Raw genomic sequence first — 41,480 nt, forward strand, 5'->3', positions numbered from 1 at the left:
TCGGGCACCTCGCCGCGGGCCTCGTCGAGGCGCAGCGCACCGGCGACGACACCTCCGGCCTGGTCTGGGAGCGCACCCGGCGCGTGGGCGTCAACACACTCGCGTTCCGGCTCGCCCAGCACGGCCGGTTCTTCGCCGTCGACGCCGACTGCGTGCCCAGCACGCCGGCCACCGACTGGGGCAAGAACCGGCAGTACCTCGACCTGATCGCCCGATCCGGGACGGTGCTGTTCGTGTCAGTCGACCCCGCGACTCGCACCGACCGGGTCGACGCCGACCTCGCCGCCGCGCTGAGACTGGCCCTCGACGGCGGCGCCCCCGGGGGCGTGCGGCCGGTGGACTGGCTGCACACGGCCACCCCGTCCCGCTGGGAGGCCGGCGACCGGAGCATCCACTACGACTGGTTCGCGCACGAGGGCGCCGACCCGTTCGACGCGACCGAGCCCGCGACCCCGTCCGAGTGAGGGGGACCTGCACTTTTCTCGCTGTGGGGCTTCCTAGGTGCATATGCACAGGAGAGGCTCCACAGTGAGAAAACTGCAGACCACTAACCGAGACGCAGCGCGTCTGACAACGGATTCTGTCCGAAGGTTACGTTGACGCACCCCCCTGTCAGACGGCAAAGTGCCACCGATTGGCGATCGTGGGGCGCCGAGGACCCTCCAACGGGAAGGTGGTGCGTCTGGTGCACGTGAAGCCCTGCCCGGTGGCGGATGCGGTTGCTCGGCGCGTCGTGTCCGCGCTGCGCACCGATCAGCTGATCCTCGTCTGCGCTCCGCCGCCTTACCACCCGCGGCGGATCGTCGACCGCGCCGTCGCGCTCCTCGACGTCGGACGGGTCACGCGGCTGCGCCTCACCGGCGACGAGCCTCAGCCGTCGGTCAGCGACGCCGACCTCGTCGTCCTCCATGTCGACGACGCCGATGACCGGGCCGCGCAGCGCGTCCGGAGGCTGTTGGCGGACCCGGCGCTGGTCGGTACGAGGGTGGTCGTCGCCGCCGAGCTCGACGGATGCGACTGGGCAGAGCTGCTGACGGTCGACCGGGTCCTGCGGCACCAGGACCTCGTACTCACCGAGGACGAGATCCTCGCCGTCCACCCCGAAGCCGCGGACCCCGTCGTCCTCCACCAGATCCTCCACCAGACCGGAGGGGTGCCGGCCCTCTCGCACGTGCCGTACAGCGACCCGCGCCGCTATGCGCTCGAGGTAGAGGAGGCGGCCCGCCCGTGGGCCGCCGTCGTGCTGCCACAGGTCCATCGCGACCCCCTGCTGCGGCTCCAGGCAACCCTGGGCCGTGCCGGCGACGACACCGTGACCGCCATCGCCACAGCACTCCTGGAGCGGACGGTCACGCCGCAGGAACTGCGCGAGCTGCGGGAGTCGTCCACGGCGGTGACGGTCGCGGGCCCGCACCGATCCAGCCTGCCGGACGGGCTGACCAGCGCCGTCTTCCGCGCCTGGGGGAACGCCGACCCCGCGGCGGTCGATGCGTGGCACGCCGACGTTCTCAAGGCGGCCGATGCCGTCGCCCCGGACCTCACCGGGTTGGAGCGCATCCGCGTCTACTCGACGCTCGGAGAGTGGGAGCGGGTCGACGAGGTCCTCGCGACCACCATGCACCCGCTCGTCCACCTCACCGCCGCCCATGTCACGTGCGTCCGCAGCGCCTGGCCGAAGCACTTCCCGCCCGCCCTGCGCCACCTCACCAGGGCCCGGCGCTACCTCGACGGACTGGAGCGGCCGGCCCGCATCAGCTCCTCGACCCCCGAGGCCTGGCAGGACCTGGGATACCTCCTGTCCGCCCAGCGGGCCCCCGAGCCCGGGTCGACCCTGGCGAGACTGCGTGAGTGGTTCGATCCGCTCGCCGCGGGCGGGCGGCCGGCGAGCGCGACGCAGGCGCGCCGCCAACTCCTCGACGCTGCCCGATGGCTGGTGGCCGAAGCGGCCACCGGGCTGTCGTTGGACCGGAGGCGGCACGACGAGGCCGCCGTGGTGTGCGGGACCCTCCTCGGCGCGGCGGATGCCGGCCTCGTGCTCGGCGAGATGGGGATCGCCCGCGACTGCTCCGCGGCCGCGGTGCGCATGAGCATGGACATGGGCGCGCGCATGGACCACTACTCGGGCCTCCGTCGCGGCGTCATGCTGCGCGCCGCGCTCATGGCCGCGCACGGCGGCCTGCCCCGCGCCGCCGAGGCCCAGCTCGCCGAGGCTGACCGGTACCGCGTGGGGCAGGAGGCGTCCCAGGACGCGCTGCGCTCGCTGGCGGCCGCCTACGCGGTGCTGGACCTGGGACAGGCCGGGCCGGAGGAGGCGCCGCTCGTGGACCCGGACCGCGCGTGGGCTCCTCACGAGTCGACCATTCGGACCCTGGAGCTAGCGCTGTGGCGGAGTCCGGAGGCCGGCGCCAGGTGGGCCGGGTCCATGCTGCAGCGCGCCGCGTGGGCCGGCCGCCCCGGCTGGGAGTGGTGGCCGCTGCAGAGCGTGCTCGTGATGCTGCTGCTGCGCCGCGGCATGATCGGCCAGGCCCGGAGCGTCCTGGAACACGCCCAGGTCCCCGGATCGCTCAACGCGGTGCTCCTGGCCGCGCTGGAGTGCGCGGCCGGCCGGACGGGCGCCGCGGCCGCACAACTCGACCACGCACTGCGCTCGGATCAGCTGTCCAACCGGTGGCGCATCGTCGCGACGGGGGTGCAGATCGCCTGCATCGTCGACGACCCGGCGCGCGCGGACGACGTCCGCGTCCTCGCCAACTCTCAGGACTGGGGCAACGTGCTGGGGGCGCTCGCCGTCCTGCCCGACGCCGCCCTGACGGCCATCGCGCCGCTGATGGGGCAGCGCCTGACCCGGTATCCAGGGCTCGCCGTCGCCCCGACTCCGGTGGCTGGAGGCGTCGACGGGGCCCTCACCCGCCGCCAGCGGGAAGTCCTCCAGGCGCTCGCCGAGGGAGGGACCATGGCCGACGTCGCCCGGCGACTCGTTGTGAGCACCGAGACGGTGCGCTCGACGGCCAAGGCCGCCTACAAGCGGCTGGGCGCTGGGGACCGGGCTGGAGCGCTGGCGATCGCCCGGGCACGCGGCCTCATCTGACGCATCTGACGCAGCGGACGCAGCGGACGCGGGTGGCCGTGGGTGAACCGGGTGAAGTCGTGGGTGAATCCGGAGGCCAGCCGGGGGGAACCAGTCGACCTTCGGCGAGTGGATTACTAACGAAAGTGCATGGCGGGAGCGTGATGAGGGTGACATGAGGGTGATTCCGGGTCGTCACCCGGGCGCCGCGGTCCCGATGCGGCACCGCATCGTGCCCAGTAGACATGGGGTCACGGCGCCGGCTTCGCGGGATGGCACATGCACCACCCACCGCGGGCCGTGGCGCACCCCATCTGCATCGAGGAGAACCCATGAGCACCACGTCCCCCGTGTCGAAGCGCCGGATCGGCGCCGTCGTCGCCGCTGTCGCCACGTTCGCGATCGTCTCGGCCTCCGCCGCCACCCTGGGCGGACTCGACAACCAGTCACTGGGCGCGAACAGCAACACCGTCGTCGCCCCCGTCGAGAACGGGGTGACCCTCACGTTCGACACCTCCTACGACGCGGCCGCGCAGGCGTACGTCGTGAGCGCCGTCGACCTCCAGGCGACCGACCCGGCAGAGACCATCTCCGACGACGCCGAGATCAAGCTGACGCTCGTGGACGCTGCCGACGCCGTGCTGGTCGAGTACGTCAGCACCGACGGCGGCGAGTCCTGGACCGATCCGGCTGGCACCGTGACCGCCCACGATGTGGCGCGCGCGTCGGTCGTCATCGACGGCGGGGTCGTGGCGGTCTCCGCGTCCGAGATCGACTGACCGCCGGCATCGTGCGTCGAGTGGGGCCCTGGGCGCTGACGCTCCTGCTCGTCGCGGCCGTCTGGCCGGCGACGTGGGGCGGCATCACCGGGCTGACCTTCGTCCAGGGCCACTCGATGGAGCCGACCTACTACACCGGCGACCTCGTGCTGACGATCAGGCAACCCGCCTACGAGGTCGGCGACGTCATCTCGTTCCAGGTGCCGCCCGGTCAGGCGGGGGAGGGCGGCCGCGCCATCCACCGGATCAGCGCGGTCGGCACGCTCGACGGCGCCGAGGCGTACATCACCCTCGGGGACAACAACGCGGAGGCCGACCCGTGGCTCACTCCGTCCCGGCACATCATGGGCCGGGCGGTCGCCCACGTGCCGAAGGTCGGGCTGCTGCTCGGGTCGTCGCTGCAGCGAATCCTGCTGGGGGGCGCAGCTGCTCTGGTCGTCCTGGCGCTGCTGTGGCCGAGCCGGGCGCCGACGCCGGATCCGGAGCCGGCAGCGTGACGACGTCCCGCGTCCGCGCCCGCATGGTCGTCGTCCTGGCCGCCGTCATCCTGGGCCTCGGTCTGGTGACGAGCTCGGCCGCCACGCTCGGTGGGCTCGTCGTCGCCCCGCTCGGCGGGGCGCGCGCGGATGTCGGCGGCGCAACGACCGTCACGCTCGACTGGAACGTCGGCGTCCCCGCGGCCTCCTTCGGCCGCCTGCAGAACGTCAGGGTCTCCTCGGCCGACGAGTTCGGGACCGACGCTCGCATCGAGGTCACCGCCCGGGGGGCGGGCGGGACCTGTGGCGGGGTGGCCGCCGTGCGGGAGTCGGGGGCCGTCGTCATCGACTTTCCCGGCTGCACCCTGGCGCTCGTCGACCTGGCGGGGGTGACGGCGGTCGCGGTGAGCCGCGGGGAGGCCGTCGTGCTGGAGGGTGACCTCGGCGGCGTCCGGGGGACCGTGTCGGCATTCCGCGGCGAGGTCGTCGAGCCCGCAGCCGCCTCGGCGGACTTCACGCTGGTCGACCGCGACGGGCTCCGCTACCTCGCCACGGTCAGCGTCGACGTCCCGGCGGTCCGGCCGGAGGAGATCGACGGAGCCCGGCTGCTGCTCAGCCTGGAGGGGGCCGGTGGGGCCGCCGTCGTCGCCCGGGTCGGAGACGACGGCGTGGCCGCGGCGCCGGGGGGCGCCGGGTCGCGCGTCACCGTGGACCTGGCCCGGGTGTTGCCGGAGTTGCCGAGGGCGGCCGGTGTCGCGGGATTCGCGATCCTGGTCCTGCGCCCGCAACTCCTGATCGCGGCAGGAGGAGGTGAGTACGCGGTGACGACGGCGGGCGCCACGCTCGACGTGACCGACCCCACCCCGACGCCCACCCCTGGCCCGGGGCCTGACGCGTCGGGGCTCGTGCCGGTCGCGACCTCCGCGGGGCACGTCGTGCGACAGCGCTCCCTGTCCTGGAGCGACGACGGCTACTGCTTCGCGTTCGTCGTCGTCGGCGACGCGCCCGAGAGGCAACGGTGGACGGCCACGTTCGACACCCGGCTCCCGCCGATGCGGGGCATCAACCCCACGTCGATCCGGCTGCGGAACGGGGAGACGATCGCCTTCGATGCGGCATCTGGGCTCTGGACCATCGGCGGCACCGGACCCAACCGCAACATCAAGGACGGGGAGACCTCGGCCGAAGTCGGCTACTGCGTCACCGTGCCCTCTGCGCCGTAAGCGTCAGGCGAGCGTCTTGACCAGCAGATCGCCGCGCCGCTCGAAGCCGACGTGCTCGAGGTAGTGGCGGTGGACGTCGGTGGTGGGCCCCGCCGTCACTTCCCGGATTCCGTGGGCGCGCAACGCGCTGGTGCGGGCACCGTAGATCCACCGGCCCAGCCGTGAGTCGCGGTAGGCGGGGAGCACGTAGTCCAGGGCCAGGTGCAGGGAGTCGCCGTCGCGGGTCCCGAGGACGGCGCCTGCGGGCATGCCCTCGCGCATGAGGATGAAGGCGGTGTCGGCCGGGCGCCGGCGGTACTCCGGCTGGGAGGCGGCGATGTCGTCCTCGTGCGAGTGCAGGAAGTCGACGAGGAACGGCGCGTCCGGCGCGATGGGGACGGCGCCCAGCTCGGTGGAGCTGCTGAACTCCTTGGACAGCGCGATGACGTGGAACACGACGATGGTCGCGTTGGCGAGGATGATCGGGATCGAGCCGATGAGTGCGCCGTAGCCGACGTAGAAGACCGACCCGATGAGCGAGATGGTCCGGATCTTCACGATCGAACTCATGGCGAACGACAGCACGACGAAGGCGGAGGCGATGTAGCCGACGAGCTCGATCCAGTTCATGAGGCAGCTTCCCACGTCCGCCCGGCTGAGCGTGCCGTCATCCGGTCGTGCGCGCCCTCGCCAGGCAGCTGCTGGAGGTTCGCAGCGACTTCACGCAGCACTCCGAGCAGTTCTACTTCCAGGAGGCCGACCCCGACACGTCGCTGGCCAAGCAACTGGTCCACGCCGTCGCGCTGCGCGACGCGGCCCAGGCCTCGGCCGACGCGACTGTTCGCGATGCGGGCATCCACCTCGGGTTGGCGCTCGAGGATCTGGCGACGACCCTGGCGCGGCAGTTCCTCTCCCTCGAAGGCGACGTGGACGAGACCATCGACGCCTACCACCGGGAGCACTACCGGGGAGTCACCCCTGGAAGTCCTCGGGGTCGACGTGCTCGAGGAACTCGCTGAACGCCTTGATCTCCTCCTCCTCATCGACATGCTCCTCGCGCTCGTCCGCGATCCCGGCCTGGTCGAGGACGTCCTCCGCGACCCAGATGACGGATCCGGTTCGGAGCGACAGGCCGATGGCGTCGGAGGGCCGGGCGTCCAGCACGCGGTCGCCGAGGGGCGTGTTGAGGGTGATCTCGGCGTAGAACGTGCCGTCGTCGATGCGGGTGACGGCGATCCGCTCGACCTCGGCGTCGAGCGCCTCGAGCATGGAGCGCATCAGGTCCAGGGTGAGGGGGCGGGGCGGCGGCGTGTCGTCGGCGCCCTTGAGGATCGCGGCCGCCTCCAGGCCGCCGATCCAGATCGGCAGGATGCGGCCGTGGCCCAGGTCCTCGTCGAGGGGCTTGAGGATCACCACGGGCTGTTGTCTGGCGTCGAGGGCCAACCCGGCGATGCGGACGGGGATCATGCGCTCCACCTCCCAGCGGGTCCCGGCGGGGGCCGGGTTGTCGCGGTCATGTCCATCGTATGCCGGGCGCGCGCCGCGGCGGGGCTACCTCCCCGAGAGCAGAGCCAGGCGGTCGGCCTGGGCGAGGGTCGGCTGTCGCATCTCCGTCCTGAGGAACTCCAGCAGCGCCCGGGCCAGATCCGCGTTCTCGGACGTGACGGCGTCGACGGCGACGGCGACGTACAGGTTGCAGGCGAACGCGTCGGTCGCGGTCTGGGCGATGCAGCTGTGTGTGGAGACGCCGCACAGCAGCAGCCGGGTGACGCCCAGCAGCTCGATCTGGTCGCGCAGGTCGGTGCCGTGGAAGGCGCTGTCGCGGGTCTTGACGATCTCCACGTGGGGGACGTCGGCCACACCGTCGACGAACTGGGCCTCGGCCGTGCCCGGGAAGGCGAAGCCCTGGTCGTCCTCGAGCATGTTGAGCGTCCAGGTGGAGCGGTCGCGCTCGTGTTGGGTGCGAACGAGGATGACGGGGCGCCCGGCGTCGTGGGCGGCGTGGATGAGGTCGAGGACCTTCGGCAGGAGGGCGTCCTTCTGCTCCGCCAGGCCGGGCAGCTCGAAGTAGCTGTTCTGCATGTCGATGACGACGAGGGCGAGCTCACCGGGGAGGTGGCCGAAGGACTCCGGGGAGGGCTCATGACGCCATTGTGGCTGCAGGTCGCGCGGGCCACGCGGAGTTGAGCCTGACTCGCGGTCCGGTGAGTGGGGATCCGGGCGGAATCGGGAGCAGCGGCGGCGTCACCAGGCCGTCGCGACGCTCACCGCGAGCACCGCCGTCGCCAGCATCGCGCAGCCGAGCTCGATGAGGATGCCCAGCCCGAGGGCCTTGACCGTCTCCCAGCTGGTGACCGCCGCCTGGCGAAGGTCACGCACCCGGTACCACTCAGCCACGAGCAGTCCGACGACAAAGCCGATCGGCAGGCCGAACCCGGGCAGCAGGATCATTCCGACGATACCGAGCAGGAGGCCGACGGCGATCGGCCACTTGGGGATCTGTCGCTGCTGCAGGGAGCGCCCGGTGAGCGCCCAACTGCTGAGCCCGCCGATGAGCAGCAGGACGACGGCCACCCCGAACGCGACCCAGCCCCAGCTGGACGTGCCCCAGATGGCCCACACCAGCGCTCCGCCGCCGACGAGGATGCTGCCAGGCAGCACGGGAAAGACGATGCCAACGAGGCCGACGAGGGCCAGGACCACGGCCGCGATCGCGGCGACAACTTCGACAGTCACGCGCCCCACCCTACGGCGCGCGAGGGTCCGGGTCGCCGGGCGCCCCCGTGGGGACGCTCAGGCCCGATCAGGCCGAGCCTGAAGCCCGTCGACGGCGACACCCAGCGGCTGGAGCCGTGGCCTCAGTCGTGCGCGTGGGCCTCCAGGAACTCGTAGAGCTCGCGGTCGTCGACGCCTGGGTAGGTGCCCTGGGGCAGGGGCGCGAACAGGTGTGTGCGCACCCTCGGCGACGCCCACCCCTGACCCCTCCAGCGCTCGGTCAGCCCGTCGTCGGGCCGGCGGCAGCACCGCACGTCCGGGCAGGTCGACACCTCACGCCGGTGGGTCTCGCGCCCGCGGAACCACTTGGACTCGGCGTACGGGACCCCGAGGGTGATGGAGAACTCCGAGTTCGTGCCGATGCCGGTCTGTGTGGACTCGAAGAACGTGCCGACGGGGGTGTCGGTGTACTGGTAGTGCTCGCTGGTGCGCGTGGTCCGAGCGAACGCCTGCCGGGCGCTCCAGTGCCGGCAGACCACCTCGCCCTCGGTCGACCCGGTCGCGTCCTGGGGCAGGGGCAGCCCGTCGTTCTCGTAGGCGCCGACCACGCTGCCGTCGCCGTCGACGCGCAGGTAGTGCAGCGTGATGCCCAGATACTGCGTGGCGAGATTGGTGAACCGCAGCGCGGCCCCTTCGTGCGTGACGCCGAAGGTGTCGCGGAAGTCCTCGATCGCGATGTTGCGGTCCCGCTTCGCTCGCTCCAGGAACTCCACCGATGCCGCACGAGGCATCAGGCACGCGGCGGCGAAGTAGCTGGCCTCGAGGCGCTGCCGCAGGAAGTCGGCATAGTCGACCGGCTCCTTGTGGCCGAGCATCTTGTTGGCCACGGCTTGCAGGGCCAGGGACCGGAGGCCGTGGCCACCGGGGATGGAGGCGGGCGGAATGTAGATCCGGCCGTGCTCCCGGTCGACGACGGCGCGCGCCGAGTGCGGCAGGTCGTCGGTGTGGACGATGGTGAGCCCCACCTGCTGGGCGATCTGCGCCACGGCGCGGTGTGTCAGGGCCCCGCTGGTGTGGCGCACGGCCTTGGTGGCCTGCTCGGCGATCGCCTCGATCTCGGGTAGGTGGTTGTTCCGCTCGCGCATGTCGGCCCGGTGCTGCGTGTTGGCGCGCCGCGCCTCCTCGGGCGTCGCGATCGACATCCGTGCCCGCCGGTCGAGCTCGCGATGGAGGCCCACCAGGGTCTTGAGCAGGGCGTCGGACATGGCGCGGGTGGGGCGCAGGATCGGCAAGCCGAGCTCACGGTAGGCCGGTGACGCCTGCGCCTTCTCCAACTCGATCTCCAGAGCTGCCCGCGCTGAGGGTGGCTCCCCGTCGAGCAGGTCGGAGGTGGAGACGTCCAGCGCCGCCGCCAGCGCCTCGAGGAGGGACAGGCGAGGCTCGCGGTGCCCGTTCTCGATCATGGACAGCTGGCTGGGGGCTGTCCCTGTGATCTGTCCCACTTCTTCCAGCGTCAGGCCGGCCTTGGTGCGGAAATGCCTGATGCGGCGCCCCAGCGTCGAGAGATCTGCCATGGACTTCACTCTATGAGAAGAATGGGCCAGAGTTCACACCAATTCGACTATCCAGACGGCGGGGTCCGCTGCCTATGGTGAAACCACGAGGTTATCCGCACCGCAGCGCACCACAGGGAGATTCGCATGACCGCCACCGCCACTCTCACCCGCCACGCCCCCGACAACGCCGACTCCCGAGTCGTCGATTGGGTGGACTCGATCGCCGAACTCACACAGCCTGACCGGATCGTGTGGTGCGACGGCTCCGCCGCCGAGCGACAGCGCCTGCTCGACGAGGCCGTGGCCGCCGGCACGCTCATCCGGCTCAACCCGGAGAAGCGCCCCAACAGCTACCTGGCCCGCTCGAACCCGAGCGACGTGGCCCGCGTCGAGTCGCGCACCTTCATCTGCTCCGAGCGGGAGGACGACGCCGGTCCCACCAACAACTGGGCGGCTCCCGCGGAGATGCGCGTGACGCTGACCGGCCTGTTCCGGGGCGCCATGCGCGGTCGCACGATGTACGTCATGCCCTTCTCCATGGGCCCCGTCGGCAGCCCGCTCGCCCGCCTCGGCGTCCAGGTCACCGACTCGCCGTACGTCGTGCTCAGCACCGGCACGATGACACGGATGGGGGCAGACGCCCTGGCGCAGATCGGCCCGCGCACCGAGTGGGTGCCCGCCGTCCACTCGGTGGGGGCTCCGCTGCAGCCGGGGGACGCCGACGTCGCCTGGCCGTGCAACGAGACGAAGTACATCGTCCACTACCCCGAGACGCGCGAGATCTGGTCCTACGGCTCGGCGTACGGCGGCAACGCCATCCTGGCCAAGAAGGCCTTCGCGCTGCGGATCGCCTCCAAGATCGGCGAGCAAGAGGGCTGGCTGGCAGCCCACATGCTGCTGCTCAAGGTGACCAACCCCAGCGGCCGCGCCTTCCACGTCGCCGCCGGGTTCCCCAGCGCCTGCGGCAAGACGAACTTCGCGATGCTGAAGCCGTCCATGCCCGGCTGGACGGTCGAGACCATCGGCGACGACATCGCCTGGATGGCCCCCGGCCCCGACGGCCGCCTGCGGGCCATCAACCCGGAGGCGGGATTCTTCGGCGTCGCACCTGGCACCGGCCACTCCACCAACCCCACCGCCATCGCCACGGTCCAGAGCGACACCATCTTCACGAACGTCGCGCTGACCGACGACGGCGACGTGTGGTGGGAGGGCCTCACCGAGGAGACCCCGTCGCACCTCGTTGACTGGCAGGGGCGCGACTGGACCCCGGACTCGGAGGCCCCCGCAGCCCACCCCAACTCGCGTTTCACGGTCTCCGCGGACCTCTGCCCGTCCATCGCCGACACGTGGGACGACCCGGCGGGTGTCCCGATCGACGCCGTCATCTTCGGCGGCCGGCGAGCCACCAACGTCCCCCTCGTTGCGCAGGCCAGGAGCTGGGAGCACGGCGTCTACCTCGGCGCGACGCTCGCCTCCGAGCGCACCGCGGCCGCCGAGGGCACCCTGGGCGAGCTGCGCCGCGACCCCTTCGCGATGCTGCCGTTCTCCGGGACCCACATGGCGGACCACTGGCAGCACTGGCTCACGGTGGGCGAGCGGCTCGGGCGCTCGGGTCAGGCACCGTTGATCTTCCAGGTGAACTGGTTCCGCCGCGGCGAGGACGGCCGCTTCCTCTGGCCCGGCTTCTCCGAGAACTCCCGAGCCCTCGCGTGGATGACCGAGCGCATTGAGGGTCGTGCCGACGCCGTCGACTCGCCGTTCGGCCTCGTGCCGGTCGACGGCGCCATCGACTACGCGGCGGCGGGGGTGAGCCGCGAGGACTGGGACGCGTTGTTCGCGATCGAGCCCGAGGCGCTGAGCGCCGAGGCCGACGACACGGACGTGTTCCTGGCCCGGATGGGCGCCAAGGTGCCGGAGGCCGTCATGCGCCAGCACGAGGAGTTCCGCTCCCGCCTCTGACGCACCCGCGCGCGGCCGGTCAGGGCGCCCTTCGCGGAGGGGCGCCGCGCGCACCGATCCGGCGATCGGTGTGGCGACGATGCTACAGTTGCGCACATGTCCACCGTAGCCTCACGCGACCTCCGCAACCACACCCGCTCTGTCCTGGAACGAGTAGCCGCCGGTGACGTCGTCACCGTGACTGTGAACGGGGAGCCGGTAGCCGAGATCCGGAGCCCCGCGAGGCGCCGGCCGGCCGCGATGACGCGCTCGCAGCTCATGGACCTGGTGCACGCCCAGCAGCTGGATGTCGCGCTCGAGGCGGATCTCCGCTGGATCTCAGCGGGCTCCACCGATGACCTCGGCCCCATCCGATGAGCTCGGGTCTGCTGGACACCAGCGTGTGGATCGCGGGCGAAGTGGGCCGGCCGCTCAATGCCGCCGCGCTTCCCGATGAGGCGTGCGTGTGCGTCGTGACGCTGGCCGAGCTTCAGGCGGGCGTGTTGGCGGCGCCCGACACCCGGACCCGTGCGGCGAGGCTCGCCACCGTCGAGCGGCTCGCCGGTCTGGAGCCGCTCGCAGTCGACTCGGCAGCGGCCCGGCACTGGGCCTCCTTGCGCGTACAGCTGCACGAGGCGGGTCGGTCGATGGGGGTCAACGATCTGTGGATCGCCGCCGTGGCGCTGGCCAACGGACTGCCGGTGGTCACTCAGGATTCGAGGTTCGACGTGCTGGCGGAGTTGGGCGCGGTCGAGGTCATCCGCGTCTAGCTAGTCCCTGGACTGGGGCAGCCGCGTACGCTTTCCACGGCGGGGGTTCGACGGCGGGGGCACGACCGGCCCGATGTCGCCGTCGGGTGCCTCGTCCAGGTCGACGATGACCGGGGCGTGGTCGCTCGGTAGCTTGCCCTTGCGTGCGGCGCGGTCCACCCACGCCGCCGCGACGCGGTCCGCCACCGGCTTCGACGCCAGCACCAGGTCGATGCGCATGCCGAGGTCCTGGTGGAACATGCCCGCGCGGTAGTCCCAATAGGAGAACACGCGCTCCGGCTCCGGCCAGCGCGCGCGAACCACGTCGACCAGTCCGAACGCCGCGATCCGCGCCCGCTCCGGACCGGTGACGTGGGTGTGGCCCACGTAGGCGGCGGGATCGAAGACGTCGGCGTCTGCCGGCGCCACATTCATGTCTCCGCACAGCGCCACGTCGGCCGGGCCTGCCGCGACGGCCGCCGCGAGCGCATCGAGCCACTCGAGCTTGTAGGCGTAGTGGTCCGAGGCCACGTCGCGGCCGTTGGGGACGTAGAGACTGTGGATGCGCACACCAGCGCAGGTCGCGCTGATGGCGCGCGACTCCGTCGCGCCGAGATAGTCGGGTTGGCCGGGGAAGTTGTGTTCGACGTCGACCAGTCCCACCCGCGACAGCAGCGCCACCCCGTTGAACCCTCCCTGCCCGTGGTGCGCGACCTCGTAGCCCAGCTGGGTGAGGGGACCCGTGAACAGGTCGAAGAAGGCGGCGTCGCTCAGCTTGGTCTCCTGGAGGCAGACGACGTCGGGGCGCCGCTCCTCGAGCCACGGCAGCAGCCGCGGTAACCGCTGTTTGGCGGAGTTGACGTTCCAGGTGGCGATCCTCACGCCGGAGAGGCTACCCGTCCCGTGGCACCGGGGGAGCCGAGAGCGCCGCTCGCAGCCGGGCCGCGTAGGCGGACTGCTCGCCGGGCGCATACCGGGTGCGGGGCCAGAAGAACCCGCGCAGGCCGTCGCCCTTGGTGCGGGGCACGACGTGGACGTGCAGGTGGGGCACCGACTGGCTGACCACCGTGTTGATGGCGGTGAATGAGCCCTGGGCCCCGAGCGCGTCCACGACGGCGACCGCGACCCGCTGTACGACGGCGAAGAGCGGGAGGATCAGGTCAGCCGGCAGTTCCGTCAGGGAGTCGACGTGGGTCACGGGGCAGACCAGCACGTGGCCCTTGAACACGGGCCTGTGGTCGAGGAACGCCACGACCTCCTCGTCGCGGTAGACCACGTCGGCGGTCACGTCGCCCGCGACGATCCCACACACCAGATCCTGGGAGTCGGGCTGCCTGCTCACCGACCCATTATCGAACCCGGCGGCCCGCACAGGGGCAGCCCGTGTCGCGTCAGTCCTCGATCATCGCGCGACGGGGGACCGCCATCAGCGGGGCCGTCGCGTCGGGATCGGGCCCGTCGCCGGGGTCCGCCGCGAGGTCGAGGTCGTGGGGGATGACCACGGGCTCCTCGAGCAGCCGGGCGACGACCGCCGCCGTCGGGCGGTCCGCCGGCTCTTTCGCGAGGCAGGCGGTGATGATCGCCTCCAGGTCCTCGGGCGTCCCCTCCGGCAGCGGGGGCGGAGCGTCGCGGACGTGCGCCAGCGCGGTGGCGATGGGCGTTCCGCGGTCGAACGGCCTGTCGCCGGTCAGCATCTCGTGGGCCAGAACGCCGAGGCCGTAGATGTCGGACTCCGGCCCCACCTTCTGTCCCAGCGCCTGCTCGGGCTGAGGTAGTGCGCGGTGCCGAGCACCTGGCCCGTCATGGTGTGGGTGCCGCCGTCGATCGACCGGGCGATCCCGAAGTCGGTCAGCTTGGCCCCGCTGTCGGAGACCAGGACGTTGGCCGGCTTGATGTCGCGGTGGATGATGCCGGCCTCGTGGGCCACTGCGAGCCCGGAGGCGAGGGCTGACAGGATGGCCCGCGTCTCGTCGGCAGAGAGGGGGCCGCGCGCGAGCACGCCACCCAGTGTCGGGCCGTCGACGTACTCCATGACCAGGCAAGCCAGACCGTCGACGTCGAGACCTCGGCCACTCTGGGGCCTGACTCGTCGCGCGGGCCTCAAGCGGCGGATCTCGCAGCGACTACGCCACCACATCCGCCACTCGACCCCGCTGGCCGCGGGGCCCTGGGTCGGGAGGCGCATGACGGGCCGCAAGGTCTACTACCCCCAGTAGGTATCGACGCGAGACATTTGTCCAGAGTCAGCGCTGCTCTGACAAGCGTGGAAGTCGCGACCCGCTGAGACTCGACGCCGGCGATGGCCCCCAGGTTGGCCGAAAGTTAGCGTCGGGGAGGCCCGCAGCAGGTCGCTCGGGTGTCATCACAGGGGGTATGGGGCCATGGTGATCAGAATGAGGTCGACGTTGATCGGGCTGTGCGCGGTCGCGGCGTTGACGGTGGGCGCCGGATCGGCGTTCGCAGGGGAGATCAAGGGCACGGGCGAGCTGATGGAAGTCAAGGCGAACTCCGAGTGCGCGTACTCGGGGCTGGAGGACCATCCCTTCGAGCCCGGGACGGTCCAGACGTTCGGTTACGTGAAGCGCATGCACAGCGCGACGGGCGGCGCCAACGAGCAGATGGGACCCGAGGGGATGACCGGGTGCAACGCGCGCGACTACGGCATGCACGACTGAGCAGGCCAACGACCAGGGGCGGTCCCGACGACGGGGCCGCCCCAGTCCATGTCCCGGAAGGACTTGCATACCCCTAGGGGTATGGCATACTGGTGCACATGAACACAGCAGGACCCGACGCCGCCGGTACCGCCGCACCCGAGGTGCAGACCAGCGTGCTGGGCGACGTGCGGGTCGTGGCCAGCGGTCCCGCCTACTGGCGGGCGGTCTGGTCGACGAGGCACACGGTCACGGCCATGCTTGCTGCGGTGGCGTTGTACGTCGCTCTCAGCGCGGCCCGGCCCGCGTCGGGTAGCGTCGAGGTCGTGGTCCTCGCCCTCGCGTCGCTCGTCGGCGCGGTCGCGTTGGCCACGTACGTCCCGCCCGCCGGGGTGTCTCCCCGCACGCACATGACCGGCGGCTCCTGCGGGATCCTCCCGCTGGCGGCCGTCGTCGTGGCGCCGTACATGCTGGCGCAGGCTCCGGTCACCGGGTTTGCGCTGGTGGCGCTGCTGGCTTGCTACGGCATGGCCGCGGCCAAGCGCATCACCGACCACGCCTCCTGCTGACCCAGTAGCCACCCGAAAGGAACCACATGCCCACGCTGGAACTGACCGCCGAGAACTTCGAGACCACCGTCGAGACCGAGGGCATCACCTTCGTCGACTGGTGGGCCGACTGGTGCATGCCCTGCAAGGCCTTCGCGCCCGTCTTCGAGAAGGCGGCCGAGAACCATCCCGACGTCCGCTTCGGCAAGGTCGACACCGAGTCGGAGCAGGGCCTCGCGGCCGCCGCGCAGATCTCCGCCATCCCCACGCTGATGGCCTTCCGTGACGGCATCCTCGTCTTCCGCCAGTCCGGCGCCCTGCCGCCGAAGGCGCTCGAGGAGGTCATCGAGGCCGTCGAGGCGCTCGACATGGACGACGTCCGCCGGCAGCTCGCCGAGGCCCAGGCCGCGGAGGCCCAGCAGGCCTGACGCCCCCGATCCGCCCGCCCGGCCCCACTCTCATGGCCGGGCGGGCATCATCGTTTCTCCAAGGAGGTTCCATTCATGAACTACGCACTGCGCATCGACCTGGACCGCCCGTTCGACGAGACCCTCGCCCGCACCAAGGAGGCGCTGGCCGAGAACGGATTCGGCGTCCTCACCGAGATCAACCTCAAGCAGACGCTGAAGAACAAGATCGACGTCGACATCGATGAGCAGGTCATCCTCGGCGCCTGCAACCCCCGCTTCGCCCACCGCGGACTCGGTGTCGAGCCGTCGCTGGGTCTGCTGCTGCCCTGCAACGTGGTGGTCCGGCACAGCGCCGGCGTCACCGTCGTCGAGGCCATCGACCCGGAGATGATGGTCGAGGTCACCGACAACCCGAAGATGGAGCCGCTCGCGCAGGAAGTGCGGCAGGCGCTGAAGAACGCCCTCGACATCGTCGCGAGCTGACGCCGGCCGGCGGGGCCGCGCCTAGGCCAGCGGCCCCAGCCGAAGCAGTTCCAGCTGGGCGGTCGGCGGAGCGTCGCCGTCGTGCTGCGCGGTGAAGGCCGCCGTTGCGTCGGTCCCGCACAGCGCCAGGATCCTGTCCGGACCGCCCGGGTGTCGGGCGATCCAGTCCGTGAGGTCGTAGACGAACCCGTCGATCGCGGCCCAGCAGGAGTCCGCCGTCGCGTTGGCCTCGACCGTCGCCATCGTGATGGGGCCGTCGCCGGTGGTCGTCGTCGCGGGCGGGCTGCCGAAGCGCGACGGTGTGGCTGTGCTGTCCGTCGGCTCGACAGACGGCGACGGTGTCGCTGACGCTGGGCTCGGGGACGCCTCGCCGGACATGGTCGGGGCGGGCGACGGCGTCGCGTCGGCGACCCCGGACCACACCGCGTAGGACCCCGAATGTCCCGCGAGCACCGTCAGCACGAGCACGGCCGCCGACAGCACGGCCGCCAGCCAGCCGAGCGCCTCACGGGCCCGGGACGGCTCGTCGTCGGCCTCGCGCACCCACCGCAGCCAGGCTCCCGCCGCCGCGAGATAGCCGACGGCGGTGAAGGCCAGCGTCACCCCCCACGTCCGATGCGTCCCCGGGACGCCGACCACCTCGGCCAGCGCGTCGCCGGCCAGCATCGCCACGACCGCCGAGACTGCGCCGACGACGAGGAGGCCGAGCAGCGGCACCGCGAACCGAGCGCGCCACCGGGGCATGAGAACCAGGGCGATCACGCCGAGCGCGACCAGGGGCAGGAGTACGACCACCGCATGCACCACCAGCGGGTGCAGGGGGAGTCCGAACACGGCGTCCACCATGTGCTGAGCGTAGTCGTGGCGGCCAGCTTGGGTCCTGGACGGACTAGGGGCGACAATATGACCATGAGCCATGCGAGTGACGAGGGCCTCGGCGTCTTCGACGATGACCGCCCCACCGCCCCGAGGCGGAAGAAGCGCCGCGGACCGCTGTTCGTGCTGCTGATGGTCTGCATCGGCGTGCTGGCCATCGCGCTCGGCGTCGCGGGCTACTACGCCGGCCGGGGACTCGCCGCGCTCGACTCCGTCTCTCGCGATCAGCAGCTCACCCCCCAGGACTACGAGGGCCGGCCCGCGCCGGCCACGCCCAAGCCGGCCGCCTCCGGGGAGGAGCAGGTGCAGGCGCCCGTCAACTTCGTGCTCATGGGCAGCGACTCGCGCAGCGACATCGAGAACGGGCGCAGCGACTCGATGATGATCGCCCACGTCACCGGCGACCGGAAGGCCGTGTATCTGGTGTCCTTCCCCCGCGACATGTGGGTCGACATCCCGGGCCACGGCAAGGGCAAGCTTAACTGGGCCTACGCCTACGGGGGACCGCAGCTCACCGTCCGCACGCTCGAGCAGCTGACCGGCGTCCGCATGGACCACACGGTGCTCATCGACTTCGAGGGTTTCGTCAAGCTCACCGACGCCGTCGGGGGCATCGAGGTGTACAACCCGTGGGAGACCGAGCAGAACCCCGGCGTGCGCTTCGAGGAGGGGCTGATCCAACTCGACGGGGAGCGCGCCCTCGCCTACGTCCGCGAGCGCTATCCGCTGCCCAACGGCGACCTCGACCGCGCCTACCGCCAGCGCACCGTCGTCAAGGCCATCATCCGCAAGATCATGACGCCCGAGACGCTGGCCAACCCCGTCACGTTCACGCAGGTCGTGGGCCAGCTGGCCGACACCGTCACCGTCGACGACGCCATGACCAACCAGTACGTCACCGACCTGGCGCTGTCCATGCGTCTGGAGGGCACCGGATCCATCGGCATGCTGCAGGCCCCCATCAAGGGCTTCGGCACCATCGAGGGTCAGTCGGTCGACGTCGTGGACACCGAGGGCCTCGCGGAGCTGTCGGCGGCCCTGGCCGGCGACACGATGGACGAGTATCACGCCGCCAACCTCGACGAGGCCTCCGGCGAGCTCGGCCAGGTGGAACCCGAGGAGTGATCCGGCCGCCGGTCCGCTGGTGGGCCCTCGGGGTCGCGGCGGCGCCGGCGCTGGCCGTCGGCTGGCTGGTGTTCGTGGCCGACGGCTGGACGGTCAACCGACTGGTCATCGCGGTGTGGACGCACCTGGGGACCCTGGGGATCGACCTCACGCCGGCCCAGGTCGACGGCGCCCTCAACACCGTCATGCTGGCGCCGATCTCGTTCCTCGCCGCCCTCTGGCTGCCGGCGGTCCGCTGGTGGGTATGGGGCCTGGCCGGCGCCGCGGCGTCGGTGGCCATCGAGGGCGTGCAGTACTTCACCGCGCGCGACGCCAACGGCTACGACGTCGCGACCAACAGCCTGGGGGCCCTGGTGGGCGCCGCCGTCGGGGGAATCGTCAACGCCGCCCTGGCGCGGCGGTCACGTCTCGTCGAGCGCCCGGTCGGTGTACTCGGGCAGGAACCAGGCGGCGATCATCGCGACCGTGAACATGGCCCCGAACAGCCCGAACAACACCGGGCGACCGGCGGCGGCGACCACCCACGGCACGACTAGCGGCGCCGCCATCGCGGCGATGCGGCCGAACGCGGTCGCGGCGCCGGCTCCCGTGGCGCGCATCGCCGTCGGATACACCTCCGGGGTGATGGCGTAGAGCGCCCCCCATGCGCCGAGGTTGAAGAACGACAGCACGCAGCCAGCGGCCAGCGTGACGGTGAAGGCGGTCCCCTCATCGCCGGGGGCGACGGCGGCGGCCAGCCCGGGCGCCAGGCCGAACGCGACGGCGCCGACGACCGATCCGCCGAGGAACGTCACCAGGGTCGGCCGTCGTCCCCACTTCTCGATGAGGAACGCCGCCGTCGCGTAGCCCGGCAGCTGGGCCAGCGTCATGTAGAGGGTGAACTCGAACGACTTCACCAGCGTCATGCCGCCCTCGAACAGCAGCGTCGGCAGCCAGATGAACGCCCCGTAGTAGGCGAAGTTGATGCCGAACCATGTCAGCCACAACGCGATGGTGCGGACGCGGAAGCGGTCTCCCCAGAGGTCGCGGCGGGTGCTCGTCAGCGTCGTCAGGACGGGGCTCTCGGCCGCGGCATGCGTGGGGCTGGCGATCCCGGCGGCGCTCTCGAAGTCGCGGACCACGCGTTCGGCCTCGGCGTGGCGACCCTTCGCCTCGAGGAAGCGGACCGATTCGGGCAGCCCGAAGCGCACGATCAGCGAGTAGGCGGCCGGGATCGCGCCCAGCGCGAGTGCCCAGCGCCAGCCGTTGTCCTGCGGGACGACGAAGAAGCCGATGGTCGCGGCGGCCAGCCAGCCCACGGCCCAGAACGACTCCAGCGCGACCACGACGCGGCCGCGGATCTTGCGGGGCGCGAACTCGCTGACCAGCGTCGAGGCGACGGGGAGCTCGGCGCCGAGGCCCAGGCCGACGACGAAGCGGAACGCGATCAGCGCCACCAGCCCCGTCGACAGCGCTGAGAGCCCGGTGGCCACCCCGTAGATCAGCAGCGTGAGCGCGAACACCTGCCGGCGGCCGATGCGGTCCGCGAGCAGCCCGCCCAACGAGGCCCCGAACGCCATGCCGACGAATCCCACCGACCCCAGCAGCGACAGTTCGCCGCCGCTCAGGCTCCACTCCTGGGCCAGCGCGGCCATGATGAACGAGATGAGCCCGATGTCCATGGCGTCGAGCGCCCACCCCACCCCGGAGCCGATGAGCAGCTTGTTGTGCCGGCGCGTGTAGGGCAGCCGGTCGAGGCGCTCGGTGCGCGTGAGGAGTGCGGACATGACCGCAGTGTAGGCAGCCGGGGGACTGCGGCAGAATGGCGACCATGTCTGAGCTCCGCGGCCTGATCGTCTGCCTCCCCGACGCCCCCCTCGATGACGTCGTCGGCGCCGTCGAGGTGCTGATTCAGGAGGGCTTCTCGCGGTTCGCGCTGCCCGCGTCCGGGGAGGCGTTCGCCGACGCGGTGGCGATATTCGGCGCCCGCGCCACCCTGGGCGCGCTGCGGGTGTCGACCGTCAGCGGCGTCGAGACCGCGGCGGCCGCGGGCGCGCGGTTCGTGCTGGCGGACGTCGCCTCGGGCGAGCTCGCCGAGTCGGCCGCCCGCGCGGGGCTCGCGTGTTACCTGCCGGCGATGACGCCGACCGAGATCAGGGCCGTCCTCGATCATCCGCACGTGGCCGGCGCGCTGCTGTACCCGGCCGACGTGGTCGGGCACGCCATGGCCCACCGCCTCGCGGAGCTGGGACTCGCGGACCGTGTGGTGCCGCTCGGCGGCGTCGGAGCCTACGCCGCGGGCGAATGGAGCAAGGCGGGCTCGCCGGCGGTCTGCGTGGACCAGGCCCTGTTGGGCGATGCCCTGGCCGGCGGGTCGCTCCCGCTGCTCAGAGACCGGTGCGGGTCGTTCCGCTCCGTCGAGCAGGCGATGCCGCAGGGCTGACCTCGGTCAGTCCTCGTCGAGGAAGCTGAGGGAGCGCTCCTCGTCGCCGTCGCCGCGGGCGTTGACGCCCCGGAAGACGAGCACCGCGGCCGTGAGCAGTGCGCCGCCTCCCGCGACGGCCGAGGCCAGCAGGAACCAGGTCACAGCAGCCGGAGCCGGCGGCTGCACGGCCGTGGTGGCGGGCGTCGAGGCGCCGGGGGAGGGTGTGCCCCGGTCCGCGGTGGGCGACGGCGACGGGGTCGTGCTCGGCGAGGGCGACTCGCTCGGGCTCGGGCTCGGGGAGGCGACCTCGGTGTGCTCGATGACGACCGTCAGGGTGGTCCTGGAGGGCTTCAGCCCGTCAGCGCCGGGGAACGTCAGCGTGAGCGTCATCCGTCCGGACGGCTGAGCCTCAGGCACGGCGTAGAAGGTGGTGAAGGCCCCGCCCGCCGTGGTGAGGGTGTAGGAGTCGTCCACCTCGCCGCCGGCGTCGGTCAGGCTGATCCCGGCGTCGACGATCCCGCGGCCGGCCGGGTCGGTGAGCGTCCCGGTCAGGGTGAGGAGTCCGGAGTTCACCGACTTGGCGGGGCCGGTGGCGGTGAGGACCGTGGTCGTCGGGTCGGGCGGCGTCGGATCGGGACGGGCGCTCGCCGTGGGCGTCGCCGATTCGGTCCGGCGGGGTGGGGTCGGGCTGGAGGACGGTGGCTTCTGGCCCGTCGCCTTCCCCTCGACGGTGATGGCTCCGACCGCCCGAGCCGGCTGCACGTCGCCGTCGCCCGCGAACTCGACGGCGACCTCGTGGGTTCCGGCGGCGAGGTCGGAGGGCAGATCGAATCGCAGGGTGAACCCTCCGTTGCCCTGGGTCTCGGCCTCCGCCTGCCGCGCGCCGTCGAGGCTGGCGACGACGACGCGCCGCCTGAGGGGTTCCTCGCCGTCGGTGAGGGTGCCGGTGACCGTGACGCGGCCGTCGGCGACGTCGAAGGCGACGTCCAGCGCGCTGCGGGCATGAGCGGGCAGGGGGAGAAGCGCCAGCACGACGATGAGCGCCAGGACGGCGGCGCGCGCGAGGGTGCGGGGCATGGGGGTCCTTCGTTGGATGCAGTGCTGCGCAGCGTAGCGGATGGCTGAGGGGACCCTGAGAACGGCCCGCCATAGGCGGGTGACTGAGGGGGTTGCATCCGGGCGACGATCACGTATTCTGAGACACGCCTTAGAGATTCTCAGGATATTCAGGAAGCGGTGGATCGATGAGCAGAGCCCGGCGAGCCCAGCGGTCGGATGCGTCGACGGCGGACTCCCCGGAGATCATCGTCGCTCGACGTGCGGCCCCTGCCGCCCTGGCCCGGCCCCGCGCGCAGGTGTCCCGACGGGTCGCGGGTCCGCTGGCGCTCCTGACGGTGGTGGGGCTGGCCGCGGCCGCCGTGATCGCCCCGCCCGGCGCTCAGCTGCGGGAGATGACGGATCCCCAGTACGCGGCCGTGGACACCGGTGTTGTGTCGCGCAACAATGCGAGGCCGTCGCTGTCCCCGTCGCCGAGCCCGACGGCCTCCGCCTCGCCGAGCGCAGTGGCATCGCCCAGCCCCACCCCCAGCGCCTCCCCGTCGGTCGCGGCGGCTGCAACGCCTACCGCCACCCCCGCCGCGACACCGACCCCGACGCCCACCCCCACCCCCACCCCGACGCCGACGCCGACGCCCGAGCCGGTCGACTACACCGCCGTGGCGGAGGGCGCCGGAACGAGGTATGCCACCGCGGCCGTCAACGTCCGGACCGGACCGGGGACGGGCTACGACGCGCGCACGACGATCGCCGCGGGCGCGGACGTGGCCATCACCGCCTGGGCCGTCGAGGGTTGGCGCCAGGTCGTGCTGAGCGACCGGGCCGGATGGATCAAGGAGAGCTTCCTCAGCACCGAGAAGCCGGCAGCGCCGGCGGCGACGACGGCCAGCCGGACCGAGGCCGCGTCCGGGGGCGGCGGCACGGGCTTCTCCAGCGAGCCCTGCGCGGACGCGGCCGGCATCGAGTCCGGCCTCACGACGCGGACCCGTGCCGTCCTGCGCGCGGTCTGTGCCGAGTTCCCCAAGGTGGACAGCTACGGCGGCTACCGCAGCGACGGCGGCTCGTACCACAGCACGGGACAGGCCATCGACGTGATGGTGTCCGGCGAAGACGGCTGGCAGATCGCCCGCTGGGCGCGGGCCAACGCGTCCGCGCTGGGCATCATCGAGGTCATCTACTCGCAGCAGATCTGGACGGCGCAGCGCTCGGGCGACGGCTGGAGAGGCATGGAGGACCGCGGCAGCGTCACCGCCAACCACTATGACCACGTGCACATCAGCGTGCGGTGACCCCTGCCCTAGGCTGGGGCCATGATCACTCCGGTTGACGCCACCACCACCGAAGCCTGGGCGGACCTGAAGGTCCTCAAGGACGCCCTCGTCCCCGATCTCCGCGGCTGGTTCGAGGCGGACCCGCACCGCGCACAGGAGCTCACCTTCGATCTCGCCGACCTGCGGGTCGACCTGTCGAAGAACCTCATCAACGAGGACATCGTCGCCGCCCTGGTCCGGCTGGCCGAGCAGGTCGACGTCGCCGGCCGCCGCGACGCCATGTTCGCCGGCGAGCGCATCAACGTCACGGAGAACCGCTCCGTCCTGCACACCGCCCTGCGGCTCCCGCGCGACGCCGAGCTCACCGTCGACGGGCAGGACGTCGTGGCCGACGTGCACGAGGTGCTGGACCGCATGTACGCCTTCGCGGACCAGGTGCGTTCCGGTGAGTGGACCGGGGTCACCGGCAAGCGGATCGAGACGGTCGTCAATATCGGCATCGGCGGCTCCGACCTCGGGCCGGTCATGGTCTACGAGGCGCTGCTGCCGTACAAGCAGGACGGCCTCGAGTGCCGCTTCATCTCCAACATCGATCCGGCCGACTGCGCCGAGAAGGTCGCGGACCTGGACCCCGAGACGACGCTGTTCATCGTCGCGTCGAAGACCTTCACCACGCTCGAGACCCTCACGAACGCCCGCATGGCCCGCGACTGGTTCCTGACGCGCCTCGCGGAGGCCGGCGTCGTCGACGACACCGACGAGTCCCGCCGCGCAGCGATCGCCAAGCACTTCGTCGCCGTGTCGACGGCGCTGGACAAGGTCGCCGATTTCGGCATCGACCCGGCCAACGCCTTCGGGTTCTGGGACTGGGTCGGCGGGCGCTACTCGGTCGATTCAGCGGTGGGACTGCCGGTCGCCATCGCGATCGGCCCGGACGGCTTCCGTGACTTCCTCGCCGGCTTCCACGCCGTCGACACGCACTTCCGCACCGAGACTCCCGAGCGCAACGTGCCGCTCCTCATGGGGCTGATCAACGTGTGGTACGTCAACTTCTACGGCGCCCACAGCCACGCCGTGCTGCCGTACGCGCAGTATCTGCACCGCTTCGCGGCCTACCTGCAGCAGCTCACCATGGAGTCCAACGGCAAGTCGGTGCGCTGGGACGGCACGCCGGTGACCTCGGACACGGGGGAGATCTTCTGGGGCGAGCCCGGCACCAACGGCCAGCACGCCTTCTACCAGCTGATCCACCAGGGCACGCGCCTGATCCCCGCGGACTTCATCGCGGTCGCGAACCCCGCGCACCCGACGCTCGACGGCGACACCGACGTGCACGGGCTGTTCCTCGCCAACTTCTTCGCGCAGACCGCGGCGCTCGCCTTCGGCAAGACGGCCGACGAGGTGCGCGCCGAGGGGACGCCCGAGGAGATCGTCCCGGCCCGGGTGTTCGCGGGCAACAAGCCCACGACGTCGATCATGGCGCCCGCGCTGACGCCGTCGGTGGTCGGGCAGCTCATCGCCTTGTACGAGCACATCACCTTCGTGCAGGGCATCGTGTGGGGTATCGACTCGTTCGACCAGTGGGGCGTCGAGCTGGGCAAGAAGCTGGCCCTCGACATCGCCCCGGCGGTGTTCGGCGACGCCGACGCCCTGTCGCGGCAGGACCCGTCGACCCAGGCCCTGGTGCGCTGGTACCGCGACAACCGCGTCTGACGCCTCGCGCCCGCGGTGCCGGACCCCGGTGCCGCGGGCAGCGCCGGCCGCTTAGGATCTGATCAGGTTTACAACGATGGAGGAACCGTGACGCTCACCCTCACCGATCTGCCCGCCGATCTCCAGGACGAGGTCGCCTGGACCCGGGACCTGGTCTCGCGTCTGCATGCCGAGCTGCCCCGCTGGGAGCTCGTGGTGTGGACGGCCGGCAACGTGTCGCAGCGGATCCGCTGCGCCGACGTCATCGGCCAGGACCTGTTCGTCATCAAGCCGTCCGGGGTCTCCTACGACGAGCTGGCCCCGGAGAAGATGGTGGTGTGCACGCTCGACGGCGTGAAGATCGACGACGGGACCCCCGCCACCCTGCAGCCCTCCAGCGACACCGCCGCGCACGCCTACGTGTACCGCCACATGGACCACATCGGCGGCGTCGTGCACACCCACTCGACCTACGCCACCGCCTGGGCGGCCCGCGGCGAGGCCATCCCCTGCGTGCTCACCATGATGGGCGACGAGTTCGGCGGCGAGATCCCGGTCGGGCCGTTCGCGCTCATCGGCGACGACTCGATCGGCCAGGGCATCGTCGAGACCCTCAAGGACTCGCGCAGCCGCGCCGTGCTGATGCAGAACCACGGGCCGTTCACCATCGGCAAGGACGCCCGCGACGCCGTCAAGGCCGCGGTGATGTGCGAGGAGGTCGCGCGGACGATCCACATCGCGCGTCAGCTGGGCGAGGTCATCCCCATCCCGCAGGACAAGATCGATTCGCTGTTCGACCGCTACCAGAACGTCTACGGCCAGCCCACCCCCGCTGGCTGAGGTGCCGCGGAGCGGCCTCGAAGCCTAAGCAACGCGGGCTGACGAGGGGGACGCGATCGACGCCTTCGGCGTCGGCTTCGAGACTCGTCCGCGACGGCGGAGCCGTCGGGACGCGACCTCAGCGATCGGAGGGGCGTCGGCTTCGAGACTCGTCCGCGACGGCGGGAGCCGCCGGGACGCGACCTCAGCGATCGGAGGGCGATCGGGGCGTCACCAGACAGAGACGCCCCGGCCCATCCCGAAGTAGCGCCAGCCGGCGTCGCTCCAGCGTCGGGGGTCGAGGACGTTGCGCCCGTCAACGACGTTGGGGGCGGCCGGCAGCGCCACGAGGGTGGCCGGGTCCAACTCCACGAACTCCTTCCACTGCGTCAGCACCATGACGACGTGGGCGTCGCGGATCGCGTCCTCAATCGAGTCGTGGACGTTGAGTTCGGGCTGCCGCCGGCGCAGGAGGTCACCAGCGGCGGGGTCGACGACCGCCAGCTCCGCGCCCCGCGACCACAGCCGGCCTGCGATGTCGAGGGCGGGGGAGTCGCGCAGGTCGTCGGTGTCCGGCTTGAACGTGATGCCGAGGACGGCGACCTTCTTGCCGGCCAACCGGCCGCCGACCGCCTCCTCGGCCAGGGTGACGGCGTGGTCGCGGCGCCGCAGATTGATGGCGTCCACTTCGCGCAGGAACGTGAGGGCCTCGTCGACGCCCAACTCGCCCGCCCGCGCCATGAAGGCGCGGATGTCCTTGGGCAGGCATCCGCCGCCGAAGCCGATGCCGGCCTGGAGGAACTTGCTACCGATGCGGTCGTCGTAGCCGATGGCCTCGGCGAGCCGCGTCACGTCGCCGCCCGTGGCGTCGCACAGCTCCGCCATGGCGTTGATGAAGGAGATCTTGGTGGCGAGGAACGAGTTCGCGGCCACCTTCACCAGCTCCGCCGTCGGGTAGTTGGCCACCACCAGGGGGGTCCCGGTGGCGAGGGGCCGCGCGTAGCACTCGTCGAGGATCTCCTTCGCCACGGCGCCGCGCTCCAGGTCCTCCGGCAGCCCGTAGACCAGCCGGTCCGGGTGCAGAGTGTCGGCGACGGCGTAGCCCTCGCGCAGGAACTCCGGGTTCCAGGCCAGCATCAGGTTCTTCCCCGACGACGCCAGAGCCTCGGCGATCTCCTCCGCCGTCCCGACGGGCACCGTCGACTTGCCCGCCACCAGCACCGGCCGGCCCTCGGCCGGGGGTGCCGCGTGCTCGACGATCGTGGCGACCGCCTGGCGCACGTAGGTCATGTCGGCGCCCAGCCGGCCCTGCAGCTGCGGGGTCCCGACGCCGATGAAGTGGATCTCCGCGTCGCGGATCTCCGTCGGGTCCGTCGTGAAGCGCAGGCGTCCGGTTCCCACGTGGCGCGCGAGGAGTTCCGGAAATCCCGGCTCGTGGAAGGACGGCCGCCCCTGCGCCAGGAGGGCGACCTTGGTTTCATCGACGTCCAGGCCGACGACGTCGTGGCCGAGCTCCGCCATGCAGGCCGCGTGTACCGCGCCCAGGTAGCCGCATCCGATCACCGAAATCCGCATGGCCGTCAGCGTAGTGGCCCGCGGGTCGAGGTCCCTATCCGGTGGCACGGGACGATTGGTCACCCCGCTCTGGTCAACGAGGCTCCGGCGCGGGATGATGGGACCGCGTACAACAACGGAGGTTTACATCGTGGAAAACGTGACCGCAGCGCGCGACACCATCGTGGGTGGCAACACGTCGCTCGGCATCGAGCTCGGCTCGACCCGCATCAAGGCCGTCCTCATCGGACCCGACCACCAGCCCCTCGCGACGGGAGGACATGAGTGGAAGTCGAAGCTTGAGAACGGGGTGTGGACCTACGACATCGACGCCGTCTGGTCCGGCCTCCAGGCCGCCTACGCGGACCTCGCGTCCGCCGTCGAGTCCGCGTACGGCGTCCAGCTCGAGACGGTCGGCGCCATGGGCTTCTCCGCCATGATGCACGGCTACATGGCGTTCGACGCCGCAGGCGAGCTGCTCGTGCCCTTCCGGACGTGGCAGAACACCATCACGGGGGAGTCGGCGCACGCGTTGACGAAGCTGTTCCAGTACAACATCCCGCAGCGGTGGAGCATCGCGCACCTGTACCAGGCCGTGCTGAACGGGGAGGCGCACGTCGGGAAGATCGACTACCTGACGACGCTCGCCGGCTACGTGCACTGGCGCCTGACCGGCGAACGGGTCCTCGGCGTGGGCGACGCCAGCGGCATGTTCCCGATCGACACCGCCACGGGGCAGTTCGACGCCGGCATGCTCGCGCAGTTCGACTCGCTGGTGGCCGACCACCGCTACCCGTGGAAGCTCCGCGACATCCTGCCCGCGGTGCTGCCGGCAGGCCGGGAGGCCGGACGGCTCACCGAGGAGGGCGCCCGGCTGCTCGATCCGTCGGGGAAGCTCCGCGCCGGCGTGCCCGTGGCCCCCGCCGAGGGCGACGCCGGGACCGGCATGGTGGCGACGAACTCCGTCGCGCGGCGCACGGCCAACGTGTCGGCCGGGACCAGCATCTTCGCGATGGTGGTCCTCGAGGGACCGCTGAAGCAGCTCCACGAGGAGATCGACCTCGTCACGACGCCCGCCGGCGACCTCGTCGGCATGGCGCACTGCAACAACGGCGCCGTCGACCTGCAGGCGTGGGTCGGGCTCTTCGGCGAGGCCGCGGCCGCGCTCGGCGCGCAGGTGGACACCGCCGCGCTGTTCCAGACCCTGTACACCGCAGCCCTCGAGGGCGACGCCGACGGCGGCGGCATGCTCGCCTACAACTACCTGGCCGGCGAGCACGTCGTCGGGTTGGAGGCGGGGCGGCCGCTGTTCGTGCGGACGCCGCACAGCTCGTTCACGCTGGCCAACTTCATGCGCACGCACCTGTTCGCGGCGCTGGGCGCGCTGCGCGTCGGCATGGACATCCTGCTCAAGGACGAGGGCGTCGAGCTCGACTCGATGTTCGCCCACGGCGGGCTGTTCAAGACCAAGGGGGTCGCCCAGCGGTTCCTGGCGGCGGCGATGAACACGCCAGTGTCGGTCGGGGAGGTCGCCGGCGAGGGAGGCGCCTGGGGCATGGCCCTGCTGGCGTCGTTCCTGCGCGCCGACGGGGAGTCGCTGGCCGACTGGCTGGCGTCGTCGGTCTTCGGTGGGGCGGCGATCGAGACGGCTGAGCCGGAGGCGACCGACGTCGCGGGCTTCGACCGCTTCATGGAGCGCTACCGCGCCGGGCTCGCGATCGAGCGCGCTGCCGTGGACACTCTGCACTGATCACGCGGCCTACGCGCAGGGGTCCGACCGTCCGCGGTCGGGCCCCTCGTTGTGCGCGGGGCTGTCAGGCTGGGGCGCCGTCCTGTCCCGCGGGAGTGTCGTGGCGGCGGTACATGGAAGACAGTGACCGTTCCGGGTCCAGGCGCTGGAGGATCGCGTCGGCGATGTCCGTGAGCTGGGAGATCTGTTCCGGGGTGAGCGCGTCGATCACGTAGTGCCGCACGGCCGCCACATGCCCGGGCGCGGCCGCCTGGACCTGGCGCCAGCCGTCCTCGCTGAGCCGCGCGTTCGTGGCCCGCGCGTCTTCAGGGCACGGGAAGCGCTCCACGAGTCCGCGGTCCTCCAGTCGTCGGACGACGTGGGAGAGGCGGGGCAGCGTCGCGTTCGTGACACACCTTCGACTCGCTCACCGTGCCGGCGGACTCCTCCGCGGCCGCCCACATCGCCGCCCTGCTGCCGGGCGCCCGCGTCGTCAAGGCCTTCAACACCACCTTCGCCGGCACGCTCTCCTCCGGCACCGTCGGCGGCCAGCCCACCACCGTCCTTGTCGCCGGGGATGACGCCGACGCCAAGGCGCAGGTCAGCGCCATCGTCACCGACGCCGGCCTCCGCGTGCTCGATGCCGGCGCCCTCCGCCGCGCCCGTGAGCTCGAGGCCCTCGGCTTCCTCCAGATCACCCTCGCCGCACGCGAGGCCATCTCCTGGACCGGCGGCTTCGCCGTTCAGTCCTGACCCTCACCCACGACCTGAAAAGAGCCCGCATGAAACTGTTCCAGCCCGCCCAGTCCGTCTCCCCGGCCGTCCTCGACGTCACGCTCCTCGTGGCGCGGGCGGCCCTCGGCGTCATCCTGTTCGCCCACGGATGGCAGAAGTTCATGCAGTACACCCTGGCAGGCACCACCGCCGCCTTCGCCGACATGGGTGTCCCGGTGGCCCCCGTGGCCGCGGCGGTGGTCGCGACGGCTGAGATCGCCGGCGGTCTGCTGCTCGTCCTCGGCGCGCTGACCCGCGTGGCGGCGGCGGTCAACGTGGCCACTCTCGTCGGTGCCCTGGCCCTGGTGCACGCGCCCAACGGGGTGTTCATCGAGAACAACGGCGTCGAACTGGTACTCGGCCTGGCGGCCGGGCTCCTGCTTCTGGCCGTGCTCGGCGGGGGTCGTTACGCTGTCGACGCCCTCCTGGCGCGCAGCCGCGGATCGGTGACCGCTGAGCGTGTCGCCGTCGGTGCTGCCCGCTGACGCCGGCACGCCTTCAATCGAGGCCCTCCCCAGCTGGGGGAGGCCTCGATTCCTTGCGTGGAGAATGCGTTGAGCCTGATCCATGTCTCAAGGAGGGTTTGATCGATCAAACCCCTGATCTTCGACGTCGAGCCGTGCATCAGGCTCAACCCGCCCCGATGAACCGCGTGTCAGGCTCGACCGCCACCGGTCCGGGAGGGCGCTCGGCTTGGGCGGAGTCCGACGACGGTGCGAGAATGGCGCCCATGCAATCCCTCCCTGCGCTCCTTGACGCCCGGCTGCGTGCCGTCACCGGCGTCGACCCCGAGATGCGCCCCGCCACCAAGCCCCAGTTCGGTCACTTCCAGTCGAACGTCGCGCTGCGCCTGGCCAAGCAGGAGGGGCGCCCGCCCCGCGAGGTCGCCGCCGACATCGTCGCCCGCCTCGACGTCGATGACCTGTGTGAGCCGCTCGAGATCGCCGGCCCCGGGTTCATCAACTTCCGCATGCGCTCAGAGGTGCTGGCCGACGCCGCCACCGCGCTCCTCGAGGATCCGCACGGCGGCCTCAACCCCGTCGCGTATCCGCAGCGGGTGGTCATCGACTACTCGGCGCCCAACGTGGCCAAGCAGATGCACGTCGGCCACCTGCGCACCACGATCATCGGCGACTGCTTCCACCGCGTGCTCGCCGCCCTCGGCCACACCGTCATCCCGCAGAACCACATCGGCGACTGGGGCACCCAGTTCGGGATGCTGATCGAGGAGGTCCTCGACGAGGGGATCGACGCGGGGTCGCTGACGCTCGACGAGGCCGACGCGCTGTACAAGCGCGCGGCTGCCCGCTTCCGCGAGGACGAGGAGTTCGCCACGCGCGCCCGCGCCCGCGTCTCCGCGTTCCAGGGCGGTGACGAGGAGTCGCTCGCCATCTGGCGCCAGCTCGTCGAGATCTCCAAGCCCGCGTTCAACGAGGCCTACCGCCGCCTCGGGGTCCTCCTCACCGACGACGACCTCGCCGGCGAGTCCACCTACAACGACGATCTTCCCGTGCTGGTGCGGGAGCTGGAGGAGTCCGGTGTCGCGGTCGTCGACGACGGCGCCCTATGCGTGTTCGTCGACGGCTTCGAGGCCCCGCTCATCGTCCGCAAGACCGACGGCGGCTACGGCTACGCGACGACCGACCTGGCCGCGATCCGCCGCCGCGTGCGTGACCTCCACGCCGACCGGATCATCTACGTCACCGACGCCCGGCAGGCCGGGCACTTCGCGCAGGTGTTCGCGGCCGCCCGGAAGGCCGGCTTCCTGCCCGGGCACGTCACCGCGCAGCACGTCGGATACGGCATGGTGCTCGGCCGCGACGGCAAGCCCTTCAAGACCCGCGACGGCTCCGCCGCCACCCTGGGCTCGCTGCTCGACGCGGCCGAGGAGGTCGCCGCCCCGAACATCGCGCTGGCGGCCATCAAGTACGCCGACCTCTCCAACGGCCTGCAGAAGGACTACACCTTCGACGCCGAGCGCATGGTCCAGACCACCGGCGACACCGGCCCCTACCTGCAGTACGCGCACGCGCGGGTCACGCAGATCCTGCGCAAGGCGGCGGCCGAGAACATCTCCTGGGGCTCCGTGACCGTGCTCGAGGAGCCCGCGGAACAGCAGCTCGCCCTGCTGCTCAGCGGCTTCGGCGACGTCGTCGACGAGGTGGCGCATTCGCTGCAGCCCCACAAGCTGTGCCACTACCTGTATGACCTCGCCGGAGCGCTGGCGTCGTTCTACGAGGCGTGCCCGGTGCTGAAGTCCGAGGGGGACGTCCGCGCCTCGCGGTTGGCGCTGTGCGCCGCGACGCAGCAGGTGCTGGCCAGGGGTCTGGGTCTGTTGGGCATCGACGCGCCCGAGCGCATGTGAGAGAGCTCCGAAAGCGACGAGGGGGCCGGGTGGTGCAGTACCACCCGGCCCCCTCGTCGTCTGATCAGGTCACTCGTCGGCGTCGGTCTCCGCGACATCGGCCGGGTTGGCGTCGGCCACGGCCGGGATCATCGACAGCACGTCGGGGTTGTCGACGGCGTCCTTCGCGGCCAGCGCCGCCCCGATGATGCCGGCGCGGTTGCGCAGCTTCGCGGGGACCATGGGCGTCTTGAGCTTGAGCAGGTGTCCCCACTTGTCCCAGTCCTTCGACACGCCGCCGCCGGTGACGAATAGGTCCGGGGAGAACAGCATCTCGACGTGGCTGTAGTAGGGCTGGAGGCGCTCGGTGGCCCACTCCTCGTAGCTGAGGCCCTCCTTGTCCTTGATCGACGACGCCGCGCGCTTCTCCGCGTCGAAGCCGTCGAGTTCCAGATGGCCGAGCTCGGCGTTGGGAATGAGCACGCCGCGGTAGATGATCGCCGAGCCGATGCCGGTGCCCAGCGTCGTGAGGATGACCAGACCCGGGTGGTCCTTGGCGGCGCCGAAGTGCACCTCGGCGAGGCCCGCGGCGTCCGCGTCGTTGACGAGCACCACCTTGCGGCCCAGCTTCTCCTCGAAGTACTCGTCGGCCTTGAAGCCGTTCCACTTCTCGTCCAGGTTGGCCATGAACGGCACCTTGCCGTGCAGGACGGGGGCGGGAATGGTGAGGCCCACGGGGTTGTCGCCGATGACGCCGGCGAACTGGTCGATGATCTCGCCGACCACCGCCGCGACGTTCTTCGGCGTCGACTTGGCCGGCGTCGGGATGCGGAGGCGGTCGCCAGCGAAGTCGCCGATCGCCAGGTCCACCGGCGCGCCCTTGATGCCGGACCCGCCGACGTCGATACCCAGGAAGATGCTGCTCATGGCCCGTAGCGTAGCGGTAGCACCCCCGGCGCCGGAGAGCGCGGTCAGGATCAGGCGACGGCGGCGCGGGCCGCGCGCCCGCGTTCCAGTTGATCCTCGAACACGCGCCGCGCGATCCCGGCGTCGAGATGGTACAGCCGCAGCGACACCGGACCGTCGGTGGTGTGCACCGCGACCGTCGCAAGCCGCAGCCTCCGCTGCAGGGGCCCCTGGTGCACCGACAGCGACTGCATCCGGCGGTGGGGGACGATCGTCAGGCGGTGCTCGATGAGCCCATGGTGCGCCACGACGACGTCGTCGCCGACGCCCCAGGTGTGCTGCTCGAACGCCAGCGGCGTCAGCCAGCGCGCGCGGTCGGGCTGCGGCACGGGCTGCACCCGGGTGAGGTCCAGCTCCGGCCAGATCGCCCGCAGCACCGTGAGGACGTCGGCCCACGTGCCGAACGGGAGCACGACGGAGTTGGCGGCGCCGTTGCTCTCGTCGCCGGACTCCGCGAAGCCCAGCACCGTGACGGTGACGCGGTAGAGGCCCGTGATGCGCTGCAGGAGGTCCTGCTGCACGGCCACGCCCTGGATGCGGTCGGGGCGGAGGCCCTGCGCGGTGGTGGAGCCGAATCCGCGGGAGATGCGCAGCGTGTCGCCGCGGCGCGTCATGCGGAACCCCCAGTTGCGGCCGACGTTGGACCACGCCCAGCCCCCGAACGCCAGGAGCGCGCCGAGGGAGGTGATCGAGCCCCCGCCCCAGATGGACGCCGCCAGCAGCGCGCCAGCGACGAGCAGCGCGGCCGCGGCCGGGCTCGAGACGACGGTGCCGAGCAGGAGGGTGGCGGGCGCGACGGCGTGGACGAGCACCTCAGGCGGCTCGGCCTGCTCCACGGGAGGGGTGCCGGCCGGTGCCGCGTCACCTGGGGCGGTCGCCGGGCCGGGGGGCAGCGCACGGGCACGGGCCATCCGCGCGAGGAGGTGTTCCCGCAGCGCCTCCGCCCGCGCCCTGGTGAGGAACGCGAGGTTGAGTCCGCCGGCGCCACCGACGTCGATGTGGACCTTCGCCAACCCGAGCAGCCGGGCAACGAGCGGCTGGGCGATCTCCACCGCCTGCACCTTGGTGTAGTCGACTTTGGACGACGACCGCCAGATGAAGCTCCACTCGACCCGGAACTCGGCGTCGTCCACGATGAACGCCGTGGTCCGCCAGGCGAACAGTCCGTAGATGCCGGCCAGCAGCACGGCCGCGGCGGCGAGGATCCCGAAGACCACCGCCTGGCCGCTGAGGTCCTTGAGGCCGCCGTCGCCCAACTCCTGGACGAAGAACACGACGACCGCCGCCAGGGCGATGCCGCCGTGCGCCACGCCGGTGAGCGGGCTCGGGTGCTCGACCACCTGGCGGGCGGGCACGACAGCCGGGGCCGACGGGTCGGCCGGGGAGAGGCTCATCAGATGCCGGCCTGCTGGGTCTCGCCGCGGGCGATCAGCCGGTCGCGCAGCGCCGCCGCGTCCGCCTGGGCGAGGCCGGGGATGGTGACGCCGCCCTGCGTCGACGACGTGATCATCTCCACCGTGGCCAGCCCGAAGGCCCGCTCGAGCGGCCCGGACTGCAGCTGTACGAGCTGCATGCGCCCGTAGGGCACGCACACCAGCCGCCGGTGGAACAGGCCGCTGGTGAGGTAGACGTCGGTGTCGCGCTCGGCGTAGCCCCACCGTCGGAACGCCCGGGGCGCCCGGATCAGCCGCCAGGCAAGCAGCGCGGCCCACACCGCGACCACGGCCCAGCCCAACGCCGGCGGCCCCACCAGGAACGCGGCGACGGCGGGGCCGACGAACAGCGCGGTCCAGCCGAGTGGGATGAGGAGGAGCTTCATGCGCAGGTAGTTCGGGGAGAGCCGCTGCCAGGCCGTGCCCGGGGGCGCGAAGAGGTCCTCGGTCACCGGATGAACCGCTCGTAGCGGCGGCGGTCCATCGCCGGGCCGACCACCTTCAGCTCGCCCATGATGAGCGTGCCCACCAGCGTGAGCCGGATGCCGTCGGGGCGGGGCAGGAGGCCCGTCACCTTCGACTCGGCCATGATGAGGCTCACTCCGGACAGGTTGACGTCCACACCCTCGGGGACCCGGATCTTGACGTCGCACAGTCCGCCGCCGACGTGGATGGTGGTGTCGCGGCGTTCGAAGGCGGCGCCGATGAGGTCGAGGCGGGTCTCGCCCAGCCACGTGTTCAGCGTGACCTCGCCGGCGACGACGCCGATGCGCCCGGGGTTGAACGTGGACAGCAGCGCGTTACCGCCGGTGAACGCGCCGGGCGTGACGGGCAGGCCGCTACGCGGGGGAGCGGCCGGCATGGGCGGGTAGCCGGGGGTGGGGGCGCTCACCGGCTGCGGCGCCGGCCGGGGCGGGTCGACGACGACGAGATCCGTCGTCAGCGCGGTGAGGTCGCCGAAGGTCTTGGCGTCGTAGGCGCGGGCGATGCGCTCCGCGTGCTCGTCGAACGTGAGCCGACCGTCCGCGTAGGCGTTGTTGAGCAGCGTCGCCACGACCTCGCGGTCCTGGTCCGCGCACCGCAGGACGTCGAGGCGGTTCGGTTCGGGCATGTGGTCCAGTCTATGGGCGGGCGGGCCAGTCCTCGCTAGGGTGTGGGGGGACGAGGAGGTTCAGACAATGGGCGCGAAGAAGCGGGTCGGCATCCTGACGGCCGGCGGTGATTCCCCGGGGCTCAACGCGGCGATCCGCGGGTTCGGGAAGGCCGCCATCGGCACGCACGGCATGGAGCTCATCGGATTCCGCGACGGCATCCGGGGCCTGGCGGAGGACCGCTGGCAGGAACTCGACGGCACGGCGCTGTCGGGCATCCTGACGGTCGGCGGGACGGTGCTGGGTACGTCGCGGGACAAGGCGCACAAGATGGTCGTCGACGGCGAGGTCCGCGACATGGTGCCGACCATCGTCGAGAACTGCGAGAGGAACAAGCTCGACGCGCTGGTGTGCATCGGCGGCGGCGGGACGGCCAAGAACGCCAACCGGCTGCGCGAGGCGGGCCTCAACGTCATCCACCTGCCGAAGACCATCGACAACGACATCGCGCACACCGACACGAGCTTCGGGTTCTCCACGGCGCTCGGTATCGCCACCGAGGCGATCGACCGGCTGCACTCGACGGCGCACTCGCACCACCGCGTCATCATCGCCGAGATCATGGGGCACAAGGCCGGTTGGCTGGCGCTCGGCTCCGGCATCGCAGGCGGGGCGGACATCATCCTCATCCCGGAGATCCCGTACAACGTCGAGTCGATCGCGGAGTCGATCAAGAAGCGCGCCGCGTCCGGCCGCAACTTCTCGGTCATCGCCATCGCTGAAGGGGCCCGCGACGTCGCGGACAGCGCGGACCTGCAGGCGGCGATCGCGCTGGTGAAGTCGGCGTCGACACCGGAGGCGAAGTCGGCGGCCAAGCAGCACAAGTCGTCGGTGGAGGCGGGCCACCGCGACAACGCGTTCAAGGTGGCGACCGAGCTGGAGGCGGCGACCGGACTCGAGTCGCGCGTGACGATCCTCGGCTACGTACAGCGCGGCGGCACCCCCGACGCCAATGACCGGCTGCTCGGCACGCTCCTCGGCACCGCCGGCGCGGACCTGGTCGCGGAGGGTCGCTTCGGCGTTACCGTGGCGTCCCAGGCCGGCGAGGCCGTACCCGTGCCCCTGGAGGACGTGGCCGGCAACCTCAAGACCGTCCCCGTCGACCATCCGTGGATCGCGGCGGCCCGGCACGTGGGCACCGGCTTCGGCGACTGACCTGCATAGTTCTCGCTCCAGGGCTTCTCCTGTGCATATGCACGCAGGAAGCTCTCCAGCGAGAAAAGTGCCGGGCTACCTGGTGGCCTCAGCCAGCAACTCGAGGATGTGCACGTAGGTGCGGCCGGTCGCCCGCGACATCGCGATCTCGCACGTCCGGTTGAGCGACGCGTAGGCGAAGAATCCCGTGCGGACCTCGGCGGCCTCGTCGCGGGTGGCGGCCTCCGTGAGCTCCGGGTGCAGCAGGCCCCGGTCGCCGGCGAAGCCGCAACAGGCCCACGACGGCGGCACGGTGACCTCGTCGGCGATGAACTGCGCGATGGCCAGGAGGTCGTCGTTGACGTCGAGCCGCGTCGAGGCGCAGGTCGGGTGGAGGCCCAGTGACGGCAGCGAGCGTCTCACCTTGAGGCGCGGCACCAGCTCACGGGCGGCGAAGGTCACAACGTCCAGCACCTCCGGGCCCCAGCCGTCGGTCATCGTGGTGAGGCCGGCGGTGCAGCTGGAGGCGTCGACGACGACGGTGCTGTCCTCGCGGCGGCCGAGAACCTCCCGCACCTTGGCCTGCATGGTCTGATACCCCTCGGTCAGGCCCTTGGCGCGCCACGGCGAGCCGCAGCACAGGTCTTCGGCGTCCAGGAGAGCCACTGGCACCTGCGCCCGGTTGCACAGCTCGTTGAAGGCCGCGAAGACGCCCTGACCTGACGGCCCGAACATCGACTGCAGGCAGGACGGGAAGTAGGCGGCGACGGCGGGCCGGTCGCGGTTGCGCCGCCGGGGCCGGCGCCGTAGACCCGAGCCGGGCGGGAGGGTCGCGTCGTAGCCGGGGACGGCCTCGGCGCCGAGGGTGCGTCGGCCCAGCCGGGTCGCGACCGTCGCGAGCGGCACGCTGGACTTGGCCATCGTCAGGGCGGCCGAGCCCATGCGCGTGGCCAGCCCCCACGCCTTCGCGGCCCTGTTCCAGGCGGTCGTCTCGACGCCTCCCGCGCGTTCCTGCCGTTGCCGCCGGACGAGGTCGCCGGTGTTGATGCCGAGGGGGCAGGCCACCTCGCACATGCCGTCGACGGCGCAGGTCTCCAGGACGGCGTAGTCGTAGTCGGCCTCGACCTGGGCGACGAGCTCAGTGTCGTCGCGGCGGGCGGTGAGCTCTCGTTGCAGCACGATGCGCTGGCGGGGGGTGAGCGTGAGGTCGCGCGAGGGGCACACCGGCTCGCAGAAGCCGCACTCGATGCACGCGTCCACCTCGGGTTCGATGGTCGGCATCAGCTTGAGGTGCTTGAGATGGGCGTCCGGGTCGTCGGAGATGATGACGCCCGGGTTGAGGACGCCGTGGGGGTCGAAGAGGTGCTTGATCTCGCGCATCACCTCGTAGAGCTCGTCGCCGTACTGCTCGCGTAGGAACGGCGCCATGGCCCGCCCGGTGCCGTGCTCGGCTTTGAGGACGCCGTGGTGCCGCAGCGTGAGGCGGACGAGCTTGCGCGTGAACTTGCGGTAGCGCAGCAGCCCGACGGGGTCGTCGAAGCGTTCGCTGAGCAGGATGTGGATGTTGCCGTCGCGGGCGTGGGCGAACATGGGTGCCTCGGGGTAGCCCGAGTTGTCGAGCAGGGTGACGAGGTCGCGACAGGCGGCCGCGAAGTGCTCCGGCGGGACGCAGACGTCCTCGAGGAGCGTCGTGGAGCCCGAGGCGCGCGCACCCGCAACCAGCGCGTACAAGCCTCGGCGCAGCTCGACCAGAGCGTTGCGCTCGCGCACCTCCGTGGTGAGCTCCACGCGGGCCAGCGCCGGGATGGACCGCAGTTCGACGCCCGCCGCCTCGAGCCGGTCGGCCAGCGTGATCTCGTTGACCTCGTGGAGCTCGACCAGCAGCGCCGCCTCAGTGGTCAGCGGTGCCTCGCGGAGGATGGTGGGGGCGTCGGGCTGGGCCCGTGCGACGCGCAGGGACGCGGCGTCCATGAGCTCGATGGCCTCGAAGCCGTGCTCGATGAGCGCCGGCACGGCGGCGGTGGCGTCGTCGAGGCTCGGGAACAGCGCGAGGGCGGCGGCGCTGTGCCGCGCCAGGGGGACGGTGCGGAACGTGGCCTCCGCGACGAAGCCCAGCGTGCCCTCGGAGCCGATGAGGAGGTGTCGGATGATGTCCACGGGGCGGTGGAACTCGAGCAGCGCGTTGAGCCCGTAGCCCATGGTGTTCTTGACGCTGTAGAGGCGGTTGATGTCGGCGATCGCCGCAGGGTTGGTCCGCAGCCGCCTCCGGAGCATGTGGAGCCCGCCGACCAGCGGCGTCTCCTCGAGGCGGAGCGTGATGTCGGCGGAGGGATCTGCGGTGTCGACGACCCGCCCGCTCGGCAGGACGAACACCATCGACTCGAGCGTCTGGTAGCTGTTCTGCTCGACGCCCGACAGCATGCCGCTGGAGTTGTTGGCGACGATGCCGCCGATGGTGCAGGCGACGTCGCTCGTGGGGTCCGGGCCCAGCCGCCGGCCGTAGCGGGCCAGCCGGGTGTTGACCGCGCGGAGCGTCGCCCCGGCGCCGGCCCGGACGCGGGCGCCGTCGTCGAGCACCTCGATGTCGCGGAAGTGGCGGCGGACGTCGACCAGGAGGTCGGAGCTGATCGACTGCCCGCACAGGCTCGTGCCGCCGCCCCGGAAGGTGATGCGACGGCGGGTGCGGGCGGCCTGGACCATGAGCGACGCCACCTCGTCGACGCTCGAGGGCGTGGCGACCCCCGACGGCGTCAGCAGGAACGGCGAGGCGTCGTGGGACATCGCGAGGCGGGTGATGGCACGCTCGTCGACGGTGACGTCGCCGAGGGTGCTGCTCACGCCGCCAGCCTACTCAGAAGCTGTTCGGTGTGGTGCCGGCCGTGTTCCGGGTCGGTGGAAAACCCTGCTAACCTAGTGGCCACGCGCGGGCGTAGCTCAATGGTAGAGCGCTAGCTTCCCAAGCTTGATACGCGGGTTCGATTCCCGTCGCCCGCTCCACGGTCCCGGTCCTAGTCAGAGCAGGAATGACGAGGTCGGAGCCGGCAGCAAGGAAGCGTGTTAAGACCCCTTCCGTGGGCTTTCGTGGGCCATCGGCCCCACGAGGACACGAAAGGACGTACCCGAGATGGGTAGGAAGACCACCCGCCGCGGCCGCAGCGACCTGGGCAGCATCGAGCAACTTCCCTCCGGCCGCTACCGCGCCTACTACCGCTACGAGGGCCGCAAGTTCACCGGCCCGCACACGTTCGACTCACACGCCGCCGCCGTGGCCTGGCTGAGCACCGAGCGCTCAGAGCGGGCCCGCGGCACCTGGAAGGACCCCGAGCTGGGGCGGGTCAAGCTGCGCGACTGGGCCACCACCTGGCTGAACTCCCGGGTCAACCTGGCCGACTCCACTCGCCGCAATCACCTGCACAGCCTGAACCGCTGGGTCCTGCCCTACCTGGGGGACCGTGACCTGGGCGACCTCACCGCTCCGATGGTGCGGCAATGGTTCACCACCGTCAGCGCCGACGCCCACGCCGCCGCCACCCAGCCCCGGCCGAGCGGCCACACCACCCACGGACACCCGGCCCGGCAGTGGGCCCGCGAGCACGGGTACGACGTCAAGCCCACCGGCAGGCTGCCCCGCCACGTCCTGGCCGCATGGCAGGCAGCCACCCAGCGCCCCACCGAGACCAGCGCCCCGGGCACCAACGCCACCCGGCCCGGGGCAGTGGCCGCGTGCAACGCCTACCGCACCCTGCGCGCCTGCCTGAACGCCGCCGTCCGGGACGGGCTGATGGACTCCAGCCCCTGCAAGGTGGAAGGGGCCGGGCAGGTCAAGCACCCCGAACGCATCCCCGCCACCCCCGACGAGGTCGCCGCCCTGGTCGAACTGATGCCGGCCGACCTCGCCGCGGCCGTGTGGGTGGCTGCCTGGTCCGGGCTGCGCTACGGCGAACTGTTCGCCTTGGCACGCAAGCACGTGGACCTCAGCCGCGGCACTCTGACCGTGCACCGCACCCTGACCCGGGCACGCACGTTCGGGGCCCCGAAGACCGCCAGCAGCGTGCGCACCGTGTGGCTGCCCGATTTCGTCACCCAAGCGCTGAGCCGCCACATGGACCAGCACACCGGCCCCGGCCCGGATGCGCTGATCTTCGCCGCAGCCACCGGAGCCCCGGCCCGTCAGGCGCACGTCAACAAGCACTTTCGGCGCGCTGCCCGGGCCATCGGCCGAGATGACCTGCACTGGCACGACCTGCGCCACACCGGCGCGACCCTGGCCTATACCGCCGGGGGAACGGTGCGCGACGTGCAACGCCGCCTGGGTCACTCCACCGCCCGGGCCGCGATGATCTACGCCCACGCCCTGGACGACGGCGACCGCCTGCTAGCCGAACGACTCCAAGCCGCCTACGCCCCCCGCACCGTCGAACCACCCGAGGGCCCCCAGCCGCCCTCTAGGGCGTGTCTCCTTATGCGTGAAGCCAGAGGGTGATCGCGCGTAGGACAACGCCTCCTCGGTAGATGGCTGCGTGTTTGTCGTATCGGGTAGCGATGCCGCGCCATTGCTTGTGGTCGTTGAAG

Annotated in this window: 41 protein-coding genes, 1 tRNA gene and 2 pseudogenes (1 of these 44 running past the window's edge); 26 read left to right on the plus strand and 18 right to left on the minus strand. The window is 71.5% G+C overall.

Annotation, left to right across the window (positions count from 1 at the left end; translation table 11 throughout):
- The 5 genes from ACFQPD_RS03230 to ACFQPD_RS03250 all read left to right on the plus strand — a co-directional run.
- Positions 1-464: the final stretch of a hypothetical protein gene (locus ACFQPD_RS03230; protein ID WP_385898359.1), read on the plus strand. Its footprint begins 1,150 nt before the window's first position; the window shows 464 of its 1,614 coding nt (coding positions 1,151-1,614); its start codon lies beyond the left edge, outside the window; its stop codon occupies positions 462-464.
- Between the two features lie 221 nt (positions 465-685).
- Positions 686-3,088 (plus strand): response regulator transcription factor, encoded by a 2,403-nt coding sequence (locus tag ACFQPD_RS03235; protein WP_385898362.1) that lies wholly within the window; start codon positions 686-688, stop codon positions 3,086-3,088.
- Between the two features lie 311 nt (positions 3,089-3,399).
- A complete protein-coding gene (locus tag ACFQPD_RS03240) occupies positions 3,400-3,846 on the plus strand; it encodes a hypothetical protein (RefSeq protein ID WP_385898365.1) in 447 nt (148 codons plus the stop codon).
- A gap of 20 nt (positions 3,847-3,866) precedes the next feature.
- Positions 3,867-4,343: a signal peptidase I gene (locus tag ACFQPD_RS03245; protein ID WP_385898368.1), complete on the plus strand. Its 477-nt coding sequence runs from the start codon at positions 3,867-3,869 to the stop codon at positions 4,341-4,343.
- The gene (locus tag ACFQPD_RS03250; protein ID WP_385898370.1) at positions 4,340-5,545 is read left to right on the plus strand and encodes a hypothetical protein; all 1,206 of its coding nucleotides are present in this window, start codon (positions 4,340-4,342) and stop codon (positions 5,543-5,545) included. The genes ACFQPD_RS03245 and ACFQPD_RS03250 overlap by 4 nt, the downstream gene beginning before the upstream one ends.
- Positions 5,546-5,548: 3 nt before the next feature.
- Here the strand turns inward: ACFQPD_RS03250 and ACFQPD_RS03255 are convergent, their stop codons facing one another.
- Positions 5,549-6,154 carry a GNAT family N-acetyltransferase gene (locus ACFQPD_RS03255; RefSeq protein WP_385898373.1) on the minus strand — a complete coding sequence of 202 codons (606 nt, stop codon included), beginning with the start codon at positions 6,152-6,154 and terminating at the stop codon, positions 5,549-5,551.
- A gap of 47 nt (positions 6,155-6,201) precedes the next feature.
- On the opposite strand from ACFQPD_RS03255, the gene ACFQPD_RS03260 reads away from it, so the two are divergent.
- A complete protein-coding gene (locus ACFQPD_RS03260) occupies positions 6,202-6,543 on the plus strand; it encodes a hypothetical protein (protein WP_385898376.1) in 342 nt (113 codons plus the stop codon).
- Here the strand turns inward: ACFQPD_RS03260 and ACFQPD_RS03265 are convergent.
- The 4 genes from ACFQPD_RS03265 to ACFQPD_RS03280 form a co-directional block, all read right to left on the minus strand.
- The gene (locus tag ACFQPD_RS03265; RefSeq protein WP_385898379.1) at positions 6,497-6,991 is read right to left on the minus strand and encodes a bifunctional nuclease family protein; all 495 of its coding nucleotides are present in this window, start codon (positions 6,989-6,991) and stop codon (positions 6,497-6,499) included. The two genes, ACFQPD_RS03260 and ACFQPD_RS03265, sit on opposite strands and share 47 nt — an antisense overlap.
- A gap of 84 nt (positions 6,992-7,075) precedes the next feature.
- Entirely contained in the window at positions 7,076-7,687 is a 612-nt protein-coding gene (locus ACFQPD_RS03270) for a cysteine hydrolase family protein (RefSeq protein ID WP_385898466.1), read from the minus strand.
- A gap of 81 nt (positions 7,688-7,768) precedes the next feature.
- Entirely contained in the window at positions 7,769-8,260 is a 492-nt protein-coding gene (locus ACFQPD_RS03275) for a DUF456 domain-containing protein (protein ID WP_385898382.1), read from the minus strand.
- Positions 8,261-8,382: 122 nt separating this feature from the next.
- Complete coding sequence (locus ACFQPD_RS03280) at positions 8,383-9,813, minus strand: helix-turn-helix domain-containing protein (RefSeq protein ID WP_385898384.1); 1,431 nt, start codon at positions 9,811-9,813, stop codon at positions 8,383-8,385.
- A 126-nt stretch (positions 9,814-9,939) separates the two neighbouring features.
- Between ACFQPD_RS03280 and ACFQPD_RS03285 the strand changes: the two genes are divergently transcribed.
- The 3 genes from ACFQPD_RS03285 to ACFQPD_RS03295 all read left to right on the plus strand — a co-directional run bounded on the left by ACFQPD_RS03285 (position 9,940) and on the right by ACFQPD_RS03295 (position 12,506).
- Positions 9,940-11,757 carry a phosphoenolpyruvate carboxykinase (GTP) gene (locus ACFQPD_RS03285; RefSeq protein WP_385898386.1) on the plus strand — a complete coding sequence of 606 codons (1,818 nt, stop codon included), beginning with the start codon at positions 9,940-9,942 and terminating at the stop codon, positions 11,755-11,757.
- 96 nt (positions 11,758-11,853) lie between these two features.
- Positions 11,854-12,114 carry a type II toxin-antitoxin system Phd/YefM family antitoxin gene (locus ACFQPD_RS03290; protein WP_385898389.1) on the plus strand — a complete coding sequence of 87 codons (261 nt, stop codon included), beginning with the start codon at positions 11,854-11,856 and terminating at the stop codon, positions 12,112-12,114.
- Positions 12,111-12,506: a type II toxin-antitoxin system VapC family toxin gene (locus ACFQPD_RS03295; RefSeq protein ID WP_385898392.1), complete on the plus strand. Its 396-nt coding sequence runs from the start codon at positions 12,111-12,113 to the stop codon at positions 12,504-12,506. Before ACFQPD_RS03290 ends, ACFQPD_RS03295 begins: the two co-directional genes overlap by 4 nt.
- Here the strand turns inward: ACFQPD_RS03295 and ACFQPD_RS03300 are convergent, their stop codons facing one another.
- The 3 genes and pseudogenes from ACFQPD_RS03300 to ACFQPD_RS03310 all read right to left on the minus strand — a co-directional run.
- Complete coding sequence (locus ACFQPD_RS03300) at positions 12,507-13,367, minus strand: exodeoxyribonuclease III (RefSeq protein WP_385898395.1); 861 nt, start codon at positions 13,365-13,367, stop codon at positions 12,507-12,509. It abuts the gene before it with no gap.
- A gap of 10 nt (positions 13,368-13,377) precedes the next feature.
- Entirely contained in the window at positions 13,378-13,827 is a 450-nt protein-coding gene (locus ACFQPD_RS03305) for an HIT family protein (RefSeq protein WP_385898398.1), read from the minus strand.
- 87 nt (positions 13,828-13,914) lie between these two features.
- Positions 13,915-14,670: pseudogene (locus ACFQPD_RS03310) on the minus strand (serine/threonine-protein kinase); the annotation flags it as partial.
- A gap of 208 nt (positions 14,671-14,878) precedes the next feature.
- On the opposite strand from ACFQPD_RS03310, the gene ACFQPD_RS03315 reads away from it, so the two are divergent.
- The 4 genes from ACFQPD_RS03315 to ACFQPD_RS03330 all read left to right on the plus strand — a co-directional run bounded on the left by ACFQPD_RS03315 (position 14,879) and on the right by ACFQPD_RS03330 (position 16,580).
- Positions 14,879-15,160, plus strand: a complete 282-nt coding sequence (locus ACFQPD_RS03315) for a hypothetical protein (protein ID WP_385898401.1) — start codon at positions 14,879-14,881, stop codon at positions 15,158-15,160.
- A 98-nt stretch (positions 15,161-15,258) separates the two neighbouring features.
- Complete coding sequence (locus ACFQPD_RS03320; RefSeq protein WP_385898404.1) at positions 15,259-15,708, plus strand: hypothetical protein; 450 nt, start codon at positions 15,259-15,261, stop codon at positions 15,706-15,708.
- Between the two features lie 26 nt (positions 15,709-15,734).
- Positions 15,735-16,115, plus strand: a complete 381-nt coding sequence (gene trxA, locus ACFQPD_RS03325; protein ID WP_385898407.1) for a thioredoxin — start codon at positions 15,735-15,737, stop codon at positions 16,113-16,115.
- 75 nt (positions 16,116-16,190) lie between these two features.
- Entirely contained in the window at positions 16,191-16,580 is a 390-nt protein-coding gene (locus ACFQPD_RS03330; protein WP_078920023.1) for a DUF302 domain-containing protein, read from the plus strand.
- Between the two features lie 21 nt (positions 16,581-16,601).
- Here ACFQPD_RS03330 and ACFQPD_RS03335 read toward each other — a convergent pair whose 3' ends face one another.
- Positions 16,602-17,426 carry a cytochrome b5 domain-containing protein gene (locus tag ACFQPD_RS03335; RefSeq protein ID WP_385898410.1) on the minus strand — a complete coding sequence of 275 codons (825 nt, stop codon included), beginning with the start codon at positions 17,424-17,426 and terminating at the stop codon, positions 16,602-16,604.
- A gap of 63 nt (positions 17,427-17,489) precedes the next feature.
- On the opposite strand from ACFQPD_RS03335, the gene ACFQPD_RS03340 reads away from it, so the two are divergent.
- Both ACFQPD_RS03340 and ACFQPD_RS03345 read left to right on the plus strand, forming a co-directional pair.
- Positions 17,490-18,581, plus strand: coding sequence for an LCP family protein (locus ACFQPD_RS03340; RefSeq protein WP_385898413.1), 1,092 nt, complete (start codon positions 17,490-17,492; stop codon positions 18,579-18,581).
- A 113-nt stretch (positions 18,582-18,694) separates the two neighbouring features.
- A pseudogene (locus tag ACFQPD_RS03345) lies at positions 18,695-18,937 on the plus strand (VanZ family protein); the annotation flags it as partial.
- A 45-nt stretch (positions 18,938-18,982) separates the two neighbouring features.
- Here the strand turns inward: ACFQPD_RS03345 and ACFQPD_RS03350 are convergent.
- On the minus strand, positions 18,983-20,347 hold the full coding sequence (locus tag ACFQPD_RS03350; protein ID WP_385898416.1) for an MFS transporter: 1,365 nt from the start codon (positions 20,345-20,347) through the stop codon (positions 18,983-18,985).
- A 44-nt stretch (positions 20,348-20,391) separates the two neighbouring features.
- On the opposite strand from ACFQPD_RS03350, the gene ACFQPD_RS03355 reads away from it, so the two are divergent.
- On the plus strand, positions 20,392-21,003 hold the full coding sequence (locus ACFQPD_RS03355; protein WP_385898419.1) for a hypothetical protein: 612 nt from the start codon (positions 20,392-20,394) through the stop codon (positions 21,001-21,003).
- Between the two features lie 6 nt (positions 21,004-21,009).
- Here ACFQPD_RS03355 and ACFQPD_RS03360 read toward each other — a convergent pair whose 3' ends face one another.
- Positions 21,010-22,062: a hypothetical protein gene (locus tag ACFQPD_RS03360; protein ID WP_385898422.1), complete on the minus strand. Its 1,053-nt coding sequence runs from the start codon at positions 22,060-22,062 to the stop codon at positions 21,010-21,012.
- A 167-nt stretch (positions 22,063-22,229) separates the two neighbouring features.
- Between ACFQPD_RS03360 and ACFQPD_RS03365 the strand changes: the two genes are divergently transcribed.
- From ACFQPD_RS03365 to ACFQPD_RS03375, 3 genes are all read left to right on the plus strand, one after another.
- The gene (locus ACFQPD_RS03365) at positions 22,230-23,330 is read left to right on the plus strand and encodes a hypothetical protein (RefSeq protein ID WP_385898425.1); all 1,101 of its coding nucleotides are present in this window, start codon (positions 22,230-22,232) and stop codon (positions 23,328-23,330) included.
- Between the two features lie 21 nt (positions 23,331-23,351).
- A complete protein-coding gene (pgi, locus tag ACFQPD_RS03370; RefSeq protein ID WP_385898428.1) occupies positions 23,352-25,025 on the plus strand; it encodes a glucose-6-phosphate isomerase in 1,674 nt (557 codons plus the stop codon).
- Between the two features lie 87 nt (positions 25,026-25,112).
- Positions 25,113-25,844 (plus strand): L-ribulose-5-phosphate 4-epimerase, encoded by a 732-nt coding sequence (locus ACFQPD_RS03375; protein ID WP_385898431.1) that lies wholly within the window; start codon positions 25,113-25,115, stop codon positions 25,842-25,844.
- A 210-nt stretch (positions 25,845-26,054) separates the two neighbouring features.
- Here the strand turns inward: ACFQPD_RS03375 and ACFQPD_RS03380 are convergent, their stop codons facing one another.
- Complete coding sequence (locus ACFQPD_RS03380) at positions 26,055-27,398, minus strand: UDP-glucose dehydrogenase family protein (protein ID WP_385898434.1); 1,344 nt, start codon at positions 27,396-27,398, stop codon at positions 26,055-26,057.
- A gap of 139 nt (positions 27,399-27,537) precedes the next feature.
- Between ACFQPD_RS03380 and ACFQPD_RS03385 the strand changes: the two genes are divergently transcribed.
- Entirely contained in the window at positions 27,538-29,127 is a 1,590-nt protein-coding gene (locus ACFQPD_RS03385) for a xylulokinase (RefSeq protein WP_385898437.1), read from the plus strand.
- A gap of 64 nt (positions 29,128-29,191) precedes the next feature.
- Here ACFQPD_RS03385 and ACFQPD_RS03390 read toward each other — a convergent pair whose 3' ends face one another.
- Positions 29,192-29,503 carry a MarR family winged helix-turn-helix transcriptional regulator gene (locus ACFQPD_RS03390; protein ID WP_385898469.1) on the minus strand — a complete coding sequence of 104 codons (312 nt, stop codon included), beginning with the start codon at positions 29,501-29,503 and terminating at the stop codon, positions 29,192-29,194.
- A 35-nt stretch (positions 29,504-29,538) separates the two neighbouring features.
- Between ACFQPD_RS03390 and ACFQPD_RS03395 the strand changes: the two genes are divergently transcribed.
- The 3 genes from ACFQPD_RS03395 to argS all read left to right on the plus strand — a co-directional run bounded on the left by ACFQPD_RS03395 (position 29,539) and on the right by argS (position 32,245).
- Positions 29,539-29,859 carry an NADPH-dependent F420 reductase gene (locus tag ACFQPD_RS03395; protein ID WP_385898440.1) on the plus strand — a complete coding sequence of 107 codons (321 nt, stop codon included), beginning with the start codon at positions 29,539-29,541 and terminating at the stop codon, positions 29,857-29,859.
- 29 nt (positions 29,860-29,888) lie between these two features.
- Positions 29,889-30,365: a DoxX family protein gene (locus ACFQPD_RS03400; RefSeq protein ID WP_385898443.1), complete on the plus strand. Its 477-nt coding sequence runs from the start codon at positions 29,889-29,891 to the stop codon at positions 30,363-30,365.
- A gap of 245 nt (positions 30,366-30,610) precedes the next feature.
- A complete protein-coding gene (gene argS / locus ACFQPD_RS03405) occupies positions 30,611-32,245 on the plus strand; it encodes an arginine--tRNA ligase (protein ID WP_068749793.1) in 1,635 nt (544 codons plus the stop codon).
- Positions 32,246-32,314: 69 nt separating this feature from the next.
- On the opposite strand, the gene ppgK is transcribed toward argS, so the two are convergent.
- Genes ppgK through ACFQPD_RS03425 form a run of 4 tightly spaced genes read right to left on the minus strand, consistent with a single transcriptional unit; the run spans position 32,315 to position 35,734 of the window.
- On the minus strand, positions 32,315-33,151 hold the full coding sequence (gene ppgK / locus ACFQPD_RS03410) for a polyphosphate--glucose phosphotransferase (RefSeq protein ID WP_385898446.1): 837 nt from the start codon (positions 33,149-33,151) through the stop codon (positions 32,315-32,317).
- A gap of 50 nt (positions 33,152-33,201) precedes the next feature.
- On the minus strand, positions 33,202-34,584 hold the full coding sequence (locus tag ACFQPD_RS03415) for a PH domain-containing protein (protein WP_385898448.1): 1,383 nt from the start codon (positions 34,582-34,584) through the stop codon (positions 33,202-33,204).
- On the minus strand, positions 34,584-35,075 hold the full coding sequence (locus ACFQPD_RS03420) for a PH domain-containing protein (protein WP_068749784.1): 492 nt from the start codon (positions 35,073-35,075) through the stop codon (positions 34,584-34,586). Before ACFQPD_RS03420 ends, ACFQPD_RS03415 begins: the two co-directional genes overlap by 1 nt.
- Positions 35,072-35,734, minus strand: a complete 663-nt coding sequence (locus tag ACFQPD_RS03425; RefSeq protein WP_385898451.1) for a DUF1707 domain-containing protein — start codon at positions 35,732-35,734, stop codon at positions 35,072-35,074. The genes ACFQPD_RS03420 and ACFQPD_RS03425 overlap by 4 nt, the downstream gene beginning before the upstream one ends.
- A gap of 67 nt (positions 35,735-35,801) precedes the next feature.
- Here ACFQPD_RS03425 and ACFQPD_RS03430 point away from each other — a divergent pair, with 67 nt between their 5' ends.
- Positions 35,802-36,929: a 6-phosphofructokinase gene (locus tag ACFQPD_RS03430; RefSeq protein WP_385898454.1), complete on the plus strand. Its 1,128-nt coding sequence runs from the start codon at positions 35,802-35,804 to the stop codon at positions 36,927-36,929.
- A gap of 75 nt (positions 36,930-37,004) precedes the next feature.
- Here the strand turns inward: ACFQPD_RS03430 and ACFQPD_RS03435 are convergent, their stop codons facing one another.
- Positions 37,005-39,746 (minus strand): FAD-binding and (Fe-S)-binding domain-containing protein, encoded by a 2,742-nt coding sequence (locus ACFQPD_RS03435; RefSeq protein WP_385898457.1) that lies wholly within the window; start codon positions 39,744-39,746, stop codon positions 37,005-37,007.
- An 85-nt stretch (positions 39,747-39,831) separates the two neighbouring features.
- On the opposite strand from ACFQPD_RS03435, the gene ACFQPD_RS03440 reads away from it, so the two are divergent.
- Positions 39,832-39,905: transfer RNA gene (locus ACFQPD_RS03440), tRNA-Gly, on the plus strand.
- A 127-nt stretch (positions 39,906-40,032) separates the two neighbouring features.
- The gene (locus ACFQPD_RS03445) at positions 40,033-41,391 is read left to right on the plus strand and encodes a tyrosine-type recombinase/integrase (RefSeq protein ID WP_385898459.1); all 1,359 of its coding nucleotides are present in this window, start codon (positions 40,033-40,035) and stop codon (positions 41,389-41,391) included.
- Positions 41,392-41,480: the final 89 nt, after the last annotated feature.

This window comes from Tessaracoccus sp. O5.2 (assembly GCF_964266725.1).
GTDB classification, from domain to species: Bacteria; Actinomycetota; Actinomycetes; order Propionibacteriales; family Propionibacteriaceae; genus Arachnia; species Arachnia lapidicapta.

Bases quoted from the DNA above. Each gene is read 5' to 3' on its own strand.
- ACFQPD_RS03320 (WP_385898404.1), top strand. From the start codon at position 15,259: ATGAACACAGCAGGACCCGACGCCGCCGGTACCGCCGCACCCGAGGTG.
- ACFQPD_RS03265 (WP_385898379.1), bottom strand. From the start codon at position 6,991: ATGATCCCCGTCCGCATCGCCGGGTTGGCCCTCGACGCCAGACAACAG.
- ACFQPD_RS03430 (WP_385898454.1), top strand. From the start codon at position 35,802: ATGGGCGCGAAGAAGCGGGTCGGCATCCTGACGGCCGGCGGTGATTCC.
- ACFQPD_RS03240 (WP_385898365.1), top strand. From the start codon at position 3,400: ATGAGCACCACGTCCCCCGTGTCGAAGCGCCGGATCGGCGCCGTCGTC.
- ACFQPD_RS03290 (WP_385898389.1), top strand. From the start codon at position 11,854: ATGTCCACCGTAGCCTCACGCGACCTCCGCAACCACACCCGCTCTGTC.
- ACFQPD_RS03340 (WP_385898413.1), top strand. From the start codon at position 17,490: ATGAGCCATGCGAGTGACGAGGGCCTCGGCGTCTTCGACGATGACCGC.
- ACFQPD_RS03335 (WP_385898410.1), bottom strand. From the start codon at position 17,426: ATGGTGGACGCCGTGTTCGGACTCCCCCTGCACCCGCTGGTGGTGCAT.
- ACFQPD_RS03365 (WP_385898425.1), top strand. From the start codon at position 22,230: ATGAGCAGAGCCCGGCGAGCCCAGCGGTCGGATGCGTCGACGGCGGAC.
- ACFQPD_RS03360 (WP_385898422.1), bottom strand. From the start codon at position 22,062: ATGCCCCGCACCCTCGCGCGCGCCGCCGTCCTGGCGCTCATCGTCGTG.
- ppgK (WP_385898446.1), bottom strand. From the start codon at position 33,151: ATGAGCAGCATCTTCCTGGGTATCGACGTCGGCGGGTCCGGCATCAAG.
- argS (WP_068749793.1), top strand. From the start codon at position 30,611: ATGCAATCCCTCCCTGCGCTCCTTGACGCCCGGCTGCGTGCCGTCACC.
- trxA (WP_385898407.1), top strand. From the start codon at position 15,735: ATGCCCACGCTGGAACTGACCGCCGAGAACTTCGAGACCACCGTCGAG.
- ACFQPD_RS03255 (WP_385898373.1), bottom strand. From the start codon at position 6,154: ATGAACTGGATCGAGCTCGTCGGCTACATCGCCTCCGCCTTCGTCGTG.
- ACFQPD_RS03355 (WP_385898419.1), top strand. From the start codon at position 20,392: ATGTCTGAGCTCCGCGGCCTGATCGTCTGCCTCCCCGACGCCCCCCTC.
- ACFQPD_RS03295 (WP_385898392.1), top strand. From the start codon at position 12,111: ATGAGCTCGGGTCTGCTGGACACCAGCGTGTGGATCGCGGGCGAAGTG.
- pgi (WP_385898428.1), top strand. From the start codon at position 23,352: ATGATCACTCCGGTTGACGCCACCACCACCGAAGCCTGGGCGGACCTG.
- ACFQPD_RS03415 (WP_385898448.1), bottom strand. From the start codon at position 34,584: ATGAGCCTCTCCCCGGCCGACCCGTCGGCCCCGGCTGTCGTGCCCGCC.
- ACFQPD_RS03280 (WP_385898384.1), bottom strand. From the start codon at position 9,813: ATGGCAGATCTCTCGACGCTGGGGCGCCGCATCAGGCATTTCCGCACC.
- ACFQPD_RS03330 (WP_078920023.1), top strand. From the start codon at position 16,191: ATGAACTACGCACTGCGCATCGACCTGGACCGCCCGTTCGACGAGACC.
- ACFQPD_RS03445 (WP_385898459.1), top strand. From the start codon at position 40,033: ATGGGTAGGAAGACCACCCGCCGCGGCCGCAGCGACCTGGGCAGCATC.
- ACFQPD_RS03425 (WP_385898451.1), bottom strand. From the start codon at position 35,734: ATGCCCGAACCGAACCGCCTCGACGTCCTGCGGTGCGCGGACCAGGAC.
- ACFQPD_RS03380 (WP_385898434.1), bottom strand. From the start codon at position 27,398: ATGCGGATTTCGGTGATCGGATGCGGCTACCTGGGCGCGGTACACGCG.
- ACFQPD_RS03285 (WP_385898386.1), top strand. From the start codon at position 9,940: ATGACCGCCACCGCCACTCTCACCCGCCACGCCCCCGACAACGCCGAC.
- ACFQPD_RS03400 (WP_385898443.1), top strand. From the start codon at position 29,889: ATGAAACTGTTCCAGCCCGCCCAGTCCGTCTCCCCGGCCGTCCTCGAC.
- ACFQPD_RS03315 (WP_385898401.1), top strand. From the start codon at position 14,879: ATGAGGTCGACGTTGATCGGGCTGTGCGCGGTCGCGGCGTTGACGGTG.
- ACFQPD_RS03350 (WP_385898416.1), bottom strand. From the start codon at position 20,347: ATGTCCGCACTCCTCACGCGCACCGAGCGCCTCGACCGGCTGCCCTAC.